Source organism: Streptomyces sp. NPDC016562, assembly GCF_043076955.1.
GTDB lineage: Bacteria > Actinomycetota > Actinomycetes > Streptomycetales > Streptomycetaceae > Streptomyces.
This window is the reverse complement of record NZ_JBIBRZ010000009.1, coordinates 225,660-280,777: the sequence shown is the minus strand read 5'-3', so window position 1 is coordinate 280,777 and position 55,118 is coordinate 225,660. Positions and strand designations below refer to the sequence as shown.

The window sequence follows — 55,118 nt, the reverse complement described above, 5'->3', positions numbered from 1 at the left end:
TCCCCGACTTCGCCCGGGCCGCCGAGATCGCCGCCCGTGCCTACGCGTGCCCGCTGCCCGAGGGCGCACCGAACTACCCGGTCGTCGTGCAGCCGGTCGACACCACCTCGGGAACGGAGACGTAACGACCGGTCCCGGCCCGCGGAGCGGTGATCCGCAGTCCGGAACCGGGCGTCCGCATGACGGACATGGTCCACGGTTGTCACACCCGCCGCCTACTCTTGATCACGTGAGCCCGACCCCTGACCACAGCCACGCACCGGAACGCTCCCTCGCCGCGATCAACGCCGACATCCGCTGCCTCTTCGCCCGCGCCGAAGGCCGCCTCAGCGACGCGGAGCGCATCCGGCACGCCACCCTGCTGGGGGAGTGGGCCGCGGCGATAAGGGCCTCGGTCGTACCGGCCGCTTAGCCCCAGGAGCCCCGGCGCTACCGCCGGGGCCCGTCCGCACCGCCCGCCGCGCGTTCCCGCAGCCGCCGCTTGTCGGGCTTTCCCCGCGCGGTCAGCGGGATCGTCCGCTCCCAGAAGACCGAGGTCGGCCGGTGCGCCGGGGCCAGCTCCTTCTCCACCAGGTCGCAGGCCTCCGCGGCCGCTTCGGCGCTGGGGGCGCACCCCGGCGCCGGCACCAGGAAGGCGCACACCTCCTCACCCGTCAGGTCGCTGTGCCGCCCCACGACCACCGCCCGCGCCACGGCCGGATGCCGGGCGAGCGCGGCCTCGACCGGAAAGCAGTACACGTTGTCCCCGTCGACCATCACCACGTCCTTGACCCGGTCGTCGAGGTACAGGTAGCCGTCCTCGCCGAAGTGCCCGACGTCCCCCGTCCGCAGCCATCCGTCCCGCAGCGCCTCGGCCGTCAGCTCGGGCCGGCCCCAGTAGCCGGACATCATCGCCGCCGACCGCATCCACACCTCGCCGCTGCGTCCGGCCGTCAACGCCGCGCCCCCTTCGTCGCGCACCTCGACCTCCACGCCCGCGACGGGCCTGCCGACCGAGGCCAGCAGCTCGGGCCGCCCGCCCACCGCGGCCTCGTGGTCCGCGGGGGTGAGGCGGCAGATCACCGCGGCCTCGTTCATGCCGTAGCCCTGCTGCCAGCGGCCGCCCCAGCGGGTCACCGCCTCCCGCAGCCGGTCCGGGAGGATGGGCGAATCACCGTACGAGATCGTCTCCAGCCCGGGCACCCCGCGGGCCGTCACCGGGTCGTCCAGCAGCCGGTACACCATCGAGGTCGTCAGGTACGTGGACACCGGCCCCAGGCGGCGGCACGCGGCCGCGAACTCCCGCGTCCCGAACGGGTCCAGGAGCTCCACCCGCCCGCCGGCCCGCAGCTGCTCCAGGCACCGGCCGCCGGCCCGCTGCGCCAGCGACGTGACCGACACGTGGACCGAGTCCGCCCAGCTCGCCGGGCGTACGGTGTTGCGCGCGGCCATGGCCGCGAAGGTGGACGCCACGCCCTTGGGCCGCCCCGTGGTCCCGCCGGTGTAGGTCACCCGGGCCAAGTCGTCCTCGCGCGCCCGGACCGGCACCGCCGCGGCCTCCCGCTGCGCGGCCCGCCGCACCAGCTCGTCCAGGCCGAGCCGGGGCGCCGCGGTCGCGGGCACCGGCCCGTCGTGCACCACCAGGTCCGGTCGGCAGTCCCGCAGGATGAAGTCCAGCCCGTGCAGGGCGGGTCCGGTGAACACCTGGGTGAGCCGGGCGCCCAGCAGGTGGGCCGCGATCCGCACCAGCAGGACCTCGGCCCGGTTCGAGCCCGCCACGCAGGCCAGCCCCGACCCGCGTCCGACGCCCGCGTCGGCGAGCACCCCGGCCAGCCGGCCGGCGTGGTCGAGCACCTCCTGGAACTCCATGACGACCGGCCCGGCGCCGATCGCGGGACGCCCCGCGTACCGCTCCAACGCCTCGACCAGCTGTGTGACGTACCGTGCGGCCACCACCTGCGACCCGCCTCTCCCGCGCCCGCGTCATGGACGGCATCACGCACGCGTTCCGGATTCGTTCCCTCGGTTCCGCGCCCGCCCGTGAGACCGCCCGTGGCGCCGCCCGCTACCCCGCCCATCGTCCCCCGTACCCGCCCGCCCGCTTCGACATGCCGCTGTTCGGGTGAAGCGGCGGAACCTGTGGTCGCGCCGGGCGTTGATCAAAGCGCTCACCACCATGCACTCGTGCGACATAAGGACCCCTGATGATTAAGAAGATGATGGCCACCGCCGCAGTTACCGCGTCGATCATCGGCGCGGGCGCCGCCGCGGCCGCCCCGGCGATGGCCATCGGCAACGACAACGGGATCAACACCGTCAACGGCAATGGTTCCCAGCAGATCTACGGCAACCAGAAGACCCACGGCGACCTGAGCCCGCAGCTCGGCCTGGTCCAGGGCACCCTGAACAAGCCCTGCATCGCCCTGCCCTCCAAGATCAACGTCCAGTCGCTGGTCGGCGCGCTCAACATCGGCGTCCAGGACGTCAACATCCTGTCCAACCCGCAGAACCAGCAGTGCACCGAGAACTCCACCCAGGCCAAGGGCGACGAGCCGCTCTCGCACATCCTGGACAACATCCCGGTCCTGTCGGGCAACCTCTCGGCCGGCAGCTGACGCAGTCCCCTCTGCGAGCCGGGGCCTCCTGCGCCTGCGCGAGTGCCCACGGGGCCCCGGCTTGTTCCACCCGGATCCACGGATCCGTCCCGACCACTGGCGCGCGCCGGCCGAACGGCCGTCACCGTGGGCACCGCACCTCACGTCACAGAGCCTCCCGCCCGACTGGGCCGGAGGCTCTGTGGCATGGGTGCCCCGAGAGAGGGCCGGAAGAGAGGGCCGGAAGGCGTCCGGGCTCAGAAGGGCTTCGTCGGGAGGTACTTCCCGTCCAGCGTGATCACGGCGCGCTCGCCGCCGTCGGGGTCGGCGACCTTCTTGACGTCCAGCTTGAAGTTGATCGCGCTGATGATGCCGTCGCCGAACTGCTCGTGCACCAGCGCCTTCAGGGTGGTCCCGTACACCTGGAGCATCTCGTAGAAGCGGTAGATCGTCGGGTCGGTCGGGACCGCGCCGCCGATCGATCCGCGCGTCGGGATCGTCTGGAGGAGCAGGACCGCGTCCTCGTCCAGGTCCAGCATTCCGGCGACCGACCGCGCCGCGGACTCGGGCAGGGCGTGCTGGCCCAGCAGGGCGGCGGTGACGTAGGCGACCGACAGGCCCGCGGCATCGGCGAGTTCCTGCCAGGAGAGGTCCTTGCGGGTCTTGGCCAGGGTGATGGCGGCGGCCAGGTCCTGGCGGGCGGTGGGGTCGAACTGGGCGTGCGGCATGCGGAAGGTGTCCTTTGCGTGAGGATGGCGGTGTGGGAAGAAGGGGGGCGGTCGGCGGGGTCAGACGGCCAGGGCGGCCGGGTGGTCCGCGGCGGCGGCGACCTCCGCGACCCCGCCGGTCCGGATGTCGTAGACCCATCCGCGCAGGGTGAGGGCGCCCGCGGCCCGGGCGCGGGCGACCGAGGGATGGGTGGCCAGGTTCGTCAGCTGGGCGCGGACGTTCTCGCGGACCAGCGCGGCCAGCCGGTCCGGTCCGGCGCCCGCCGTACGGGCCACCGAGGCGTCCGCGTGCCGGAGCCAGCCCGCGACGGAGGAGGTGGCGCTCAGGTCCGTGCCCTCGGCCAGTGCGGTCATCGCTCCGCAGGCGGAGTGCCCGCACACCACGATGTCGCTGACGCCGAGGACGGCGACGGCGTACTCGATGCTGGCGGTCACCCCGTCCGGCCCCGGCGCGTAGGCGGGGACGAGGTTCCCCGCGGTGCGGATGACGAACAGCTCGCCCGGCTCGCTCTGGGTGATCAGCTCCGGCACCACGCGGGCGTCGGAGCAGCCGATGAACAGGGTGTCCGGCCGATGGGTCTGCGCCAGGCGGGCGAAGAGCTCCACCTTCGCCGGAAAGACCTCGTTCTGGAAGCGTGCGACGCCGTCCGAAAGATCGTGCTGGGCCTGCATGGTCACTCCCTCTGCTGGGATGCGCCCCGGGGGGCTTGACGTGTTCCACCATGCATGAGCTGCATCTATTGTGTCCAAGACGCACAATCCATCTCAGCCATTGTTCTCATCTATAGTCGGATCCATGGCTCTGGAACTGCGTCACCTGCGCTATCTGATCGCCGTGGCCGAGCACGGCAGCTTCACGCGCGCCGCCGAGGAGCTGCGGATCTCCCAGCCCACCCTGTCCCAGCAGGTGAAACAGCTCGAACGCACCGTCGGGGTCCAGCTGTTGGACCGCACCGGGCGCGCCGTGCGGCTCACCGACGCCGGTGCGACCTACGTCCACCACGCGCGCGGCGCCCTACGGGAGCTGGCGGCGGCCGAGCGGGCCGTCCAGGACCTGGCCGACCTCTCCCGGGGCCACCTGCGCCTCGCCCTGACGCCCACCTTCACCGCGTACCTCGTCGGCCCGCTCGTCGCCGGGCTGTACGCCGCCCACCCCGGCCTCACCCTCACGGTCCGCGAGATGCCCCAGGACCGCATCGAGGCCGGCCTGCTCGCCGACGAGCACGACCTCGGCCTCGCCTTCCAGGGGCCGCACCTGCCGGGCATCGGGGCGACGCCGCTGTTCACGGAGACCCTCAGCCTGGTCGCCGCCGCCGAGACCGGGCCCGGGCCACTGCCCGTGCGCGAGCTGGCGGCGCGCCGACTGGCGCTGCTCAGCGGGGACTTCGCCACCCGCGTCCATGTCGACGCCTACCTCGCCGCCCACGGTGTGCGCCCGCACATCGCGGTGGAGGCGAACTCCGTCCAGGCCCTCACCGAGATCCTCCGGGGCACGCCGCTGGCCACCGTCCTGCCCGACGCCGTCACGCACGACCACCCGTACCTGCACCCGGTACCGCTCGACCCGGCCCTGCCGTCCCGCACGGTCACCCTGCTGCGCCGGGAGGGCGCCTACGAGAGCGCCGCCTCCCGCGCCTTCACCGCCTTCACCGCCCGCCTGGTCCGCGAGCGCGGCTACCGCCCGGTCTGAGGCGCCCCGGCCCGAGCGGCGCCTTCCCGGTCAGGCCGGACCGGCCGCGGCCGCCGGCCGGGCGAGGCGCTCGACGCGGGCCATGAACTCGGTGGGGTGGAAGGGCTTGGCGAGGCAGTCGCTCACACCGGCCTCCAGCGCGCGGACCGTGCACTCCGGGTCCGCGGGGGGCAGCGCGAGGATGGGTACGCGCCCGTGCTCGGGATGGCGGCGGATCTCCTCGAACATCGCCACCTCGTCCAGGCCCGGCCCGGTGCGCTCGCAGATCACCAGGGCGACGGGGGCCTCGCTGCCCAGCAGGGCGATGACGTCCTTCCCGCTCGCGCCGTCGACCACGGCGAACCCGCGGGCCACGAGGAGGCGCTCCAGCAGGCCCCGGAGGGTGGGTTCCTTCGCCACGAGAAGGATCTTGTCCGGGGAATCGCCGCTCATCGTGTTCCTCTTCGTCTGCGTGCCGGGTCCCGCAGAGCGTACGAGGTGGGGCGTGTGCCCGACCGCTCCGGGGCACCTGATCGGGTAGCTTCGAAGCATGACCACTGAGCCGCAGAGCTTCGAGATCCTGCTGGTGCCCGAGCACATCCAGAACCTGGGCGGTGCCTCCGCGGCCGACCGGGCCCTGCGATCGGCCGTGGTCGAGGCGACCGGCGAGAGGGGAACCTCCGGCTACCCCCACTACCGCGGCCAGGGCGTGGAGGCCGACATCGACCCGGCGACGCGCACGGTCGAGTCCCTGCTGGTCGACGGCGCCGAGCTGGACTACGGACTGACCGCTCTGATCGCCCCCGAGGGCGGCGGCCGGGGCGCCCGCCGGACGTGACGGACCGGTCCTGACCGAGACCACGCGTCACTCGGACCGCTTCCGGCTCAGACCGCTTCCCGCTCGGGCCGCTTCTGGTCCAGGGACAGCGTGACGTCCAGGTTCTCGATGCGCACCCGCTCCACCTCGGGCTTGATGGCGAACTCACCGTGCACCTTGGTCTCGGTCACCACCTCGATGTGGGTTCCCGTCGGTGGCTTCTCCACGAGCCTCAGGACGAGCTCCTTCGGGTCCGGGTTGATGCCGGGATTCCCGTGGTCCAGCGTGAGTTCGAATGCCGGGCGTGGACAGGACAGCGTGCCGTCGATGGTGACGCGGCGCCGGTCGTCTTCGTAGGTCACTTCCGCCGTGAAGTCGTCGTTCGTGCCTGAGCACTGCGACGATCCCGTGTGCTCCGTACTCCCCATGACTCCTCCGAGGACTCATGACGTACTGGCGAAGGCCCGGTGACCACAGGTGCGAGGGGGGCGCCGGCGAGGGGCCCCGCGAACGTCGACCGGGCCGGTGCCCCCATTGTCTTCCGGCCGGCGGCCCGCTGCCACTCGTCAGGGGCCGGGGCGCGGGCCCCGGTCGGCGGAGGGCGCGTACCGGCCGGTACACGTCCGGCCCGGCCCCCGAGGTGCGGGACCGGGCCGGACTGCGTGCCGCTCGCGCGGGTCAGGCGGACGACATCAGCTCACCTGGACGGTGACGTCGTCCACGACGAAGGAGGTCTGCAGGGACTGGTCCTCCACGCCGTTGAACTTCAGGGTGACGCTCTGGCCCGCGAACGCCTTCAGGTCGTACGTCTTTTGGACGTAGCCGGAGTTCGCGTTCAGGTTGGAGAAGCTCTCCAGGGTCTGACCGCCCACCGAGACGGTGAACCGGTCGTAGGCGACGTTCTCGTTCTCGTCCGTGTCGATGTGGAGGAAGAACGAGAGCTGGTACGAGGCGCAGCCCGTCGGGATGGACAGCGACTGGGAGGCGCTGTCCGTGTGGGAGGAGCCGTATCCGTTCAGCCAGGCCTTGTAGCTGCCGCCGTGCGGAAGCTGGCCGGACTGGTTGGTGATCACGCCGGAGGTTGCGGTCCACGGGCTGGAGCCGCTCTCGAAGCCGCCGTTGACCACGAGCTGGCGCGGTGTGCAGCCGCCGCTCCCGGTGACGGTCAGCGTGTAGGTGGTGGTGTGGCTGACGGTGCCGGAACCGGTGACCGTCAGGGTGTAGGTACCGGGAAGGGTGCCCGCGCCAACCTGGACGGACAGCGCCGAGGAGCTGCCGGACTGGACGGACGTCGGGCTGAGCGTCGCGCTCACGCCCGCCGGGGCGCCGGAGACGGAGAGCGCGACGGTCTGGGCGGCGCCGCTCACCGTGGAGGTGTTGACCGTGGCGGAGGTGGATCCGCCGGGTGCCGTGCTGCCCGCGGACGGGGAGACGCCGATGGAGAAGTCCTGCGCGGGGGTCTCACCGCCGACGGCCTGCTTCCAGACGGCGTAGGCGACGCCGTCGGCGCTGCGGTCCAGCACCGTGGCGTTGATGTTGTTCGTGGTGTCGCAGGAGCTGTGGTAGCAGGGGTCGTAGGCGGCGTTCGCGGTGCCGCCCCACTTGGTGGCCTGCGCCGAGGTCTTACGGGCGCTGGCGCCGGCCGCGTAGCCGGAGGTGGGGATGCCGGCCTGCTGGAAGGAGTAGTCGTCGCTGCGGCCCTGGCCCTCGGTGTTCTCCTCCGGTGCCAGGTTCAGCGAGGTCCAGTACGCCTTGAGCGGGGCGGCGGTGGTGGAGTTGAGGTTGTTGATGAAGTAGCCGCCGTTGGTGGAGGCGACCATGTCGAAGTTGTAGTAGCCCTTGATGGCGGCCTTCTGGGTGCTGCTGAGCTGGCCGACGTAGAACTCGGAGCCGTTGAGGCCCTGTTCCTCGTCCGTCCACCAGGCGAAGCGCACGTGCTTGGACATCGTCGGGTTCTTCTGGGCCAGGACCAGCGCGTTCTCCAGCAGGGTGGCCGAGCCGGAGCCGTTGTCGTTGATGCCGGGGCCCGCCGAGACGCTGTCGAGGTGGGCGCCGAACATGACGACCTGGTCGGCGGGGCCGCCGGGCCAGTCGGCGATCAGGTTGTTCGACGGGTAGGTGCAGGAGGAGCAGTTCTGTTCGGTGACGGTGTAGCCGGCGGCCTGCAGCTTGCCCTTCACGTAGGCCAGGGACTGGGTGTAGCCGGCGCTGCCGGCCCGGCGGTGGCCGCCGTTCTGGGTGGCGATGGTGTTGAACTGCGCCAGGTGCGCCTGCACGTTGGCGACGCTGATGTCCGGCGGGTCGTTGCCGGGCTGGGTCCCGCCCACGTTGAGCGTGTAGTCGACGGTGTGGGAGAGGGTGGCGCCCTGTCCCTTGATGACGACGGTGGAGGCGCCGGGCGCCGCGTTGGAGGTGGCGGTCAGGGTCAGCACCGAGGACTGGCCGGACTGCACCGTGGCGGGGTTGAAGGAGGCGCTGACCCCGGACGGCAGGCCCGTCGCGGTCAGCGTCACCGACTGGGCGGTGCCGGTGGTGACGGTGGTGGCGACGGTGGTGGTGACCGTACCGCCCTGCTGGACGGTGCCCGACGACGGGTTCAGCGTCATCGAGAAGTCGTTGTTCTGGCCGCTCGGGGTGCAGGTCGGGTCCGCCGACTGGGCGGGCACGCTGATGGCGTCCCAGGCCGCCTTCGTCTTGTTGAAGAGCCCGCAGGTGGCGTCGAGCGACTTCGCTGAGCTCAGCGTCGCCGTGCGGTACTTCTTGTAGGACATGCTGCTGGTCTTGAGCAGCATGCCGCCGTAGAAGATCTTGCCGGCGTTCTGCACGCCCACGCCGGTCAGCGTGGTCTGGTTGCAGGTGCTGCTGCTGGGCTTGCCGCCGCCCGGGTTGGTGCCTTCGGCCAGCAGGTAGAACCAGTGGTTCAGGGGGCCCGCGGCCGCGTGCACCTCGGTGCCGGGTATCGCGGAGCTGTAGCAGGCCGGGTCGTTGTTGACGGCCGGCGGGTTGTACATGTTCCGGATGGGCCCGTCGCCCACGAGGTTGATCACCTCGCCGACGGTGTAGTCCGGAGTGTCGTACGGGGAGGGCTCGTTGATGTACGCCTCGGTCAGCGCGCCGAAGATGTCGCCGGTGGCCTCGCCGAGTCCGGACTCCTGCCCGCTGGTGCCGCCGGGGGTGTTGGAGTCGATGGCGTGCCCGTACTCGTGGGCCACCACGTCCACGCCGGCGATCCACTCGCCCGCCTGGTTGTGCCCGATGGTGACCGAGCTGCCGTCCCAGTAGGCGTTCAGGTCGTTCAGGCCGACCTTGCCGGGGAAGTGGCGGCCGTTGCCGCTGATGCCGTTGCGGCCCAGCCACTGGCCGAGCATGTCCCACTGCTTCTGCGCCGCGAACATCAGGTCCGTGCAGCCGGTCTCCTTGCTCGTGGGGTTGCCGGTGCCCCAGGAGTCGGAGGACTTCGTGAAGACCGTGCCGCTGCTGTAGTCCGCGCAGCTCAGGCCGGTGCGGTTCGGGTCGCGCAGGGTGTAGGTGGAGCCCGAGTTGATGGTGTCGATCGTGAGCGGGTTCGGGCCGTTCCACTTGCTGTTGCCGGTCCCCGCGACCACGTCGTCGTAGCTGTCGACGACGGAGCCGGTCCGCGCGTCCACGAAGACGTGCAGCTTGCTGGGAGCCGTCTTGGTCCGGCCGATCAGCACCGTCTCCCAGGCCAGCACCGGCTTGTCGTCCTTCAGCCGTACGACGAGCCGGCTGCTGTCGACCTTGTCGACGGCGGTCAGCTTCGCGCGCGACGTCGACTCGGCGTCCTTCGCGGTCACCGACGGCCGGGTCGCGACGTCGATCCGTACGGAGGAGGCGGACTGGAGGGTGCGCACCTTGCCGGAGCCGTCCGCGAGCACGACCGCGTCGCCGCCGACGACCGGAAGGCCGCGGTAGCTGCGCTCGTACGCGACGGAGTAGAGGTCCTGCACCCAAGGGGTGACCATGCGCCGTTCGTAGTGTTCCTGGGAGGAGTTGACCAGGGAGTCCAGGCCGCTGTCTACGGCGCGGTCCGCGGCCGCGACCGCACGTGCGGCCGGTGTGTCCTGCGGGGACGGGGCGGGCTGCGCCTGCTGCGCCGCGGATGCCGTCCCGGCCAGGGCGCCGGCGAGGCTCGCGGTCAGCGCCATGGCCGCCACGGCTGCCGTCCATCTGGTGGGCTGCAACGTCCACTCCGATCGTGGGGGGTCGGGGATGCGTGTGCGTTCGCGGCCGAGTATGAGCGTGAACATGACGAGATTGGGACATCCCGGCAGGCATAAGTCCCGCGTTATGGTGCGGTGGCGGCCCGCTGCGTACGCTGCCCGGATGCAGCTGGAGTTGAGGCATCTGCAAGCCGTTTGCCGGATAGCGGAAGCGGGCAGCCTGGGGGGCGCGGCGCGGCGGCTCGGAGTGTCCCAGCCCGCCCTCTCCGCCCAGCTGCGCCGCATCGAGCAGGTCACCGGCGGCGAGCTGTTCGTGCGGGGCCGGGGCGGCGTGGAGCCCACGGCACTGGGCCAGTTCGTGCTGGCCAAGGCGCGTCGCGTGCTCAGCGAGATGGACGCGCTCGGAGCGGAGGCGCGCGCGATCGGGACCGGCAGCCCGCTGCGGCTGGGCTGCATCCTGCTGGTCCTGCTCGACGGCCTGCTCGCCGAGACGGACCTGTCCATGTCGGGCCAGGAGATCACCGTGGACCTGGAGCACTCGGTGACCGCGCTGGCGCGGATGCTGGGCACCGGGCAGTACGACGCGATCGTCTACGGGGAGGTCAACGACCACGAGGTGCGGCTCCCCGCGGGCGCCCTCGCCAGGACGCTCGTCCCCAAGGAGCCGTTCTGCATCCGGCTGTCGGCGAAGCACCCGCTCGCGGACCGGGACCGCATCGACCTCGCCGATCTCGCCGAGGAGGCCTGGATGACGCCCGTGGAGGACGACGACGGCGGCCCCGAAGCCCTCGTCGAGGCCTGCGCGAAGGCCGGTTTCACCCCGTCACTGCGCTACCGGATCACCGACCGCATGATGCAGTACGACCTGATCGCCGCCGGGCGCGCGATCTCCCTGAGCCAGCCCACGGCCCCGCAGGTGGCGGGTACGGTGATGCGCCCGCTCACGGGCACCCCGATCACCGGGCGCATCCGGCTCGCCTGGAACCGTTCGGCGGTGTCGGCCGGCCAGGCGGACCTGCTCTACCGGGCCGCGGCCCGCGCCTATCTGGCCAACGTGGACAACAACCGTTTCCACAGGGAGTGGTGGGACGCCCACCCGGACCTGCAGATCAGTCCCGGCGGTGAGCCGTCAGCAGCAGGTACTCCCACTCCATGACGCCGTCCGCGGTGTGCGCCGCCGCGAGGGCGTCCAGTTCCCCGTCCAGGGCGGCGACCCGGTCGGGCTCCTTGGCGACGGCGCGGTAGGCGGCGATCGTCGGCCCGTACAGGGCCTTGAAGAACTCCCGGAAGTCCGAGGGCTTGGCGAACCGCTCCACCCGGACCGTCTGCCGGCGCGAGACCACGTCGCCCACCCTGTCGCCCAGCAGCTCGTGGACGTGTTCCTCGTCCCCCCACAGCGCCGGGGGCTGGGCCCCGGGCGGCGATGGGGGAGGGTACGGCTCCAACGTGGCCAGCAGCCGGCCCATGAACCCCTCGGGAGTCCAGTTGACCAGCCCCACCGTGCCGCCGGAGCGGCAGACGCGCAGCATCTCGTCGGCGGCGAGCCGGTGGTGCGGGGCGAACATGACGCCGACGCAGGACATCACGGTGTCGAACTCGCCGTCCGCGAAGGGCAGCGCCTCCGCGTCCGCCTCCGTCCACTCCACCCGGGTGCCGCGTACGGTCGCCAGGTGCCACCCCACTTCGAGCAGCTCGGGCGTGAGGTCGCACGCCACGACGTCGGCCCCGGCCAGGGCCGCCGGAATCGCGGCGTTCCCGGAGCCGGTGGCGATGTCGAGCACCCGGTCGCCGCGCCGCACCCCGCACTCGCGGACGAGCAGGGCGCCGAGGTCCGGAAAGAGGTGCGAGGCCACGGAGGGATAGTCGCCCAGCGCCCACATGTGGCGGTGCGCGGCCTTCAGGGAGCGGTCGGTGCGGACCGCGTCGCTCGCCTCGCTCATGCCAGCCGCCCTCCAGGGCTCGGATCAGCCCCTTCTTCGAGCATAGGTACGTTCCCCGGGCGCGGCCCGTCGGGCCGGGACCGGCCCGGCTACGGCAGCGGGATCTCGAAGTGCACCGTGCCGTAGCCGCCGTGCTCACCCGTGGTGCGGGCGTCGAAGACCTCGCTGGCCAGGCTCCGCCAGAAGCCCTCCGCACCGGGCACGTCCACATTGGTGTGCAGGTAGACGCGCTCGTAGCCCGGCACCGAGGCCGCGAACGCGCACGCCTCCCGCACCATGGCGCGGGCCAGCCCGTGCCGGCGGTGAGCGGGGCGCACGTAGACCCGTAGGAGCTGCGCCGTGCGGCCCGAGGCGTAGCGCTCGGCCAGCCAGCGCGGATGCGGGGGGTGGGCGGGTCCCCGGGAGTGCAGGGCGCACGTGCCCACCACCTCCCCGTCCCGCACGGCCACGACGAGGGTGTGCCGCGGATGGTCGAGGTAGGTGCCGCGGATGTCGACCACGTCGCCGTGCCACTCGGGCACGTACCCGTAGGTGAACTCCCGGTAGAAGGTGTCGAGCATGACGCTGCGCGCGCCCCGTACGTCCTGCGGCCCGGCGTGGCGCACCTCGTAGGCCGCGGCTCTCCGGTGCGGGGGCGCCCCGGATGGCCCCGGGGTCCCGGGTGCCTGATGTTGTTTCAGATCCTCCATCGCTCCACCGTAGCGGAAAACCGCCCTATTGGAAATGAAAACGATTTCAGATAGCGTCCGGTCTGCAAGCGGCCCGCGCGGGCCGTCACCGCGGTCGGAGAGGAAGTCCAGTGGGACATCTGCTGGTTGTCGAAAGTTGGGTGGGGTCGATGAGCAGGCTCCTGCCCCGGGCCATCCGTGAAGGCGGCCACGAGTTCAGCTTCCTCACCCGGGACCTGCACCACTACCTGCGCTCCGCCCCCGCCGACGGCCCGCACCCGCTGCTCGCCGCGCGCAACGTCGTCACGGCCGACACCAACGACACGGACACGCTGCTCCCGCTCGTCGAACGGCTGCACGAGGTCCTCGCCTTCGACGGCGTGGTCTCCTCCTGCGACTACTACCTGCCCGCCGTCGCGCGGATCGCCGAGCGCCTCGGCCTGCCCGGCCCCACCGCCACGGCCGTCGAGGACGCCTGCCGCAAGGACCGCACCCGCCGGGTGCTGGCCGCGGCCGGGGTGCCCGGCCCGCGGTTCGCCGTCTGCGCGGACACCGCCCGGGCGGCGGCCGCCGCCCGCGAGATCGGCTACCCGCTGGTCGTCAAGCCCGTCGACCTGTGCGCGGGCATGCTGGTGCGCCGCGTCGACGACGAACGCGAGCTCGACCGGGCCTGCCGCGCGCTGGACGGCTTCCCCGTCAACGCCCGCGGACAGCGACGCGCCCCCGTCCTGCTCCTCGAAGAACTGCTCACCGGCCCGGAGATCAGCGTCGAGACCGTCACCCACGACGGCGCCACGCACGTCGTCGGCATCACCGACAAGAGCATCGGCGGAGCCCCCGCCTTCATCGAGACCGGCCACATGTTCCCGGCCGACCTGGCCCCGGCCCTGGCGGCCGAGGCCGCCGACAGTGCCGTACGAGCCGTCGAGGCACTCGGCCTGGACCACGTCGTCTGCCACACCGAGCTCAAGCTGACCCCGGCCGGGCCGCGCCTCATCGAGGTCAACCCCCGCCCCGCCGGCAACCGCATCACCGAACTCGTCCGCCACGTGACCGGCGTAGACCTCGCCGCCGCCTGCGTGGACGTCGCGCTCGGCCACACCCCCGACCTCGCCGTCCGCCCCACCGGCGTGCGCAGCGCCGCCATCGCCTTCCTGCTGCCCGAAGCGGCCGGCACCCTCACCGGCATCGACGGCGCCGACCAGGTACGCGGCCGGCCCGGCGTCCTGGAGCTCACCCTCGCCGAACCGGGCCGCACCGTGCGCGCCGCGACCAGCAACAACGAGTACCTCGGCCACGTCATGACCGCCGACACCCAAGGCCCCGGAGCCCGCCGGGAAGCCGAACGGCTGCTCGCCGCCCTGCGCCCCTCCTACGCGTGCCCCGACCTGCCCGCGGCGGTGCCCGCGTGATCGCGCTCGCCCCCACCCTCCCCGAACCGTCGGTGCGCAGCGTGGACGACCTCCTCGGACGCGTCCGCGCCGGGGCCTACGGACCCGACCCCGCCGGGCAGCGCGTCGCCCTCGCCTTCACCACCGTCCAGGCCGTACGCCACGAGGGCCGCTCCGTCGGCTACCGCAACGAGGTGCTCAGCCTGCGCCTCGACGCGGCCGTCGGCTCCTGCGCGGTGGAACCGGGCGCCCTGTCCCCGGCCGCGCTCGACGACTGCGCCGGCTCCACCGTCGCCGACCTGCTCGACCACCCGCTGCTGCCCGTACGGATCGCCGCGCTCGACGCGTACCTGATGCACGTCCGCCCGCACACGCCCGAGAACGGCGCCCGCCCCTACCCGATCCCCGGCGGCGGCACGCTCCAGCGCTCCCGGGCCCGCGCCCGCGCCGTGGCCGACCTGCTCCCCGATACCGGGCTGGAGCGAGTCCTGGTCGTCGGCGTCGTCAACTCCCTGCTGGAACGGCTCCGCGAGCGCGGGACCGCGTACGCGCCCTGCGACCTCAAGGGCGGCGCCACCGAATGGGGCGAGCCCGTCCTGACCGACACCCTCGCGGAGCTGGAGCGCTGCGACGCGATCCTCGCCTCCGGGATGACCCTCGGCAACGGCACCTTCCAGCCGCTGCTCGACCACGCCGCCGCCACCGGCAAGCCCCTCGTCATGTTCGCCCAGACCGGCAGCGCCGTGCTGCCGCACTTCCTCGGCGCCGGGGTGAGCGCCGTGTCCGCCGAGCCCTACCCCTTCTTCTGGCTCGACGGCGGCCCCGGCCTCGTCCACCGCTACGGGGGCACCCGATGACCACCACCCCGATCCTGCCGCGTCAGGCGGCCCGTACGTCAAACCCCGATCTCCTGCCGCTCCTCGGCCACACGCCCCTCGCCAGGATCCGCACGGACCTGCCGCACCGGCACCCCGGCTTCTGGGCGAAGCTCGAATGCCTCGGCGCGGGCGGGATGAAGGCCCGCGCCGCCGTCTCCATGCTCACCGGCGCCCGCGCCCGCGGCGAACTCCAGCCCGGCGACCCCGTCGTGGAATCCACCTCCGGCACCCTGGGCGTCGGGCTCGCCTTCGCCGGGCAGGCCCTCGGCCACCCCGTCGTCCTCGTCGGCGACACCGAACTCGAACCGTCCATGCGCCAGTTGCTGCGCGCGTACGGGGCCCGGCTCGAACTCGTCGACCGCCCGGCCGCGGTGGGCGGCTGGCAGGCCGCCCGGATCGCCCGGCTGCGCGAGGTGCTGCGCCGGACACCGCGGGCCTACTGGCCCGACCAGTACAACAACCCCGACAACGCCGCCGGTTACCTCACCCTGGCCGCCGAACTGACCGGCCAGCTCGACCACCTCGACGTCCTGGTGTGCAGCGTGGGCACCGGCGGCCACAGCGCCGGCCTGGCCGGCCCGCTGCGCCGCCGCTGGCCCCGCCTGAAGGTCATCGGGGTCGACTCCGTCGGCTCGGCCATCTTCGGACAGCCCGCCCGACCCCGCCTGATGCGCGGGCTCGGCAGCAGCATCCACCCCGCCAACGTCGCCCACGAGGCCTTCGACGAAGTGCACTGGGTGGGGCCCGCCGAAGCCGTCGACGCCTGCCGCCGGCTCGCCAGATCCGCCTTCGTCAGCGGCGGCTGGAGCACCGGGGCCGTGGCCCTCGTCGCCGCCTGGGCGGCCCGCGTCGAGCCCGGCGCCGTCGTCGCCACCGTCTTCCCCGACGGACCGCACCGCTACCTCGGCACCGTCTACGACGACGACTTCTGCCGCGCCCACGGCCTGGACACCGCCACCCTCGCCGTCCGCCCCCTGGAGATCCCGCACCCCCAGGCCGTCGAGGCGGCCGGCTGGGCCCGCTGCCGGACCGTACTGGCCCCGAGCCGAGGAGGCGCGGCGTGAAGCTGACCTGGCGCACCGCGGACCTGCGGCTCGCCGAGCCCCTGCGGATCTCCCGCTCGGTGATGACGCGGCGCGACGCCGTCTGGGTCACCGTCGAACACGGGGGACTGCGGGGCTGGGGTGAAGCCGTGAGCAGCGCGTACCTCGGGCTGCCGACCGAGCGGATCCTGAAGCACCTGGAGTCTGTGCGCGCCGCCACCGAGCGCTTCCCCGACCCCGAGACCGCCTGGGCCGAGACCGCCCCTCCCGAGACCGGCACCGGCCGCACCGCCTGGACGGGCCTGCCGCCCGGGGTCCTGGCCGCGATCGAGGCCGCCGTCCTGGACCTGGTGGGCAAGCGGGCCGGCGAACCCGCCCACCGCCTGCTGGGCACGCCCGAGGCACCTGCCGCCGCCACCGCCCGTACGATCGGCATCATCGCGCCGGTACCGGCCGCGGCGCAGGCGGCCCGGCTCGCCCTCGGCGGCTTCACCACCCTCAAGGTCAAGGCGGGGTCCCCCGATCCGGCCGAGGACCTCGCTCGCGTGGACGCCGTACGCATAGCGGCCCCCGGCGCGGACCTGCTGCTCGACCCCAACGGGGCGTGGACCGAACGCCAGGCCCTGGAGCTGCTCCCGCGCTTCGCCGCGCTCGGCGTCACCGCGGTGGAGCAGCCGATCGCGCCCGGCAGTCCGGACGCCCTGGCGCGCGTGGCCGAGCGGTCCCCGGTCCCGGTCATCGCCGACGAGGACGCGATCTCCTACGAGGACGCCCTGGCCCTGGCGGGACGGGTCCACGGCATCAACGTCAAACTGGCCAAGTGCGGCGGGGTGCGGGCCGCCCTGCGCGTCCACGAGGCCCTGCGCGGCACGGGCACCGAACTGATGCTCGGCTGCCTCACCGCGAGCTCCCTGGGCATCGCCCCGGCCGTGCACCTCGCCGACCGGGCCCGCTGGGTGGACCTCGACGGGCACCTGCTGCTCGCCGCGGACCCGTGGAGCGGCATCGGCGGAACCGACGGCACCGTACGCGCCGCGGACCGGGCCGGCCTCGGCGTCAGACCCGCCGGGGCGGAACGGGGCGCGGGCGGCCCCGGGGGACCGCACGGCGACGGCGGACGGCACGGCTCAGGCAGGCCGCACGGCGACGGTGGACCGCACGGCTCTGGCAGACCGCACGGCGCGGGCGCGGCCCGGTGAAGACCCTCGCCTGCGTGCGGGAGTTCCCGCTCGCCGTACGCGTGCTCCTCGTCAACCAGCTCGGCGTCAACACCGGCTTCTACCTCCTCGTCCCCTACCTCGCCACCCACCTCTCCGAGGACCTCGGCCTCTCGGCGGCCGTCGTCGGCGTGGTCCTGGGCCTGCGCAACCTCAGCCAGCAGGGCCTGTTCCTGCTCGGCGGTTCGGCCGCCGACCGGCTCGGCGCCCGCGGGGTGATCATCGCCGGGTGCGCGCTGCGGACCGTCGGCTTCGCCCTGTTCGCGCTCGGCGACGCCCTGCCGCTGCTGCTCGCCGCGTCCATACTCAGCGGGCTCGCGGGGGCCCTGTTCAACCCCGCCGTGCGGACCTACGTCGCCCAGGAGGCGGGCGACCGCAAGGCCGAGGCCTTCGCGCTGTTCAACGTCTTCGCCGCCACCGGAGCGCTGCTCGGCCCGCTGCTGGGCACCCTGCTGCTCCTCGTGGACTTCCGGGCGGCCGCCGTGACCGCGGCCGCCGTCTTCGCCGCGCTCACCCTCGCCCAGCTGCTGGTGCTGCCCGCCCGGCCGGTTCCGGCCCCGCAGACCCGCCTGACGGGCGACTGGCGGGAGGCGGCGGGCAGCCGCGGCTTCCTTCCCTTCTCCCTCGCCATGATCGGCATGTACGGACTGGAGAACCAGCTCTACCTGCTGCTGCCCCACGCGGCGCTGCGGGCCTGCGGCTGGGACGGTTCGATCGGCCTGCTCTTCCTCGCCGGAACCCTCGCCCACCTCCTCTTTCAGCTCCGCATCACCCGTCGGCTGAAAGCCGCGGGCAGCCGCGCCCGCTGGATCGCCACCGGCCTGGCGGTCATGGGGCTGGCCTTCGTGCCGCCGATGCTCGTCTCGGGCGCCCGCGCCCCGCATCCGGCGTATCTGCTGCCCGTCCTGGCCGGCGCCCTGCTCCTGCACCTCGGCGTGATGATCGCCCAGCCCTTCGTGATGGAGCTGATACCCGCCTTCGGCCGCGAGGGCCTCACCGGCACGTTCTACGGCCTCTTCTACGCGGTGTCCGGCATCGCGGCCGCCCTCGGCAGCGCGGCGGTCGGCTGGGCGATGGACACCGCCGGCCACACCGGCTTGGCCTGGCTGCCCTTCGCCTGCTGCCTCGCCCTCGGCCTGGCCTCCGCGGCGGCCGTCGCCCGGCTGCACCGAAGACGGGCGCTGCCCGCGGAACCCGGGACGCCCGGTCCGCCGCCCCACGCCACCCGCCCGAGAAGCGAGACCCGATGAGCGAGACCTTGATGACCGAGACCCCGACGGCCGAGACCTTGATGAGCACCGGCAACCTCCTGACCGACCACCCCGAGCTGTACGAGGAGCGCTTCCCCGACCCGGACCACCTGGCGGCCCGCTGGGCCGAGGACGTGCTCGCGCGCCACGGCGCCGGACCCCGCGTCCTGGACGTCGGCTGCGGCACCGGCCGCGACGCCGCCTGGCTGCACCACGAGGCCGGCCGCGAGGTCACCGCCCTCGACGCCTCCCCGACGATGCTGGCCCACGCCCGCCGCCATCACCCCGGCCCCGCCCATCACCGGGCCGACATGCGCGACTTCGACCTCGGGACCCGCTTCGACGCCGTCCTGTGCCTGGACAGCGCCCTGCTCTACTGCCACACCAACGAGGACCTCACCGCCTTCCTGGCCCGCTGCCGCGCCCACCTCACCCCCGGCGGACTGCTCGTCGCCGAGATGCGCAACGGCGCCTTCTTCCTCGGCAGCACCGAGCTCCTCGACGGCCCGCGCAGCGACGCCTTCACCTGGCGCGGCACCACGTACACCTCCCACACCACCCTCTGGATCGACCACGGCACCCAACTCCTGCGCCGCCGCAGGACCTGGACCGCCGACGACGGCTCCCCGCCCCAGGAGCAGCACTCCGCCTGGAGGCTCCTCTTCCCGCAGGAACTGCGGTACTTCCTCACCACCGCCGGCTTCGAGGTCCTCGCGCTGCACGACGGACCCGGTCCCCGCACCGAACCGCCGTGGACCGAGGGCGCCGCCCCGCACGGGACCACGCGTTCCGACCGCCTCCACCTCATCGCCCGGCTCACGCCCCACCACCCCGCCAACGGAGACACCACCCCATGAACGACACCCGCTCCCGCCTCGCCCGCCGGGGCTTCCTCCTCGCCACGGGCGCCACCGCCCTCGCCCTCACCACGGCCTGCGGCACAGGCGCCACCGCCCCGGACGCCGAGAACGCCGCCGACGGCACTCCCCAGCCCGGCGGCCGGCTGCGCGCCGCCTTCGCGGGCGGCGGCGCGGCCGAGACCCTCGACCCGCACGCCGCCAACCTGTTCGTCGACGCCGCCCGCGCCAAGGCCCTCTTCGACAAGCTCGCCGACTTCGGCGCCGACCTCGCGCCCGTACCCCGCCTCGCCGCCCGCTGGGAACCGAACGACACCCTCGACACCTGGCGGATCACCCTGCGCACGGCCGCCTTCCACGACGGCCGCCCCGTCACCGCCGAAGACGTGCTCTACAGCTACCGCAGGATCGCCGACCCCAAGGGAACCTTCCGCGCCAAGGCGTCGCTGGACCCCATCGACCTCGCCGCGAGCCGCGCCGTGGACGCCTCCACCGTCGAGTTCAAGCTCAAGCGCCCGTACGCCGAATTCCCCAACACCCTCGCGGCGTTCGGCGCCTACATCGTCCCCAAGGACACCACCGCCTTCGACCGGCCCGTCGGATCCGGCCCCTTCACCTTCGTCTCCTTCAAGCCCGGCAGCAGCCTCCTCCTCAAGCGCAACCCGGCCTACTGGGAGGGCGCGCCGCACCTGGAAGAACTCGAATTCGTCATCGCGGGCGAGGAGTCCGCCCGCGTGGGCGCCCTGCTCGGCGGCCAGGTCGAGTACGCCCACGAACTGAACCCGGCCACGGCCCGCGCCCACGAGGGCAAGGGCCGCATCGACGTCGTCCGGCTGCCCGGCAGCGCCATGCAGGGCTTCGTCATGAAGACCGACCGGCCGCCCTTCGACGACAAGCGCGTCCGCCAGGCCTTCTTCCTGATCGCCGACCGCAGGGAACTCGTCGACGGCGCGCTCTCGGGAGCCGGGGAGATCGGCAACGACCTCTTCGGCAAGGGCTGCCAGTACTACGCCGGCGGCCTTCCCCAGCGCGCCCAGGACCTGGAGCGGGCCCGGGCCCTCCTCAAGGAGGCCGGCGCCGAAGGGCTCAAGGTCACCCTCGACACCGCACCCGCCGCCACGGGCTTCATCGAGGCCGCCGGCATCTTCAAGGAGCAGGCGGCCAAGGCCGGGGTCACCGTCGAGGTGAAGGTCGGCAACAAGGACACCTACTGGAAGGACATCCTGTCCTCCGGAACCTTCGCCTCCTACCGCTCGGGCGCCATGCCCATCGAGTCCCACGTCTCCCAGCGGCTGCTCACCGGCTCCACCACCAACGCCACCAAGTGGCAGCACAAGGACTTCGACGACCTGTACCAGCAGGCCCAGTCCACCCGCGACGAGAAGGAACGCACCGCCCTCTACGAGCGCATGCAGCGCCGGCTCCACGACGAAGGGGGTTTCCTGATCTGGGGGTTCGCCGACTGGATCGTCGCCACCGCACCCCGGGTTCGCGGGGTGTCCAAGACGGCCCCCGCCAACACCCTCGACTGGGCGCGCTTCGACAAGATCTGGCTCGCGTGACGGGCGGCCTTCCCTGGATCGGCCGCCGTCTGCTCCTGGGCCTGGGGCAGACGGCGGCCGTCGTCCTGCTCGTCTTCGCCCTCACCGAGGCGCTGCCCGGCGACGCGGCCGTCGCACTCGCCGGGGACCAGCCCGACCCCGAGCGGATCGCCCGCATCCGCGTGGCCATGCGGCTGGACCGGCCCGCCGCCGAGCGGCTCGCGGAGTGGCTCACCGGTCTGCTCCACGGCGACCTCGGCACCTCCCTGGTGACGGGACGGCCCGTCACCGGCCATCTCGCGGCGGGCCTCGGCCCCACCCTCCTCCTCGCCGCCGCCACGCTCACCGTGCTGGTCCCGCTCTCCGTCGGACTCGGCGTGCTCGCCGCCCGGCGCGAGGGCGGCCTCGTGGACCGCACCGTCAGCGCCGTGACCCTGGCCCTGCACGCCGTACCGGAATTCGCCCTCGGCGTGCTGCTGGCCGCGCTCTTCGCCCTGCACCTGGGCTGGCTCCCGGCCACCGCGGTCGCCACCGACCTCGCGACGCGGCCCGCGGCCATCGTCCTGCCCGTCCTGGTCCTGACGGCCCGGCCGGTGTGCACCCTGAGCCGCCTGGTGCGCGCCGGGATGATCGAGGCGATGGCCTCCCCGTACGTCGCCCAGGCCCGCCGGTACGGACTGTCCGCCGCCCGCATCCGCTGGGCCCACGCCCTCCCGGGCGCCCTGGCACCCGCCGCCCAGCAGCTGGCGCGCACCTGCGACTGGCTGCTGAGCGGGGTGATCGTCGTCGAGGCCCTGTTCGTCGTGCCCGGCCTCGGAACCGTGCTCATCGAGGCCGTCGCCGCCCGCGACGTACCGGTCGTCCAGGGCATGGCGGTGGTCTTCGGCGTCGTCACCGTCCTGGCCAACCTCGGCGCCGACCTCGTCGCACGCCGTTTCGCACCCCGCTCGGAGGCGGCCGCGTGAAACTCCCCCCGGCGCGGTACGCCCTCGGCATCGCGCTCGTGTGCGTACCCCTGCTGCTCGCCGTCCTCGGACCGCTGGCCGCGGGCCCCGCCGGCCCGAGGTCCGTCTCCTTCTCCCTGGGCCCCGGCCACTGGCTCGGAACCGACTTCGCCGGCCGGGACGTCTGGCGCCAGGTCCTGCTCGGCGGCCGGTCCGTGGTGCTCGTGGCACTCGGCGCGACCCTACTGGCCTACCTCCTGGCCCTGCCGGTCGGGCTCGCCGCCGCGCTCACGCGCCGGAGCTGGCTGCAGGAGGCCCTGATGAGGCCGCTGGACGTGCTGATCGCCGTACCCTCCCTGCTCCTCGTGCTGCTCGTCGCATCGACCTTCACCCCGGGGCCCGCCGGGCTGACCGCCCTGGTCGGGCTGGCCGCCGTACCCGACGCGGCGCGCGTCGTGTACGCGGCGGCGGTCGAGGTGTCCTCCCGGCCGGCCGTCGAAGCGCTGCGGATGCAGGGCGAGTCCTGGTGGCGCACGGCGCTGGGCTACGTGGCCCGCTCCCTGCGGCGCACGCTCGCCGCGGACGCCGGTATCCGCCTGACCGGGGCCCTGTACCTGGTGGCCACCGCCGCGTTCCTCGGCGTCGGCGTCGCACCGGACGCCGCCGACTGGGCGGTGATGGTCGACCGCAACCGCACCGGGCTGTTCCTCCAGCCCTGGGCCGTGGTCGTGCCCGCCCTGCTCATCGCCGCCCTGTCGATGGGCGTCAACCTGCTGTTCGACGCGGCCCTGCAACAGGACGGCCGCCGGAAGGGAGCGCGGACATGACCGCCGTCGCAGAGGTACGGGCCCTTCGGGTCGAGGTCGGCGGCCGGGCCCTGGTCGACGGAGTGAGCCTCACCGCCCGCGCCGGCCGGGTCACCGCCGTCATCGGCCCCTCCGGCAGCGGCAAGACCACCACGGGCCTCGCCCTCCTCGGCGAGTACCCGCCGGGCGCCCGTGTCGAGGGCACCGTGCGGACCCGGCCGGGCGCGGTGGGGTACGTACCGCAGCACCCGGCCGCCGTGCTCCACCCGGCCCGGCGCGTCGGCGCCCTGCTGCGCGACATCGCGGCCCGCCGGGGAGGCGGCCGCCGGGAGATCCGCCGGAGGGTGCACGAGGCGCTGGAGCTGGCGCAGCTCCCGGACCCCGCGGAGATCCTGCGCCGCTTCCCCCACCAGCTGTCCGGCGGCCAGCAGCAGCGCGTGGTGCTGGCGCAGGCCCTGCTCCTGGGCGCCGAGGTCGTCGTCGCCGACGAACCGACGACGGGGCAGGACCCGCTCACCAAACAGGGCGTCGTGACGGAGCTGGCGGCCCTCGCCGCGCGGGGCGTCGCCGTCGTCCTGCTCAGCCACGACATGGACGTGGTGCGGCAGCTCGCCGACGAGGTCGTCGTCATGCGGGCGGGCCGGATCGTGGAGCGCGGCCCGGCGCGCACCGTGCTCGGCGACCCGGCGCCGCAGGGCGCCCCCGCCAGGAGCGGCTCGCGCCGCCCGGCCGGGCCCGTGGTGCTGGAGGCCGACGGCCTCACCGCCCGCCACCGCACGGCGCGCGGCGTCGTCGACGTCCTGCACGACGTCACGCTCTCGGTCGCGGCGGGGGAGTGCCTGGCGCTGGTCGGCCGCTCCGGCAGCGGCAAGACCACCCTCGGGAGGTGCCTGGCGGGGCTGCACGCCGACCACGCGGGAGTGATCCTGCTCGACGGCGAGCCCCTGCCGCGCAGCGTGCGCTCCCGCAGCCGCAGCCAACTGGCCGCCGTGCAGTACGTGTTCCAGGACGCGAAGGCGGCCTTCGACGAGCACCGGCCCGTCCTCGACCAGGTGGCCCGCACGGCCGTCCGGCTGCGCGGCGCCGCCGCCCGGCCCGCCCGGGAGGAGGCCGTGCGGACGATGGAGGCGCTGGGCCTGGGCGCGGTGGCGGCCGGACGCCGTCCGGGGGCCCTGTCCGGCGGGGAACTCCAGCGCGCCGCGCTGGCCCGCGCCCTGCTGGCGCGGCCGCGGGTCCTCGTCTGCGACGAGATCACCTCCGGCCTCGACCCCGCCACCCGCGCAGCCCTGCTCGTACTGCTCGCCGGGCTGCGGGAACGGGCGGAACTCGCCCTGGTGTTCATCACCCACGACCTCGCGGCCGCCGAGGCGCTGGCCGACCGTACCGCCGTCCTGGACGCGGGAGCGATCGTGGAGCCGGGCGGCGGGCGCTCGCCCGCCTGATCACCTGGTGGGAGCCGCCGGCCCGCCGAAGTCGCGGGCGAACCCCTCGCGGAAGCCGGGCCGCTCCACGGCCCCCTCGAAGGCGCGGGCGGCGCGTGCGAGCGCGGCCCCGTCCTCCTGGGCGGCGGTGAGCTCGGCCAGGTACGCGCGCAGGCTCAGTCCGCGGTCCGCGGCCAGCGCGGCGAGCCGGTCGTACACATCGGTGTCGACCTCGACTGGGGTGGTGTCGGCCATGCTCCGAGTATGCGCGCCCGCAGACCCCTCGCGGGCCCGTTCGCGCGCCCCGGGCACGTCGCCCCATGACAGAAATGCCCGGATCCATCAGGATCCGGGCACTTCCGAGCAGTAGCGGGGACAGGATTTGAACCTGCGACCTCTGGGTTATGAGCCCAGCGAGCTACCGAGCTGCTCCACCCCGCGTCGGTAGACCTCACCCTACGGCATCACGGGCGCCCCACTCGCCACATTTCGGGACGACCGGCTCCGGGGGTGCCGGCCAGGCCGGTTTTCACCCCGAAACGCGAGATCATTCCCCCTGGTGACCGTGCGTGCAGGCGTGTACCTTCACGGGTAGCTGTCGTGGTTCCAAGTGCCTTGCCCGTGCCTTTCGGTGTGGGCAGTTTTGCTGTGTTGTGCCGTAGGACCAGGGCGATCACCTCCGTCTTCCACGCCGTGTGGAAGACGTACGTCAACGGGAAGGCATGAACATGGCTACGGGAACCGTGAAGTGGTTCAACTCTGAAAAGGGCTTCGGCTTCATCGCCCAGGACGGCGGCGGCCCGGACGTCTTCGCCCACTACTCGGCGATCAACGCCTCCGGCTACCGCGAGCTCCAGGAGGGTCAGGCCGTGACCTTCGACATCACGCAGGGCCAGAAGGGCCCGCAGGCGGAGAACATCACCCCCGCCTGATCTCGGAGCGACGGAGAACCGGTTCGGCGCTGGCGCGCCGGAACGGCCGACGTGAACACACCAGGGCCGTGCGGCGACTGCCGCACGGCCCTGGTGCCGTGAGGGGGGCGCCCCCCCCGGGCGGTCAGACCCGCCGTTCGGCGTCGATCTCGGCGATCAGGCCCTCGATCAGGCCCTTGATCTCGTCGCGGATGGGGCGGACCGCCTCGACGCCCTGGCCGGCCGGGTCCTCCAGCTGCCAGTCGAGATAGGTCTTGCCCGGGAAGTACGGGCAGGCGTCGCCGCAGCCCATGGTGATCACGTAGTCGGACGCCTGGACCGCCTCGGGCGTCAGGACCTTCGGCTGCTGCCCGGAGATGTCGATCCCCACCTCGGCCATCGCGGCGACGGCGGACGGGTTGACCCGGTCCCCGGGCACCGAGCCGGCCGAGCGGACCTCCACGCGGTCCCCGGCGAGGTGGCGCAGAAAACCGGCCGCCATCTGGGAACGGCCCGCGTTGTGGACGCAGACGAACAGGACGGAGGCGGCGGGAACGGCGGGCATGTGGTCTTCCTCGGAGTCGGTTCGGCTCGGCTCGGCTGGGGCTCGTGTCAGGCCCGGCTGATGTGACAGTATCAGCGCATGATGACGTCAGTCGACACTGAACTGATCCGAGTCCTGGCAGACCCCCTCAGGCTTCAGATCGTGACCCTGCTCTCCCGCGAGACGCTGTGCACCACGCACCTCGTGGAAGAGACCGGCGCCAAGCAGACCAACCTCTCCAACCACCTGAGGGTCCTGCGCGAGGCCGGGGTCGTGGAGACCGAACCGTGCGGCCGCTTCACCTACTACCGGCTCCGCCCGGACGTCATCGAGGGCCTGGCCGGCCAGTTCGCCGGCCTGGCACAGACCGCGCGCGCCACCGCCGAAGCGAACGTCAAGCGGTCCTGCGCGTAGTCCGTTCCTCCCGCCTGTCCGGCTTCCCGACCCGTCTGCCCTGCCCTGCCTTGCCCTGGCCTGCCCGTTCGAGGAGAACCCGTCGTGACCGCCACCGAGCCCGTCGCCGCCGCCCCCGCGCCGGACCCCGTCATAGCCGCCGACGTGCCCCGGCCCGCGCCCGGCGCCACCCCGCCCCGCACCCCCCTGATCGCCCGGGCCGCCGCCGAGCTGGTCGGCACCGCGGCCCTGGTCGCGGTCGTGGTCGGCTCCGGCATCCAGGCGACCGAGCTCACCCAGGACGTGGCGCTGCAACTGCTGGCCAACTCCACCGCCACCGTCTTCGGCCTCGGCGTGCTCATCGTGCTCCTGGGACCCGTCTCGGGCGCGCACTTCAACCCGGCGGTCACCCTCGCCGAATGGTGGACCGCCCGCCGGGGCGGCGCCGGCGTCACCGGCCGGGAGCTGGCCGTCTACGTGCCCTCGCAGGTCGTCGGCGCGGTCGCGGGCGCCATCCTGGCGGACGCGATGTTCGGCGAACCGCTCGTGCGGTGGTCCACCCACGACCGTTCCGCCGGGAACCTGCTGCTGGGCGAGGTGGTCGCCACGGCCGGCCTGATCCTGCTGATCTTCGGGCTGGCCCGCACCGACCGGCTGCGCTTCGCGCCCGTGGCGGTCGCCTCGTACATCGGCGCCGCGTACTGGTTCACCTCCTCCACCTCCTTCGCGAACCCGGCCGTGACCCTCGGCCGCGCGTTCACGGACACCTTCGCCGGCATCGCCCCGGCCTCGGTGCCCGGCTTCGTCGGCATGCAGCTGGTCGGTGTCGTCCTCGGCCTCGCGCTGGTGGCGGTCGTCTTCCAGCGCCGGAAGACCGGCGCAGGGACGGAAGCGGGAACGGAAGCAGGCGCGGACGGCGGGGCGCCCGGGGCCTGAGCCCCGCCTCGGCGGCGGTCACGGGCGACGCGTCGGTCCCTCGGGATGAGGCATGATCGGGGGATGTCTGATCGCATCATTGCCGCCTGTGACGGAGCGGCGAAGGGTAATCCCGGGCCCGCCGGATGGGGCTGGGTCATCGCCGACTCCGAGGGACGTCCCGAGCGTTGGGAGGCGGGCCCGCTCGGGCGCGCCACCAACAACATCGGGGAGCTGACCGCCCTCCAGCGGCTGCTCGAAGCCCTCGCCCCCGGGACGTCCGTCGAGGTCCGGATGGACTCCCAGTACGCGATGAAGGCCGTGACGCAGTGGCTCGCGGGCTGGAAGCGCAATGGCTGGAAGACCTCCTCCGGCCAGCCGGTCGCCAACCGCGAGCTGGTGGAGCGGATCGACCGGCTGCTGGCCGATCGTGACGTGACCTTCCTGTACGTGCCGGCGCACCGCGAGGACGGGGACCACCTGAACGCGATCGCCGACCAGGCCGCCAGCGACGCCGCCCGTACACAGGAGGCCGCCGGTACGGCCCTCGGACACCCGGACATGCCGGTGCCGGAGCCGGCCGCGCCCTCGCGCCGCAAGGCCGCCCCCGCGAAGGCGCGTACGTCCTCGGGGGTGGAGGCGGGCCGCGGACCGCGGGCGATCAAGGCGAAGTTCGCGGGCAGCTGCGCGTGCGGGAAGCCGTATGCCGTCGGCGACATGATCACCAAGAACGGGAGCCGCTGGGGCCACCAGGCCTGCGGCGCCGCCGTCCCCGACGGCGCCACGGCGTAGGAGCGGTGCGGGGGCTTCGGCGGTCGGCCTCAGCGCTCGGTCAGCACCGAGTCCGTCGCGTCGCGCTGGTGCGGGACGGCCGAGCCCCACGGCTGGACGGAGACGGTGCGGGTGGGCGCGGGGATGGAGATGCCCTCCGCCCGGTAGCGCCGGTGCAGGCGCTTGATGAACTCGTGCTTGATCCGGTACTGGTCGCTGAACTCGCCCACGCCCAGGATCACGGTGAAGTTGATCCGGGAGTCGGCGAAGGTGTGGAAGCGGACGGCGGCCTCGTGGTCGGCGACCCCTCCGGAGATGTCGGCCATCACGCTGTCCACGACGTCCAGGGTGACCCGCTCGACGTGCTCCAGGTCGCTGTCGTAGCCGACGCCCACCTGGACGAGCAGGGACAGCCGCTGTTCCGGCTGGGTGAAGTTGGTCATGTTCGTCCGCGCGAGGCGGCCGTTGGGGATGATCACCAGGTTGTTCGACAGGTTGCGCACCACGGTGTTGCGCCAGTTGATGTCGACGACGTACCCCTCCTCGCCGCCGCTGAGCCGGATGTAGTCCCCGGGCTGCACCGTCTTCGAGGCGAGGATGTGGACGCCCGCGAAGAGGTTGGCGAGCGTGTCCTGCAAGGCCAGGGCGACCGCGAGTCCGCCCACGCCGAGGGCGGTCAGCAGCGGGGCGATGGACACGCCCATGGTTTCGAGCGCGACGAGCGCGCCCATGGCCAGCACGACGACGCGCGTGATGTTGACGAAGATGGAGGCCGATCCGGCCACTCCCGTGCGGGCCTGCGCCAGGGACTGCACGAGCCCGGCGATGATCCGGGCCGCCGTGACCGTGGCGACGAGGACGAGCAGGGCGGTCAGGGACTGGTTCACGATGCCCGTGACCCGCGTGGTCAGCGGCAGCGCCGAGGCCGCGGCGGCGGCGCCGCCGATGACGGCCGCCCAGGGTGCGACGGTGCGCAGCGCGGCGACGATGATGTCGTCCCCGCTCCAGGCCGTCCTGCTGGCGTGGTTGCCCAGCCAGCGCAGGACGGCGCGCAACAGCAGCCCGGCCGCGACACCCGCCGCGAGCGCGATGGCGGCCACCACCCAGTCGTGCAGGACGAGATCCCGGCTCAACGGACCCCCTCCGGTGCGAAGGGCATCGCCGAGCGGCGTATGTGCTGTGTCGTCACTGTGTCGTCACCTGTCAGATCGTGCTGTGCGGGGGCCCGTTCGGACGTGCGTGCGCACCGAAGGGGGGCTGCCAATCCTGCCGCATGGACGAAGGGGTGCCGCAAGGCGGCCTGTCCTCGGCCCGGCCGGTATGGGTGCGATCCGGCCACCCCCACGCTCCGGTGCCCGAGTTGAGGCCCGCATCCCCTCGGCGCTTGCGCGTTCCTGCGTGATGCGACGCCGTTCCGAGCATCTATTGACATGTATCTGGCGCTGCGCTGCACTGGTGCACCCCACACGCTCCGCTCGGCCCACCCGGCTGGAGGCAGCCATGCGTCTGCTCAGACTGCTGATCGCCACCGCGTGCGCGGTGTGCGCCCTGGCCCTACCCGGCACCGGCGTCGGACCCGGCCCCGCACAGGCGGCCGCCGGGCCCCCGCAGACCGTACCGGCCCTGCGCCAGTGGACGGCCGGCACCGGTACGTACACCTTTACCGCCTCCTCCCGCATCGTCGTCGACCCGGCCTCGGCCGCCGAACTGGCCGACGAGGCCGCTACGTTCGCCGAGGACCTGGGGGCGCTGGCCGGCCGCAGCGTGGCCGTCGTCACCGGGAGCGCCGCCCCAGGCGACATCGCGCTCGGCCTCGGCGTCACCTCCCTGCCCGCCGAGGGTTACCGGATGACGGTCGCGGGAGCCCTCACCGTCCAGGCCGGGACCGACACCGGAGCGTTCTACGGGACCCGCACCGTCCTCCAGCTCCTGCGCCACTCCGCCTCGGTGCCGGCCGGCACGGCGGTCGACTGGCCGACCAAGGCGGAGCGCGGGCTCATGGTCGACCAGGGGCGCAAGTTCTTCACCGTGGACTGGCTGCGCCGGCACATCAAGGAGCTGGCGTACCTCAAGCTCAACTACTTCCACTTCCACCTGTCGGACACGTACGGCTTCCGACTGGAGAGCTCCACCCACCCGGAGATCGTCTCCGGCGACCACTACTCCAAGCAGGACATCGCCGAACTGGTCGAGCTCGGCCGCAAGTACCACGTCACCATCGTCCCGGAGATAGACACCCCCGGGCACATGAACGCGGTCCTGGCCGCGCACCCCGAGCTCAAGCTCAAGAGCAGCTCCGGCGCGGTCAGCAACGACTTCATCGACCTCTCGCTGCCCGGTTCGTACACCTTGATCAAGGATCTGGTCAACGAGTACCTGCCGCTGTTCCCGGCACCGTACTGGCACATAGGCGCCGACGAATACGTCACCGACTACGGCAAGTACCCGCAGCTGCTCAGCTACGCACGCGCCCACTACGGTGCGAACGCCACCGCCAAGGACACCTACTACGGCTTCGTCAACTGGGCGGACGACCTGGTGCGTGCGGGTGGCAAGACGACCCGGATGTGGAACGACGGCATCAAGTCCGGCGACGGGACGCTGCGGCCCCACCCCGGCATCGTCGTCGAGTACTGGTACAGCTACGGCCTGACCCCCCAGCAGCTGGCGAATGCCGGGCACGTCGTCGCCAACGAGTCCTGGACGCCCACCTATTACGTGCTCGGGGGAGCGAAGCCCGACACCAAGTGGATGTACGAGACCTGGACTCCGGACCGCTTCGAGGGCGGCGCCACCCTCTCCGACCCCGCCAAGAACCCCGGCTCGCTCCTCCACGTGTGGTGCGACAACCCCACCGCCGAGACCGAGGAGCAGATAGCCGCCGGCATCATGTACCCGCTGCGCGCGCTCGCCCAGCAGACCTGGGGGTCCCCGAAGCTCGCGGCCACCTACGCCGCCTTCACCCCGCTCGTCGCGAGCATCGGCCACAACCCCGCCTGGCCCGGCCTCTCCCAGCCCGGCAACCTGGCCCTGGGGCGTCCGACCACCGCCTCCAGCACGGAGACCGCGAACTTCCCGGCGGCCTCCGCCACCGACGGCGATCCCGGCACCCGCTGGTCCAGCGCCTACAGCGACCCGCAGTGGCTGCAGGTCGACCTCGGCTCCAGCCGCAGCGTCAGCCGCGTCGTGCTGCGCTGGGAGGCGGCGTACGGCAAGGCGTTCCAGATCCAGCTCTCCGACGACGCCACCACCTGGCGCACCGTCCACTCCACGACCGCCGGCGTCGGCGGGGTCCAGGACCTGACCGGCCTCACCGGATCCGGCCGGTACCTCCGGGTGTACGGCACGCAGCGCGCCACCTCCTACGGCTACTCGCTGTACGAGGTCGAGGTGTACGGCAGCCCGTGGGGAGGCACCCGTACCCTCACCGCGGGCGGCAAGGCCCTGGACGACCCGGCGAGCTCCAGCGCGTCCGGAACCCAGCTGATCACCTGGACACCGCACGGCGGGCCCAACCAGCAATGGCAGCTGACCCTCAACGGCGACGGCACCCACACCCTGGTCAACGGCGCGTCCGGGCTGTGCGCCGACGTCCTGGGCGGATCGACCGCCGCGGGCGCGGCGGTCGTCCAGGCGACGTGCACCGGCGGCGACAGCCAGCACTGGAAGATCGCGGAACTCGGCGCGGGAGCCCACTCGGTGGCCAACAAGAAGAGCGTACTCCTGCTGACCACGGGCTCCGGTGCGGACGGAGCCCTGGTCACCCAGCAGCCGGTCAACGGCTCGGCGTACCAGCAGTGGCAGATCGCCTGACGGCCGCAGGGGGGCGGCCGGCCCCGCGATGCCCGGGGCCGGCCGGTCTACGGCCGGTGGACGCGCAGGTACGCCACCTCGTACGACATCTCCGACACGTCCGCGTCGGGCGCCGGGTGGTAGCGCCCGGCGCACACGGAGAGGTTGACGATGAGGTACGCCCGCCAGCGGCGGCCGACCCCGCGGCGGTCGGCGAACACCCGCGCGCCGTTGACCCACCACACGACCGAGCGCGTCCCGAATTCGACCTTCAGGTCCACCCAGCCGCCGGGTTCGACGGCCGGGTCCTCGTGGTAGCGCGAGCCGCCCTTGACGTGGTTGGAGAGTTCGAGCAGGTGGGGATTGTCGGGGTGGTACTCGAAGACGTCGATCTCGTTCCCGCCGTCCCGCCAGGTCCAGATCGCGGGCCAGGCCCCGACCTCGGCGGGCAGCCGCACCCGGGACTCCAGCACGTCCCCGGTCCGCACCATGAAGCCCTCGTCGCTGCCCTCCGTGGTCAGCAGGCCCGCGTTCCACTTGCCGTCCGGGCGGCGGACGGCCCGGAAGGTACCGGTGCGGCTGAAGGAGGGGTCCTCCACCAGGTAGTCGAGTTTGTTGTCGCCGGGGTTGGTGGGGCCGCCGTCCGGATAGGCCCAGGAGCGGCCGGCGACCCATTGGGTGGTTGAGGTGAAGTCCGCGGTGAAGACCGGGGCCTGGGCGGTGTGCGTCGGGTGGGGGTCACGCTCCGCGGTGCTGGTGAAGCGCCCCAGCTGCTGGCGGAGCCGCGTGAGAAACAGAGTGAGCAAGTCGCACCTTCCCGTAGAAAACGGACGCACGGGCAGCATGCCCCGCATACACGGCAGCCATACCGGATCGCCGGCTTTCTTCGGAGTCGAACTGCTGGTCGTCGCCCACGGTGTCGACCCGGGTGATTGCCTCAACATCCCTTGGCGATAGGGCAGTTACATCGCCGTACATCGGAGTACGATCCGTGCCGTGGGGGGATCAGTGACATACAGCCGCGGCTTCGCGCTGCGCGCCCGCGGGTGCGTACTGGCGGGCCTGTTCCTGCTGGCCGGGTGCTCGGGCGAGGACGCGACGAAGGCGGCGGGACCCGGCCGCACGCCGGCCGCCGCGCCGTCGCCGTCCGGAACGGCAAGTCCCGGCACGGCAAGTCCCGGCATGGCAAGTCCCGGCATGGCAAGTCCCGGTACGGCAAGCAGCCCGGCCGCCCCCCTGGTGCCCCCGCTGGACGAGTCCAAGCAGCCCAAGACGGTCGCCGAGGCCCGCAGACTGCTCGGCCGCATCGTCATCGGCCAGGAGGCCTTCGGCCCCGAGGTGGTGCGCAGCACCCCGTTCGAGAGCGCTCCCGGACGCTGGCCCGTCCTGGACGAGGCCTGCGTCTGGCAGACCACCGGCCTGCCGGCCGACGTACTCGCCACGAACACCCGGTACTTCCACGTCCCGGCCAAGGACGGCCGCGGCCGCCTGCGGCTCAACGCCACGGTCACCATCCACCACGACCGCCGGGAATCGGGGTGGGAGACCGCCCGCGCCATGGAAGAGGTCCTGCGCTGCCCGGGCCAGAAGCTGCGGGAGGGCGAGGAGCTGAAGAACCTGTGGGGCGGCTCCTTCTACCTCGGGGAGCAGCTGAACGGCTGGACCGAGGACGCCTTCAACGAGACCGGCGAGTACGTCAGCGCCGAGGACGGCGGGCCCTACCGCTACACCTGGTCCCAGGCCCAGTTCGGGCCGGTCACCGTGGCCATCGCCGCGAAGGGCGCCGCCGGCTTCACCGAGGAGGCCATGAACGCGCTCGTCGCCCAGGGCACCAGCCGGATGCTGCTGCAGGCCAAGCAGGAGCTCGGAAAGGCGGCGGGCTGATGGAGCGGCTCCACCCTTCGGACCCCTCCCGGATCGCCGGTTACCGGCTCCTCGGACGCCTCGGCGCCGGCGGCATGGGCGTGGTCTACCTCGGCCGCACCGACGACGGCGCGCTCGCCGCCGTCAAGGTGATCCGCGCGGAGTACGCCGACGAGGCGGACTTCCGCGCACGCTTCCGCCGTGAGGCCGAGATCGCCGCGGAGGTCGACAGCCCCTGGGCCGTACGGATCACCGGCGCCGACCCCGACGCCCCCGAGCCGTGGCTGGCCACCGCCTTCGTCGCCGGCCCGTCCCTCGCCGAGGCCGTCGCGGCCCACGGCCCGCTCCCGCTGCGCGCCGTACGCATCCTCGGCAAAGCCATGGCCAAGGCTCTTGGGGTGATGCACGAGCGGGGCCTTGTCCACCGGGACGTCAAACCGGGGAACGTCCTGCTCGGCATGGACCGCCCCCGGCTCATCGACTTCGGCATCGCCCGCGGCGGTGACCACACCGCCCTGACCTCCGCCGACGCGGTGCTCGGCACCCCCGGCTTCCTCCCGCCCGAGCAGGCCGAGGGCCGCCCCGCGGAACCGGCCGGCGACGTGTTCTCGCTGGGCTGCCTCCTCGCGTACGCCGCCACCGGGCGCCTGCCCTACGGCAGCGGCACCGTCGAGGCGGTGCTCTACCGCACCGTCCACGACGAGCCGGACTTCGGCCCCGAGGTCCTCGCCGACCCCGAACTCGCCGCGCTCCTGCGGACCTGCCTCGCCAAGCACCCCGACATCCGCCCCACCGCGGCCGAGCTGGACGGCGCGCTGACCGAGGACGCGCCGGGCGAGGGCACCGACTGGCTGCCCGACCCGGTCGTCGCCACCATCGCCGAACGCGCGGCCGCGCTGCTCGCCCTGCCGGGCATCGACGAGACCGCCGCCGACCCGGACGCCGCCCCCGCCCCCGGTGCGGCCGCGTCCTCCCGCAGGCGCTTCCTCGCCCTCGCCTCCGGCGGCGCCGTGCTCGCGGCCGGCGGTGGCCTGGCCGCCTGGCTGGCGCTGCGCGGGGACGGGAAGCCCAGGACCCCGGCCGCGTCCGGCGCCCGGCAGTGGGTCATCGGCGTGCACGGCGACCTCTCCGGCCCGCAGCAGGCCGTCGGGCAGGCGCAGGAACGCGGCGTACGCCTCGCCGTCGACGCCTTCAACGCCCGCAAGGACAAGCCCTTCACGCTGGCCGTCGCCACCGCCGACGACGCGGGCAGGGCCGACCGCTCGGCGGCCGCCGCCACCGAACTCATCTCCCAGCGCGACCTGTTCGCCGTGATCGGCCCGACCGGCAACGACTCCGTCATCCCGTGCCTCGAACTGTACGGCGAGGCCTCCGTCCCCCTGGTCAGCGTCTCCGCCCTGGCGACCACCTACAGCGTCACCGACCGGCGCAGCTTCTTCCAGAGCTGCCCGATCACCTCGGCGCAGGCCGCCGCGGTCAACTTCCAACTCGCCGGGAAGCAGGGCGTGCGGCGGCTGGGCATCCTCAGCGACCGCGACGGCGACACGGACAGCTGGCAGACGGCCCAACTGGCCGGCCGCACCCTCGCCTACTTCGCGCCCGAGGCCACCTTCTACGCCCGCGTCGTCCCGCGCGGTACCCAGGACCTGGCCCCGGTGGTCACCGACATCCTCGCGCACGGCGTCGACGGCTTCTTCTACACCGGCGTTCCGGCCGGCGGGGCCAAGGTCGCCGGACTCCTGGCCGCCGCAGGCTTCAAGGGACCGCGGGCGGCCGACTACGGCCTCGCCGGACCGGAGTTCCTCAAGGCCGCCGGCCCGGCCGCCGAAGGCTGGCAGTTCTGCGCGCCGTACACCGGCCCGGAAGCCCCCGAGGTCGCGGAGGTGGCCCGCGCGCACCGGGCGACGTACGGGTCGGACCCCGAGGTCTGGACCGCCGAGGCCTTCGACGCGACCCGGCTGGTCATCGACCGGCTGGTCACCGGCGCGCAGGGCGGCGGCCGCCCCTCCCGGGCCGACCTGCTGACCGCGCTCGCCCAGGGCACCTTCCGCGGCCTGACCAAGGAGTACGCCTTTGACGAGCTCCGGCAGCTCAAGGGCAACTTCTTCTACCTGCACCGGGTGGAGGGCGGCCGCATCCGCTACGCGGGCCCGGCCACCGAGCCCCCGGCCGGATAGCCGCCCGTGCGCCCCCTCACCCGCGCCGATCCTGCCGCGATCGGAGGCAACCGGCTGCTGGGCCGCCTCGGTTCGGGCGGCATGGGCACGGTGTACCTCGCCCGCTCCGCCACGGGCACGCTGGTGGCGGTCAAGGTCATCCGCGCCGACCACGCCGAGAAGCCCGACTTCCGCATCCGCTTCCGACGCGAGGTGGAGGCCGCCGGGCAGCTCGCCGGACGCTGGGTGGTCCCGGTGGTCGCCGCCGACCCGGAGGCGCGCGAGCCCTGGCTGGCCACCCCGTTCGTCCCCGGGCCCTCGCTGGCCGAGGCGGTGGGAGGCTACGGTCCCCTGCCCGCCCGCTCCGTACGGGCGCTGGGGGCGCGGCTCGCCGAAGCACTGGAGCAGGTGCACGCCGCCGGGCTGGTCCACCGCGACGTGAAACCGGGCAACATCCTGCTCGCGCCCGACGGGCCCCGGCTCATCGACTTCGGGATCGCCCGCGCCGAGGGGGCGGCCACGCTGACGTCCGTCGACGCGGTCCTCGGGACCCCGGGATACCTGGCCCCCGAGCAGGCCCGGCTGGGCGTGCCCCCGGCGGGCGCGGCGAGCGACGTGTTCTCCCTCGGCTGCGTCCTCGCCTACGCCGCGACCGGACACGGCCCCTTCGGCGGCGGGCACGCGGCCGCGGTGGTCTACCGTACGGTGCACGACGAGCCCGAACTGGACGGCCTGCCCGGTGAGTTGCTCGACGTGGTGCTGGCCTGCCTGGCCAAGGACCCGGCCGCGCGGCCGACACCGGCGCGGCTGCGCGCCCTGCTGGGAGGCGACGGGCCCGGCGCGGACGCCGAGGACTGGCTGCCGCCCCCGCTGCCCCGGCTCATCGCCGAGCGCTCCACCCGGGCCCTGGACCTGCCCGCCCCCGAGCCCACCCGGATCGACGGGCCGCCCGCCGGCCGGGGTCCGACGCGCAGACGGCTGCTCCTCGCCGCCGCCGGCCTGGTCGCCGTCGGCGTACCGCTCGCCCGGTTCGTCACCGGCGGGAAGGACGGCGCCGCCCCGCCGGCCCACGATCCCGCCACGCTCACCCTTGCGCTGCAAGCCGACCTGACCGGGCCCGGCAAGGTCGCCGGCCAGGCGCACGAGCGCGGCATGAGGCTGGCCGTGGACCAGCACAACCGCCGGAAGGACGCCCCGTTCCGGCTGGCCCTGCGCGTCGCCGACGACGGCGGCGACACCGCGCGCGCCGCGCAGGTGGCCGGGGAACTGCTCGCCGACCCCGCGGTGCTCGCCCTCACCGGTCCCACCACGGACGCCGCCGTGCCCGCGCTGGCTGCCGCCTGCGCCGCGGCGGACCTCGCCCTGCTGCTGGTGTCGGTCGACAGCACCGAGACCGCCCAGTCGCAGTGGCGGACGCTGTGCGCCACCCGCCCGTCGGGGGAGAAGTTCGCCCTCCCCGTGCTCGACTACCTCAGCCGCATCCGGCCCGTCCGCCGCACCGCCCTGGTCGAGGACGTGGAGGGCGGCGAGCCCACCTGGCCGCTCGTGCGCTCCCTCCAGCAGACCCCGCCCTCCATGGGCACCCTCAGCGTCCACCGGATGCCGGCGGGCAGCTCCGACTTCGCCGGCGTCGTACGCGAGCTGACCGGGGCCCGCGCCGAGGCCGTCGTCTACGCGGGCACCTCGCCGCAGCGCGCGGCCCGGCTGGCCCGCGAGCTGACCGCGGCCGGGTTCCAGGGGCCGCGCGTCGCCACCCAGTACGCGATGGAACCGGCCTTCCTCGCGGACGCCGGCCCGTCTGCCGAGGGCTGGGTGTTCAGCGCGCTGTTCACCGACCCGCTGGCCGTACCGGCAGCCGCCGCGTTCGTCGCCGCGCACCGGGCCGCCTACGGGGAGCCGCCCGCCCGCTGGGCCACCGAGGCGTACGACGCGGTGGGTCTGCTGGCCGCGGCGCTGACCGGCCTGGCGGAGGAGGGGCGCGACCGCGCGGCCCTGACCCGCCGGGTCTTCCGTACGGCCCATCAGGGCCTGGCCAAACCGCTGGCCTTCGACACCGGCACCCACGTCCTGACCGGCAACCGCCTCGGCCACCTCTACCGGGCCGAGAGCGGCGCGTACCGGTACCTGGGCCTCCACCCGGACGTGCCCGTGGGAACGTGAGAGCGGCCGGGGCACGGCACTGGAGTGACCGGGGGCGGCTCCGAGCGGCTACTCGAAGCGGCTGGTGTCGCCCGCCCCGCGGCGCACGATCTCGGCCTCGCCGCCGGAGAAGTCGATGACCGTGGTCGGCTCGGTGCCGCAGTCACCCGAGTCCAGCACGGCGTCCACCTCGTGCTCCAGCCGTTCCTTGATCTCCCAGCCCTGGGTCATCGGCTCTGCCTCGTCGGGCAGCAGCAGGGTGGTGGAGAGCAGCGGCTCACCGAGCTCGGCGAGGAGGGCCTGGGTGACGACGTGGTCGGGGATCCGGACACCGACCGTCTTCTTCTTGGGGTGCAGCAGCTGGCGCGGCACCTCCGACGTCGCGGGGAGGATGAAGGTGTAACTGCCCGGCGTCGCCGCCTTGATCGCCCGGAACACCTTGTTGTCGATGTGCACGAACTGACCCAGTTGGGCGAAGTTCTGGCACACCAGGGTGAAGTGGTGACGGTCGTCGAGGTTGCGGATCGACCGGATCCGGCTGAGGCCGTCCCGGTTGCCCAGCTGGCACCCCAGCGCGAAGCAGGAGTCGGTGGGGTACGCGACGAGCGCGCCGGAACGGATGATGTCGGCCACGTTGCCGATGGTGCGACGCTGAGGATTCTCGGGGTGCACATCGAAGTATTTCGCCATCCGCCGAGACTACGGGGTCGGGCGCCCGCCCCGGCCGGAGCGGACCGGCCCGGAGCGGACCGGCCCGGAGCGGACCGGCCCGGAGCGGACCGGCCCGGAGCGGACCGGCCCGGAGCGAACCGGAGCGAACCGGAGCGGCCCGGAGCGCTCCGGACGCTCATGGGCGGGTTCGGAGGGACCATGAGAGAGAGCCGGCCGCCTCGGACCCGTCACAGGGCCCGTGCGGGCGGCCCGGGCCGATGGCGATGCGACAGCGACGGAAGGAGCCTCCTCGATGGGTGCGATCGACGGCGTGGGGGCCGGTGAGGCCTGGCCCGCCTTGGGGCGGCCGCCCGCCGACGCCGAGGTCTCGCCGCCGAGCGGGCTGCTCGACGTCCTGAACGTCGCCGCCGTCGTCCTCGACGCCGAAGGACGCGTGGCCCTGTGGAGCCCGCAGGCCGAGCAGCTGTTCGGCTGGACGGCGCGGGAGGCGCTGGGCCGGCCCGCCGCCGGGCTGCTGGCCGCCAAGGAGCACGTCGGCCTGCTCACGGAGCTGTTCGCGCGGGTCATGGGAGGCGCGGGGGACTGGGCGGGAGCCTTCCCGGTCCGGCACAAGGACGGCTCGACGCGCCTGGTGGAATTCCGCAACATGCGGCTGCTCGACGAGCACGGCCAGCTGTACGCGCTGGGCATCGCCACCGACCGCACCAGGCTGCGGGACCTGGAGCGGGACCTGGCGCTGTCCGCCCGCCTGGTGGCCCAGTCCCCGATCGGCCTCGCCGTCCTGGACACGGACCTGCGGTACGTCCTGGTCAACCCGACGCTGGAACGGATCAACGGGCTGGCGGCCTCCCAGCACATCGGCCGCGGGGTCCGCGAGGCCCTGTCCTTCCTCGACGACGCCGAGGCCGAGGCCGCCGAGTCGGCGATGCGCCAGGTCCTGGCCACCGGTACGCCGCTGCTCGAACAGTTCACGGCCGGCCGCACCCAGCGGGGGGACCGCGCCGAACACGCCTGGTCGGTGTCGTACTACCGGCTGGAGGACGCCACCGGGCGGGTGCTCGGACTGGCCACCTCCGTGGTCGACGTCACCCAGAGTCACCAGGCGGCCATCGAGATCGCCCGCAGCCGCAGGCGCCTCGCCCTGATCGCGGACGCCACCGTCCGCATCGGCACCACCCTCGACCTGGACCAGACCGCCCGGGAGCTCGCCGACGTCGTCGTGCCCGAGCTGGCGGACATCGCCGCCGTGGACATCCTCGACTCGGTCCTCGAAGGCCGCCCGACCCTCCGGTCGTCCTCCCACGAGCCCGCGGTGTTCCGCGCCCTGGCCGTCGCGGCCGCGTTCCCCAGCGAAGCCGTCCGCGCCGCGGACCCCCCGGGCGACATCGCCCGGTACGCCGCGGACCGGCTGGTCACCCAGTGCGCGACCACCGGCCATCCGGTCCTGGTGGCCCACGTGCAGGCCCGGGACATCTCCCGCATCGCCCGCGACAGCACCGCCGCCGACCTCCTCAGCCGCGCCGGCCTGCGCTCGTACCTGGCCGTGCCGCTCATCGCCCGCGGGGAGGTGCTCGGCGCGCTCGACCTCAAACGCACCCGCAACCCGCTGCCCTTCAACGACGACGACATCGTGCTGGCGGGCGAGCTGGCCGCGCGCGCCGCCGTGTGCATCGACAACGCCCGCTGGTACCGCAACGCCCACCACACCGCCCTCGCCCTCCAGCACCACCTCCTCCCGCACCACCCGCCGCCCACGCCCGGCCTGGAGGTCGCCTACCGCTACCGGCCCGCCGCGGCCAGCAGCGAGATCGGCGGCGACTGGTTCGACGCCATCGCCGGGCCCGACGACACCACCGTGCTCGTCGTCGGTGACGTCATGGGCAGCGGCATCAACGCCGCCGCCAGCATGGGACAACTGCGCACCGCGACCCGCACCCTCGCCGAACTCGCCATCGACCCGACCCAGGTCCTCCAGCAGCTGGACCGCACCACCGCCGCCCTGGAGGAGACCATCGCGACGTGCGTCTACGTGGTCCACGACCCGCACCGCGCCCAGTGCCGGGTCGCCGTGGCCGGACACCTGCCGCCCGTCCTGATCCGCCCCGGCCGCACCCCTGAGCTGCTCGACCTGCCCACCGGGGCCCCGCTGGGCGTGGGCGGCATCCCCTTCGAGGCGACCACCGTGAGCATGGAGCCCGGCGACCAGCTGGTCCTGTACACCGACGGCCTGGTCGAGACCCGTGACCAGCCCATCGACGAACGGCTCGCCCTGCTGCTGGACCTGCTCGCCGACACCGGACGCCCGCTGGAGGAGACCTGCGACCGGCTCCTGGACTCCCTGCGCCGCCCCGACGACCACGACGACGTCGCGCTGGTCATCGCCCGCGCGACGGCCCTGCCGGAGGCGACGGCCGAGGGCGGTCCGCCTCGGGGATGACCCGGTGCGCGGGGGTCCCGCCCGGGGACGAGCCGGAGGGTTCGATGATCGGACTGTTAGGGTCCGAGGTATGCCCGAGCTCATCGCACCCACGTCCCGCCTGCACGGCTCCTGGCTGGGCGCGCAGGAGGAATGGGGCGCCGACGCCCCCATGGACGGCGCCGGGCTCGGCTCCGAGGACGACGTCGACAGTCCGGAGGGCTTCGCGGCCTGGGTGGAGCGACTGCACGGCTACGGGGACCGCACGCTGCCGGTCGAACACGGCCGGGTCCACGCGACGTACTGGTGGATCGCCGAGGGCGACACCTACCTCGGCGCCATCGACCTGCGGCACTACCTGAACGGCTTTCTCCTCGACGCGGGCGGCCACATCGGCTACAGCGTCCGGCCCTCGGCCCGCCGCCGCGGCCTCGCCACCTGGGCCCTCGCGGCCGCCCTCCACGAGGCGCGCCTGCTGGGCATGGACCGGGTCCTGCTGACCTGCGACCCCGGCAACGAACCGTCGGTCCGCACGATCGAGCGCAACGGCGGAGTCCTGGAGGACGTCCGCGAGACCCTCATCGGTCCCAAACGGCGCTACTGGATCGACCTCTGACCCGACGGCTCCACGGGGAAGCCCTACGGCCGCGGACTCCAGGCCAGCTTGGCCGCCAGGACGTCCACCGGGAGGATCTCGGGCGCCGCGGCCAGCAGGTGCGGGGCCTGCTCCAGCAGGGCGGCCGCGATCTTGCCCCGGAGGTGCGCGGTGCGGTCCTCCTCGTTGCCGAAGACGTCGAAGATGCCGAAGGTCGTCGGCCCGAGCCGCAGGGCGAACCACGCGGTGGTGAACTCCTCCTCCTGGGCCAGCGCGAGCGCTCCGGTGAGCAGCTCCTCGACGGCCTTGGCGTGCTCCGGCTTGGCTTCGAGCCGAATGTGCAGGCCGAGCCGGGCGGAATCGGGGCTCGGGTCGTTGACCATGGTGGTTCTCCTTCGTCGGGGCGCGGCCGCGCCGTTCGATGTGATCAAGGTATGGCCCACCGGACGACACCCACCAGTGCCAGGCCCGCCGCTTCCTTATACGTTTCCGACATGACGAGCACGTTACGCCGTGCCCCTGCCGGGAGCCGCAGCGCGCCGCCCACCGCCCCGCGCTGACACCAGCCGTTTCCGGTGCGGGCTCGCGGGCTCGCGGTGTCGTGTCGTAACGCTCCGGTGTGGTGGTGGGGGGCCGATAGTGGGGCTGTGAACGACTGGTCGCAGGGATCCCAGCAGGCAGGCGGTGGCCGGGGCGGCGCCGCCTCGTGCGGACGGGCGGGGGCGCAGGCGTGCGCCGCGGGGGAGGCATGAGTACGCAGGTCACACCGGCGGTGCCCGGCGGCGAGCGGGAGGGCCGGCACGCCGGCTGGCTGGAACTGTTCTTCGACCTCGTCTTCGTCGCGTTCGCCTCGCAGCTCTCCCACTCGCTGCACGGCGACCCCGGGCTGCGTGACTTCGCCGTCTTCCTGGCCCTGTACTTCCCGCCCTGGTGGATGTGGATCAACCTCACGGTCTCCGCGAACCTCTTCCCGGCCGACAGCGCGCGCCGCCGCCTGCTCATGCTGGCGGCCATGCTCTGCCTGGCCGTCATGGCCGCCGCCGTGCCGCAGGCCGACAGCGACGGCGCCCGCGCGGCGGCCTACGCGCTGGGCTACGGGGGAACCCGGCTCGTGCTGCTCGGGCTGTGGTGGCCCGCAACCCGCTTCCCGGACCCCCTGCGCGTCCCGCGCTGGCGGCCGCTCAGCTACTGCCTGTTCTCCGCCGTGCTCTGGGCCGGATCGGCGGCCGTGCCCACACCGTGGCGCTACGCCGTCTGGGCCGCGCTGCTCGCCGCCGAGATGGTGCTGCTGCTGAGCGCCCGGGGCCGCGGGATCCCCGGCCGGCTGCACACCGGTCATCTGGTCGAGCGCGTCGGGCTGTTCGTCATCATCGTGCTCGGCGAGTCGGTGATCGCGCTGGTGACCTCGACCGACCACGCGTGGACGGCGCGCGCCGGGGTGGTGGCCGCGCTGGGCTTCGTCCTGCTCGCCGCGCTGTGGTGGTCGTACTTCGACTTCGGCGCGACCTCCGCGGAGCTGATGCTCGGTTCCGCCGCGGGGAACCGGGCCTACCTGCTGGCCCGCGACGTGGCCGGCTTCCTGCACTTCTTCGTCACCGCCGCCGTCATCTGCATGGCCGCCGGGCTGGCCACCGCCGTGGAGGAGGCCGGCCACGCGCATCTCCCGCCGGGCGCCGTCTGGGCGCTCGCCGGCGGGCTCGCCCTCTACCACGCGGCCCACGCCGGCATCGCGCTGCGCTTCGGCCGGCCCCTGGGCAGCGTCGCACTGTGGGCCGTACCCGGCATCGCCGTGCCGCTGCTCGTCGTGCTCGGCACCGACCACCTCGCCCCCTGGCTGGTGGTCCTGATCCTCGCCGCCGAGGCCATCGTCCACCTGCTGTACGCCACGGCGGTCGCCCGGCGCCGACGCGGGGATGCAGCCGCAGGCCGCCTCGGGTGAGCGCATGCTCGTACCGCAGCCCCGTACCGGTTGGGCCGCCAAGGGCCCTCTTCCACGCGGGTGTTACTGTCGCGCCATGTCCAAGGTCGAGATCGATGCGCTGACCGCCGAGTTCTTCGGCGCCTTCGACAACCGGGGCGGCGCGAGCGCCGACGTGGCCCGGATCCGTCGGCTGATGGTCCCGGGTGGGGTGATCGTCAAGACCGGCCCGGAGTTCACCGTCTACACGGTCGACGAGTTCATCGCGCCGCGCGAGCTGCTGCTGGCCGGCGGCCGGCTGACCGACTTCTGCGAGTGGGAGACCTCCGAACGGACCGAGATCGCGGGCGACGTCGCCTCGCGGTTCGGCGAGTACCGCAAGTCCGGGATCCTGGACGGGGAGCCCTTCGAAGGGGTCGGCACCAAGACCATCCAGTTCGTCCGCACGCCGGAGGGCTGGCGGATCGCGGCCTTCGCCTGGCACGACCGGGTGTGACCGACGTGACCGACGTGACCGACGTGACCGACCGGCGGCCCGGGCCCGCCGCTCAGCGCCCACCCGTCGACGAGGACCTCGTACGCCGCCTGATCGCAGGGCAGTTCCCCCAGTGGGCCGAGCTGCCGGTCACGCGCATCGCGTCCGGCGGCACGGTCAACGGCATGTACCGGCTGGGCGACGACATGGTCGTACGGCTGCCGCTCGTCAAGGGTGGCGTCTCGGACGTGGCGATGGAGCAGGAGTGGCTGCCGCGGCTGGCGTCCCGGCTGCCCACGGCGATCCCCGAGGTGCTCGGCGCCGGGGAGCCGGGTGAGGGGTATCCGTGGCCGTGGTCGGTCTACCGGTGGCTGGCGGGGGAGAACCCGCAGGCGGGGGCGTTGCGTGAACCTGCACTGCTGGCCGGTGAGTTGGCCGGGTTCGTGACGGCCATGCGCGGCGTCACCCTGCCAGGGGCGCCCCGGGCCCATCGCGGCGGGCCGCTCGCCTCCCTCGACGAAGCCACCCGGGCGGCGATCACGGAGCTGCGCGGGATCCCACAGGAGGGCGTGGACTGCGACGCCGTGGCCGCCGTGTGGGAGGACGCGCTGCGCGCCCCGGCCTGGGAGGGGCTGCCGGTGTGGCTTCACGCCGACCTGATGCCGGGCAACCTCCTGGTGGACGGCGGCCGGCTGACCGCGGTCATCGATTTCGGCTGCACGGGGCTGGGCGATCCGGCCTGTGACCTGTTCCCGGCCTGGAACCTGCTGCCGGCCGGTGCCAGGGAGGTCTTCCGCGAGCGGCTGGGCGTGGACGACGCGACCTGGGCGCGCGGCCGCGGCCGGACGCTCTCGCAGGCGCTGATCGCGCTGCCGTACTACCGCGGCACGAACGAGGCGATGGCGCGCAACGCCCGGCACGTGATCCGGGCGGTGCTGGAAGAGCGGTGAGGCCGTGGTCCGGTGGGGGCGCCGGTGGCGCCCCCACCGTCGTGGGCGCGTCAGCGGTCAGGAGCTGGCCGCCGCGGTGCAGGCCGAGCTGCCCCCGCAGAAGGTGACGTCCCAGTGACTGCTCTCCCGGGCGTAGACGTTGCCCGCGGCGGACCGGTAACGGGCCGCCCCGTCACTGCGGTTGGCGATCCGCGTGAAGCTGTTGGTGACGTAGCCGCTGATACACGTGGTCGGGCTGAAGTCGATCTTGTAGCCGTTCCAGTGGCTGTAGGTGCCGGAGGCGTGTCCCACCTCGGTGCCGCCCGTGATCGTCAGGGCGCAGCCGCTCGCCCGGCGCAGGGTGATGGTGTCGTTGATGCTGGCGGCGTTGACCTGCTCCAGGGAGGTGCACGTACTCACGTACCGGTTGCTGCACCCGCCGCTCGAGTACAGGCTGATCCCGCCGGCCGCGTTCAGCTGGCTGACGGCCGTCGCGTGACTGAGCTTCACCGGGGCGGCGTGGACGGTCCCGGGCGTCACGAGGGCGACGAGAGCGGCGGTGGCGCCGACGAGGCTGGTGGCGAGGGTGGCGCGGACACGGCTTCGCATAGGCTCTTCCCCTTGGTCGAATCGGCGTGGTGCGCGTGACACCGCCTTCAGCGCGATGTCGCCACCGATGATGGACGGGGCGATCCGCCGCCGGAAGGGGAAGGGCACGCCTGGCCGGAAGGGACCGCCTACCCGCCGTCCCTGAGGACGTCGCGCTGGATCTGGTGGGCGAGGGCTCGGCGTACGGAGGCGGGCGCCGCCGCCGTGGTGCTCGCCTTCGGGGGGACGTCGAGGCCGCGGCTGATCTCGTCGTAGGCGTGCCGGTACAGGTCGGGCATCTCGGCCCGGTGGATCCTCAGGTCCTCTTCGAGCAGGCGCCGCAGCTCGTCGACGCTCCGGGGCGTGAAGCGCGTGCGCCCCCGGGCGAGGGCATGGACGCTGCGGGCGCAGCGGGCACCGTCGAAGGCATCGGCGACCTCCTCCGCGAGGGCCCAGAGGCGGCCTTCGAGCCAGGGCGCGTCGTACTGGTCGAGGGAGAGCGCCGGCGCGGGGAGCGGGTCCTCGCTGCGGTACTTCGTGACCTGCTTCGACACGGCGGGCTGGCTCATGTCGGCGATCCGGGCGATCTTTTCCTGGGTCCAGCCGAAGCCGACGAACATCCTGATCATCTCGGAGCGCAGCCGGCGCATCTCCTCGCCCGCTCGGATGACCTCGTTCATGTCGGCGAGCATCCGCTCGGCCTGCTGCTCGGTCAGCGTGCCGGACCGGGGGTGCGCGCGCTCTTCGCCTGCCATGACTCGGTTATACACCAGCCGGGACCGTGCGGCATAACCTGGTTGTACAACCTGGTTATGGCTGGCAGGATCCGTGCCCATGCCCACCTTCACCGCACCCGACGGAACCCGTCTCGCCTACCGCGTCGAGGGGGACGGCGAGCCGGTCCTCTGCATCCCGGGAGGTCCCGCGGACTCCGCCTACCTCGGCGATCTCGGCGGACTGTCCGCGCACCGCCGCCTGATCACCCTGGACCTGCGCGGGACCGGCCGCTCCGCGGTGCCCGAGGACACCTCCTCCTACCGCTGCGACCGCCTCGTCGACGACCTCGAGGCGCTGCGCGCGCATCTCGGACTGGCCCGGCCCGACGTGCTCGGCCACAGCGCCGGCGCGAACCTCGCGACGCAGTACGCCGCCCGCCACCCGCACACCGTCCGCAAGCTCGCCCTGATCACCCCGGGGATGCGGGCGGTAGGCCTGGACGTCTCCGGGGAGACCCGGCGCGAGCTCGCCCGGCTGCGCAGTGGCGAGCCCTGGTACCCGGCGGCGTTCGCCGCGCTGGAGGCCATCACCAAGGGTGCGGGGAGCGACTGGGACGCCATCGACCCCTTCTTCTACGGCCGTTGGGACGCCGCGGCGCGCCGGCACCAGGCGGCCGGCCGGCCGTGCAACAGGGAGGCCGTCGCCCTCTTCGGGGCCGAGGGCGCCTTCGATCCGCCCGCCACGCGCGCGGCGCTCGCCGCCTGCGGGGCGCCCGTACTGCTGCTCGCCGGGGAGTTCGACCTGAACAGCCCGCCCGAGACGGTGGCCGAGTTCGCCGCGCTCTTCCCCGCTTCCACGCTCGTCGTACAGCCGGAGGCGGGCCACTACCCGTGGGTCGACGACGCCGACCGGTTCGCGGCGACCGTGGCGGCCTTCCTGGAGTGACGGACCTCGGCTGAGCGGGAGGAGGGGCGACGGCCCCGGCCGGGTCATCCGGTCGGGGCCGTCGCCGGTCCGCGCCGGAGCGACTACCAGAGCACGGGCAGGCGCTCGGGCAGGCGCTTCATGAAGCGGGTGCGCCAGACCAGCTGGTCGACCGGTACGGCGAGCCGCAGCTGGGGCATCTTCTCCAGCAGCACCTCGATGGCGATCTCCGCGTGCCGCTTGCCGAGGGCGGTGGCCGGGCAGTAGTGCTGTCCGCCGCCGAAGGACAGGTGCGTCCCGGCGTTCTCCCGGTCGATGTCGACGACGTGCGGGTCCGGGTACACGGCCGCGTCGGTGTTGGCGCCCTCGACCAGGACGAGGAGGAGCTCGCCCTTCTTCACCTCGACGTCGCCCAGGGTGAGGTCCTCCAGGGCGAGACGGGGCAGCCCGTCGGCGATGGACAGGTTGACCCGCAGGAGCTCGTCCACGGCGGCGGGGATCTTCTCCGGCGCCTCGCGCAGCTGCTCCCACACGTCGGGGTTCTGCAGGAGCGAAAAGATCGCCATGGTGAGGAAGCCCATGGTGGAGATGACGCCGGCGCCGAACAGGGTGACCCCGACCGTGGCGAGCATCTCGTCCGTCAGGTGCGCGTAGTCGGGGTCCTCGCGCAGGGCGGCGAGTTCGGCGATGAGCCCGGTCGTGGCCGGGTCGTCGAGGCGCTCGATCATGTACGCGATGTCCCGGTCCCAGTTGAGCTTCGCGCCGGTGACGGGGCAGGCGGAGTTCATGAACGCGATGTCGAGGCTCGCGGCCAGGCGCGGGGCGTCGGCCTGCGGTATGCCGAGGATCCGGCAGTGGAGGTTCTCGGCGTAGGGGTTGGTGAACTGACCTCGCAGGTCGACGGGCGCGCCCTGGCTCAGCAGGCCTTCGACGAGGGCGGCGGCGTGTTCGCGCATCCAGCCGGTGAGGCCGTCGGTCTTGGGGTTGATGGCCTTCAGGACGGCCTTGCGCAGTCCGGCGCCGGTGATGTTGCCCATGTTGTTGACGACCTCGGGCGGGATCGTCAGTGCGTACTGGCGGGGTACCCCGGGTGCGGAGGTGTCCTTCAGGCTGAACCTGGGGTCTTCCAGCACCTGCTTGCACAGGTCATAGGACGAGACGAGCCAGGCTTCGTCGCCCGCGATCGTGCGGACCCGCTTGACCGGCTCGGCGCGGAGCGCTTCGAGCTCGGGCGGAAGCCGGTCGCCGCGTGCGGAGAAGGGGAAGTCGAGCAGGGTGTCAGTGGGCATCAAAGTCTCCTTCGGCGGGGGTGATGATCGCGTGGCCCTGGTTGCGCGAGGCGCGCAGACCCGATCCGCGCGAGTAGAGCAGTTCCGCCATCGGCAGGAGCTGGTGGTAGCAGTTGAGGGACGAGGGCACGCCGAGGATGGCCGGCGTGTCGAGGAAGAGCGGAGCTTCGGCGCAGACGTACTGGAGGCAGACGTCGCGCTGTCGTGTGGTGGCGGTCTTCCCGTCCAGGACCTTGGAGGAGAGGAACGCGTCGACCAGGGAGTTGCAGGTGGTGCGGAACTCCGGATCGGTGTCGATCAGGTTGAGCAGGTGGCTGTGCAGCGCCCGGTAGGCGGGGATGTCGGTGAGGGACGACATCGGGCGGGCGCGGAGGCGGGCGCCGGTGGGGTCGGCCTCGGCTGCGGCGTTGTTGACCTTGGCACGGACGCCGCGCAGGTTCTTCACCGCTTTGCGTCGCGCCTCGTCCTCGCCGTATCCGAGGGCCTCGTACATCTCCGCCACGTGCAGGTCGGTGTAGATCAGGTCGACCTGCGCGAAGTTGCGCATGCCCCATTGGGCGAGGTCGATGACGCGCTGGGCGGAGAAGTAGCTGTTCCCCGGTGAGATGCCGATGACCGCGTGGTCACCCTCGGTGTGAATCACTTCGCAATGCGGGGTGTACGGCCGGACTGTGAAGACTTCGGTTGCTGTCGTCAACAGGTGTCGGGTCCTTTGTGCCGCAAGTCCCATGGGGCCCTGTGCCCCGGGTGTGGCGGCGACGTGACGGAAAGCTACATGACCGGTGCGCGACGTTCCATTAGTTCTCGGCAGTAACTCACGCCTCGGACAGATCAGTTGTCTGGGGCACCTTTCGGACCGTCAGGGAAATTGTCACCGCCATGACGAAGGCGTGGCGCCCAGGTGAACGGAAGGTGTCTTCCGGTCGCGGCCTTCACGGGCCCCGCTAGGCTTGCGTCGTGACCAGCGCAGGGATGAGCCGCCGGGATGTGATGGGCGCCGGGCTCGGCGCCTGCGCGGCCGCCCTGGCCGGATGCGCCGGCGGCCCCGGTCCGGTGCGGCGGCTGCGGCTCGCCACGGGGCCGCAGGGCGGCCCGTACTACGCGTTCGGGAAAGCACTGGCGCAGGCGGCCTCCGCGAGCGGCAGCGGGCTGGAGATCGTGCCGGTGAGCACCGCGGCCAGCGTGAACAACCTGCGCAAGCTGGACGAGGGGTCGGTGGAGCTGGCGCTGGCCATGGCGGACGCCGCCGAGGACGCGGTGTTGGGGCGCGAGTCGTTCTCCCGTCCGGCCGCCGTCACGGCGCTGGCCCGGGTCTACGTGAACTACACGCACCTCGTCGTCCCGGCGGGCGGGCCCGTGCGGTCGGTGCGGGACCTCGCCGGGCGTCCGGTCGCGGCGGGTGCGGCCGGGTCGGGCGTGCAGGTGGTGGCGCAGCGCGTCCTGGAGGCGGCCGGGCTCCGGGGCGGAGCCGCGCCGGCGCACGAGCGGTGGCTGGGTCTGACCCCCTCGGTCAGGGCGCTGCGCGAGGGCACGGTCGACGCGCTGTTCTGGTCCGGGGGCGTGCCCACGCTGGCACTGTCGGAGCTGGCACGCGAACTACCCCTGCGTTTCCTGCCGTTGGACGGCTATGTGGGACCGCTGCGCGAGCGCTACGCCCCGGTGTACACGGCGGTCACGCTTCCGGCCGGGGTGTACGGGCTGGCGGAGCCGGTGGGAACCCTCGGGGTCGGCAACTACCTCCTGGCACGGGAGGACGTACCGGAGAGCTCCGTACGGGAACTGCTCGGGGTGGTGTTCGCACGGTGGCGGGACCTGCTGCGGGAAGTGACCGCCGGGGCGCGGCTGGAGCCCCGGTTCGCCATCTCGACCGGCACGGTACCGCTCCACCCGGGCGCGATCGCCCACTACCGGGCGGTGTACGGCTGAACGGAAGGCTCCCGTAGTACCCGGCCCGTCACGACGACGGGGCAGGCAGCCGGAGCTCGAAGACCAGCCCGTGCGGGGTGTTGCCGCTGACGCCGAGCCGACCTCCGCTGACGCGGGCGATCTCGTCGGCGATGGCCAGTCCCAGGCCGCTGCCGCGGACGTTCTGGTGCTCCGGCGACCGTGCGAAACGCCGGAGCAGCAGCGCCCGCTGCTCCGGCGGCACGCCCGGGCCGTCGTCGGCGACCCGCACGGACGCGCTGCCGTCCGCCGCGCGAACGGCACGCACCTCGACATGGCCCGAGGCCGGTACGAACTTCACGGCGTTGTCGAGGAGCGCGTCCAGGATCCGGCCCGCCGCGTCGGGCAGGCCGTACGCGCGCACGTCCTCCGCGACGTCGGCCGTCAGCTCCAGTCCCGCACCGCGGAAGACCGGCGCCCAGGCCCGCACCCGCTCCCGTACCGTCCGGGACACGTCCAGTTCGCTCAGCCCGTCCGTACCGGACTCGACCCGCGCGAGGGCCAACAGGCCGTCGAGCAGCTCCTCCAGGCGCTCCGCCTCGTCCAGCGCACGGGTGTGCTCGGTGCGGCCCGGCCCGGGGGCGAGGTGCGGTTCGACGTTCTCCAGCTGGAGGACCAGGGTGGCCAGGGGATTGCGGAGCTGGTGCGAGGCGTCGGCGACGAAGTTGCGCTGGCGGACGAGGGAGTCGGCCACGGCCTCCGCCATCGTGTTGAAGTGCTGCCGCAGACGGCGCAGTTCGGGCGGCCCGGTGTCGGAGACGGCCCGTGCCTGGAGGCTGCCCGCGGTGAGCCCTTCCACCGCCCGGTCCAGGTCCAGGACCGGGCGCATCAGCCAGCGCGTGATGCCCGCCGCGACCAGGGCGGCCGCCGCGAAGGCGGCGAGGGCGGCGGTGGCGATGAGCGACCAGCGGACCGTCACGTCCCGGCGGGCGGCGCCGGTGGGTACGGTCAACAGGACCGCACCGCTGACCCGTTCGTCCCGGCCCACCGGCTCCGCGAGCACGACGGTCCTCGGGCCCCAGGGGTGCAGGGCGGGCAGCCGGTCGGTCGAACGGCCGGTGAGGGCCCGGCCGAGGGCGTCCCCGGAGGGCTCCGCGCAGGCTCCGGCCCGCGCGAGCGTCGCCCCGGCGGTGTCCACCACGAGCACCCCGGCTCCGTACAGCTGGGCGTACCGTCCGATCTCGGCGGACAGCTCCGCCCGGTCGGCCTCGGTGCGCATCCGGTCGGCCAGATCGGCGAACCGCACGGCCTCCGACCGGCGTTGGAGGAGCAGGTGCTCCGTGCGCCCCCGCGCGTAGGCATCGGCCAGCGGGAGGCACAGGAGCAGCGCCGCCACCCCCATGAGCACCATCAGCACGGCGAGCAGCCTGCGTCTCATCGCTCGCCGTCCCACCGCTCGCCGGGGGCCGGCGAGCCGAGCTGGTAGCCGAAGCCGCGGACGGTGCGCACCAGGCCTGAGCGGCCGGTTTTGGCGCGGATGCCCGCCACATGGACGTCCAGGGAGCGGGAGGTGCCGAGGAAGGCGTCACCCCAGATCCGGTCCAGGATCTCCTCACGGGAATGCACCTGGTCCGGGCGGGCGGCGAGGAACGCCAGGACGTCGAACTCCCGCCGGGTCAGCCTGACCTGGGCCCCCGCGACCGTCACCGTGCGCCCCGCCAGGTCGACCTCGACGTCCCCGGTACGCACGCGGGCGCCGCCACCCGTGGCCGGGTCCGTGGCCGTGCCCGGGGAACCGGCGCCCGTACCCGGCCACGCGTGCGTACGGCCCGCGTTCGCGCCGGTCCGGCGGCGTACCGTGTCGATGCGGGCCATCAACTCGGCCATCCGGAACGGCTTGACGACGTAGTCGTCGGCCCCCGCCCGCAGCCCCTGCACGATGTCGCGCTCCTCGAAGCGCGCCGTCACCACGATCAGGGGCGCGTCGCAGACCGTACGCAGCCGCCGCAGCAGCTCCAGCCCGTCCAGGTCCGGCAGACCCAGGTCGAGCAGCACGAACTCGGCCTCGTGCACGTGCCGCAGGGCGTCCAGGGCGCGGCCGACCCGGCGCACGGTGTGCCCGCGTTGGGCGAGGGCGGTGCCGAGGGCCTGGGCCATGCGGTCGTCGTCCTCGACGAGAAGCGCGTGCATGGGCAGTTTCCTCGCGACTCGCGACCCGTGACCTGGCCTGTCAGTTTACGCGAGCCACGGCCGGCCGGTCCTGGTCACTGTCCTGCCCGGCGTCCGCCTCGGCGCGGCTGAGCGCGGCGTTGCGGGTGTCCGGCATCAGGACGTACGTCACGAGGGAGACCAGCGCGCACCCGGAGACGTACCAGAAGAACATCTTCTCGTGGCCGCTGCTCTTGAACCACAGCGCCACGTACTCCGCCGTACCGCCGAAGAGCGCGTTGGCGATCGCGTACGGCAGCGCCACGCCCAGGGCGCGCACCCGGGTCGGGAACAGCTCGGCCTTGACCGCCGCGTTGATCGAGGTGTAGCCGGTAATGATCACCAGCGCCAGCAGGGAGAGCCCCAGCGCGGACCAGTACGAGGACGCCGAGCCCAGGGCGGTCATGATCGGGTAGGTGCCGACGGTGCAGCCCACCGCGAAGGTGATCAGCAGGGGACGGCGGCCGATCCGGTCGGACAGCATCCCGGCGAACGGCTGGAGCACGGCGAAGAGGGTCAGCGCGGTGAAGCTGACCAACGTGGCGGTCGTCTTCTCCATGCCCGCGCTGCCGACGAGGTACTTGGTGAGGTAGGTGGTGTACGTGTAGTACGCCACGGTGCCGCCGAGCGTGAGCGCCATGACCAGCCCCGCCTGGCGCCGGTACTGCCACAGCGCCTTCAGCGTGCCGCGCGCGCCGTCGTCGTGCGCGTCCTCGCCCGCCGACTCCTCCTTGAACGCGTCGGTCTCCTGGAGCCGGCGCCGCAGCCAGAAGACGACCACCGCGAACAGCGCACCGAGGACGAACGGGATCCGCCAGCCCCAGCTCTCCAGTTGGGCCGTGGTGAGCGTGTGCTGCAGGGTGATCAGGATGCCGAGGCCGAGCAGTTGGCCGCAGGTCATCGACACGTACTGGAAGGAGGAGCCGAGGCCGCGCCGATTGCGGGCCGACGCCTCGGTGAGGTAGGTGGCACTGGCCGCGTACTCGCCGCCGATGCTCATCCCCTGGAGCAGGCGGGCCAGCAGCAGCACCAGCGCGCCGAAGTAGCCGGCCTGTCCGTAGGTCGGGGCCACCGCGATCAGCAGGGCGGCCACCGACATCATGCTGACGGTGAGCGTGAGCGCGCTCTTGCGTCCGTGCCGGTCGGCGGCGCGGCCGAGGATCCACCCGCCGACGGGGCGCATCAGGAAGCCGACGGCGAAGATGCCGGCCGTGTTCATCAGCTGCGTGGTCGGGTTGTCGCCGGGGAAGAAGGAGTCGGCGAAGTAGATGGCGAAGCTGGCGTAGACGAACCAGTCGTACCACTCGACGAGATTGCCCAGCGACCCGCCGACGAGGGCGAGACGGCGCTTCTTGCGCTCGTCCGCGGGCGGCGGTGATCCGGGCGATCCGGGCATGACGGCGGACGAGGACATGGCGGCTCCAGACGAAAGTCCCTGCTGAGTGCCCAGAGCATGCGTCCGTCGCGACACCCGGACAAGGTCCGCCACGCAGATCTAACGTTCCGTTAAGAAGAGCTTGGGGGATGGCCCGGCCGGCAGAACCGGATCGCGCGGCTCGACCGGGAGGCGCGCGCCGCCGCGCGGCTGAAGCATCCGGGGATCATCACCGTGCACGACCGGATAGCCGGCCCCGACGGGCGGCCCTGGATCGTCATGGAGCTGGTGAACGGTGGGTCGCTGGCCGACCTCATCGCAGCACGCGGACCGCTCGTACCGGAGCACGCCGCCGACATCGGCCGGCAAGTGGCGGCAGCGCTCGACGCCGCGCGCCGCATGGGGATCACCCATCGGGACATCAAGCCCGCCAACATCCTCATCGAGGAGAACCGGGTCGTCCTCACGGACTTCGGGATCGCCGCCGTGGAAGGAGACGCCACCCTCACGGCCACGGGCGCGATCAGGGGGACGCCGGCCTTCATGGCCCCCGAACAGGTTCCGACGAGGCGGCCGCGCCGCCAGTCTTCCCCGCCGGTCAGGACGCCGCCAACGACCAGCGGACCGGCCGTCTACACCGACCGCCGCAGCGGCCGCTCGCTCGCCCTCACCAGCCGGCGCCACGCCAGCGCCCTCGCACTGGCCGAGCTGCTGGCGACCGCGGGAGGGAAGATCGGCTATCGCGCCGCGCGCCTGTGACCCGGGCCGATCCGTCCCGCCGTCACATTCCGTAATCGGCCGGACCGGGGCGGGTACATCGGTTCCCACCGTGAGAACCGTCTCAGTTGTTCCCGAATCGGCCCATTACGGGCAATCATTATTTCCCGTAATCGTCGTATTCAGGCTGCTGTGGCGGCCCGCGCCACCTGCTGGACCGGGGTCGGCGCCACGGTGAGAGGCATGGGACGCGTGGGCAGCTTGACGGGCAAGGCAGGCAGGGCAGGCACGGCGGACAAGGCAGGCACGGCCGACGAGGCAGGCAGGTCGCGCAAGACGGCCGGCTGGCGGCTCGCTATGCCCTTGGCGGGCGGAGCCCTCGTGCTGGGGCTGGGCGGTCTCTACGTCACCGGCCTCGTGACCGGTGGCGACATCGACCGGGGCACGCGCGTGCGCGGCGTGGACATCGGCGGGATGAGCCGCGCCGAGGCCCGGCAGGCGCTGGCCCGGGAGCTCGGACCCGCCGCCGCGACGCCGGTCGCCCTGAAGATCGGCGACCGCGTCGAGAAGGCCGATCCCGCCGCGCTCGGGCTGTCCCTGGACATCGCCGGGACCGTCGACCGCGCCGTGCACACGGGCTCCGGTCCGGTCGCCGTCATCGGAAGGCTCTTCACCTCGGGCCAGCGGGACGTCGAGCCCGTGGTCAGCATGGACGAGCGGACCGGCCGGGCCGCGGTCGACCGGATCGCGGAGGCCACCCGGCAGCACGCCCGCGACGGACTGATCGAGTTCGACAAGGGCACGGCGAAGGCCGTCGCCCCCCGCCCGGGCGTCGCCCTGGCCGAGGACCGGGCGATCGGCGCCCTCCGGGACGCCTACCTGCGGTCGCAGCCCGACGCCCCGGCCGAGACGCCGGCCGAGACCCCGGTCGAGATGCCGGTCGAGCGCACCCAGCCGCGGATAGACGCCGACGAGACCGGACGGGCCATGCGCCAGTTCGCGG

54 protein-coding genes and 1 tRNA gene (2 of these 55 cut by a window edge) are annotated in these 55,118 nt (G+C 73.2%); 33 read left to right on the top strand and 22 right to left on the bottom strand.

Annotated elements, in window-relative coordinates; all coding sequences use genetic code 11:
- Positions 1 to 125: the final stretch of a YciI family protein gene (locus ACF059_RS30175; protein ID WP_392063264.1), read on the top strand. It extends 292 nt beyond the left edge of the window; the window shows 125 of its 417 coding nt (coding positions 293–417); the start codon falls outside the window, past its left edge; its stop codon occupies positions 123 to 125.
- Between the two features lie 104 nt (positions 126 to 229).
- On the top strand, positions 230 to 412 hold the full coding sequence (locus ACF059_RS30170; RefSeq protein ID WP_392063261.1) for a hypothetical protein: 183 nt from the start codon (positions 230 to 232) through the stop codon (positions 410 to 412).
- A 17-nt stretch (positions 413 to 429) separates the two neighbouring features.
- Here the strand turns inward: ACF059_RS30170 and ACF059_RS30165 are convergent, their stop codons facing one another.
- Positions 430 to 1,935 carry an AMP-binding protein gene (locus ACF059_RS30165; protein ID WP_392063258.1) on the bottom strand — a complete coding sequence of 502 codons (1,506 nt, stop codon included), beginning with the start codon at positions 1,933 to 1,935 and terminating at the stop codon, positions 430 to 432.
- Between the two features lie 248 nt (positions 1,936 to 2,183).
- On the opposite strand from ACF059_RS30165, the gene ACF059_RS30160 reads away from it, so the two are divergent.
- Positions 2,184 to 2,594: a rodlin gene (locus ACF059_RS30160; RefSeq protein WP_392063255.1), complete on the top strand. Its 411-nt coding sequence runs from the start codon at positions 2,184 to 2,186 to the stop codon at positions 2,592 to 2,594.
- 236 nt (positions 2,595 to 2,830) lie between these two features.
- Here ACF059_RS30160 and cynS read toward each other — a convergent pair whose 3' ends face one another.
- Together cynS and ACF059_RS30150 are read right to left on the bottom strand one after the other, a co-directional pair.
- Entirely contained in the window at positions 2,831 to 3,301 is a 471-nt protein-coding gene (gene cynS, locus ACF059_RS30155; RefSeq protein WP_392063252.1) for a cyanase, read from the bottom strand.
- Between the two features lie 60 nt (positions 3,302 to 3,361).
- Positions 3,362 to 3,973, bottom strand: a complete 612-nt coding sequence (locus ACF059_RS30150) for a carbonic anhydrase (RefSeq protein WP_392063249.1) — start codon at positions 3,971 to 3,973, stop codon at positions 3,362 to 3,364.
- A gap of 124 nt (positions 3,974 to 4,097) precedes the next feature.
- On the opposite strand from ACF059_RS30150, the gene cynR reads away from it, so the two are divergent.
- A complete protein-coding gene (gene cynR / locus ACF059_RS30145; RefSeq protein ID WP_392063246.1) occupies positions 4,098 to 4,991 on the top strand; it encodes a transcriptional regulator CynR in 894 nt (297 codons plus the stop codon).
- Between the two features lie 30 nt (positions 4,992 to 5,021).
- On the opposite strand, the gene ACF059_RS30140 is transcribed toward cynR, so the two are convergent.
- Positions 5,022 to 5,423 (bottom strand): two-component system response regulator, encoded by a 402-nt coding sequence (locus ACF059_RS30140; protein WP_392063243.1) that lies wholly within the window; start codon positions 5,421 to 5,423, stop codon positions 5,022 to 5,024.
- 97 nt (positions 5,424 to 5,520) lie between these two features.
- Here ACF059_RS30140 and ACF059_RS30135 point away from each other — a divergent pair, with 97 nt between their 5' ends.
- The gene (locus ACF059_RS30135; RefSeq protein WP_392063240.1) at positions 5,521 to 5,808 is read left to right on the top strand and encodes a hypothetical protein; all 288 of its coding nucleotides are present in this window, start codon (positions 5,521 to 5,523) and stop codon (positions 5,806 to 5,808) included.
- A 47-nt stretch (positions 5,809 to 5,855) separates the two neighbouring features.
- Here ACF059_RS30135 and ACF059_RS30130 read toward each other — a convergent pair whose 3' ends face one another.
- Together ACF059_RS30130 and ACF059_RS30125 are read right to left on the bottom strand one after the other, a co-directional pair.
- Positions 5,856 to 6,215: a hypothetical protein gene (locus ACF059_RS30130; protein WP_392063237.1), complete on the bottom strand. Its 360-nt coding sequence runs from the start codon at positions 6,213 to 6,215 to the stop codon at positions 5,856 to 5,858.
- Positions 6,216 to 6,479: 264 nt separating this feature from the next.
- On the bottom strand, positions 6,480 to 9,953 hold the full coding sequence (locus ACF059_RS30125) for a M28 family peptidase (protein ID WP_392063378.1): 3,474 nt from the start codon (positions 9,951 to 9,953) through the stop codon (positions 6,480 to 6,482).
- Between the two features lie 178 nt (positions 9,954 to 10,131).
- Between ACF059_RS30125 and ACF059_RS30120 the strand changes: the two genes are divergently transcribed.
- Positions 10,132 to 11,124, top strand: a complete 993-nt coding sequence (locus ACF059_RS30120) for a LysR family transcriptional regulator (protein WP_392063234.1) — start codon at positions 10,132 to 10,134, stop codon at positions 11,122 to 11,124.
- Here the strand turns inward: ACF059_RS30120 and ACF059_RS30115 are convergent.
- Both ACF059_RS30115 and ACF059_RS30110 read right to left on the bottom strand, forming a co-directional pair.
- Complete coding sequence (locus ACF059_RS30115; RefSeq protein ID WP_392063231.1) at positions 11,078 to 11,908, bottom strand: class I SAM-dependent methyltransferase; 831 nt, start codon at positions 11,906 to 11,908, stop codon at positions 11,078 to 11,080. The two genes, ACF059_RS30120 and ACF059_RS30115, sit on opposite strands and share 47 nt — an antisense overlap.
- A gap of 89 nt (positions 11,909 to 11,997) precedes the next feature.
- Entirely contained in the window at positions 11,998 to 12,597 is a 600-nt protein-coding gene (locus ACF059_RS30110; RefSeq protein WP_392063228.1) for a GNAT family N-acetyltransferase, read from the bottom strand.
- 110 nt (positions 12,598 to 12,707) lie between these two features.
- Between ACF059_RS30110 and ACF059_RS30105 the strand changes: the two genes are divergently transcribed.
- Genes ACF059_RS30105 through ACF059_RS30060 form a run of 10 tightly spaced genes read left to right on the top strand, consistent with a single transcriptional unit; the run spans position 12,708 to position 23,945 of the window.
- Positions 12,708 to 13,988, top strand: a complete 1,281-nt coding sequence (locus ACF059_RS30105; RefSeq protein WP_392063224.1) for an ATP-grasp domain-containing protein — start codon at positions 12,708 to 12,710, stop codon at positions 13,986 to 13,988.
- Entirely contained in the window at positions 13,985 to 14,824 is an 840-nt protein-coding gene (locus ACF059_RS30100) for a Rossmann-like domain-containing protein (RefSeq protein WP_392063221.1), read from the top strand. Before ACF059_RS30105 ends, ACF059_RS30100 begins: the two co-directional genes overlap by 4 nt.
- A complete protein-coding gene (locus ACF059_RS30095) occupies positions 14,821 to 15,909 on the top strand; it encodes a PLP-dependent cysteine synthase family protein (protein ID WP_392063218.1) in 1,089 nt (362 codons plus the stop codon). The genes ACF059_RS30100 and ACF059_RS30095 overlap by 4 nt, the downstream gene beginning before the upstream one ends.
- Positions 15,906 to 17,087, top strand: coding sequence for a dipeptide epimerase (locus ACF059_RS30090; protein WP_392063215.1), 1,182 nt, complete (start codon positions 15,906 to 15,908; stop codon positions 17,085 to 17,087). The genes ACF059_RS30095 and ACF059_RS30090 overlap by 4 nt, the downstream gene beginning before the upstream one ends.
- Positions 17,084 to 18,355, top strand: a complete 1,272-nt coding sequence (locus ACF059_RS30085) for an MFS transporter (RefSeq protein WP_392063212.1) — start codon at positions 17,084 to 17,086, stop codon at positions 18,353 to 18,355. The genes ACF059_RS30090 and ACF059_RS30085 overlap by 4 nt, the downstream gene beginning before the upstream one ends.
- 41 nt (positions 18,356 to 18,396) lie before the next feature.
- Positions 18,397 to 19,212 carry a class I SAM-dependent methyltransferase gene (locus ACF059_RS30080; RefSeq protein WP_392063375.1) on the top strand — a complete coding sequence of 272 codons (816 nt, stop codon included), beginning with the start codon at positions 18,397 to 18,399 and terminating at the stop codon, positions 19,210 to 19,212.
- Positions 19,209 to 20,774 carry an ABC transporter substrate-binding protein gene (locus tag ACF059_RS30075; protein WP_392063209.1) on the top strand — a complete coding sequence of 522 codons (1,566 nt, stop codon included), beginning with the start codon at positions 19,209 to 19,211 and terminating at the stop codon, positions 20,772 to 20,774. Before ACF059_RS30080 ends, ACF059_RS30075 begins: the two co-directional genes overlap by 4 nt.
- Positions 20,771 to 21,718, top strand: a complete 948-nt coding sequence (locus ACF059_RS30070; RefSeq protein WP_392063206.1) for an ABC transporter permease — start codon at positions 20,771 to 20,773, stop codon at positions 21,716 to 21,718. Before ACF059_RS30075 ends, ACF059_RS30070 begins: the two co-directional genes overlap by 4 nt.
- Positions 21,715 to 22,524, top strand: a complete 810-nt coding sequence (locus tag ACF059_RS30065; protein WP_392063203.1) for an ABC transporter permease — start codon at positions 21,715 to 21,717, stop codon at positions 22,522 to 22,524. The genes ACF059_RS30070 and ACF059_RS30065 overlap by 4 nt, the downstream gene beginning before the upstream one ends.
- A complete protein-coding gene (locus ACF059_RS30060) occupies positions 22,521 to 23,945 on the top strand; it encodes an ABC transporter ATP-binding protein (protein WP_392063200.1) in 1,425 nt (474 codons plus the stop codon). The genes ACF059_RS30065 and ACF059_RS30060 overlap by 4 nt, the downstream gene beginning before the upstream one ends.
- Here the strand turns inward: ACF059_RS30060 and ACF059_RS30055 are convergent, their stop codons facing one another.
- Both ACF059_RS30055 and ACF059_RS30050 read right to left on the bottom strand, forming a co-directional pair.
- Complete coding sequence (locus ACF059_RS30055) at positions 23,946 to 24,179, bottom strand: antitoxin MazE7 (protein ID WP_392063196.1); 234 nt, start codon at positions 24,177 to 24,179, stop codon at positions 23,946 to 23,948.
- Positions 24,180 to 24,291: 112 nt separating this feature from the next.
- Positions 24,292 to 24,365 (bottom strand) — tRNA-Met (locus tag ACF059_RS30050).
- Between the two features lie 287 nt (positions 24,366 to 24,652).
- On the opposite strand from ACF059_RS30050, the gene ACF059_RS30045 reads away from it, so the two are divergent.
- Positions 24,653 to 24,856 carry a cold-shock protein gene (locus ACF059_RS30045; protein WP_030384970.1) on the top strand — a complete coding sequence of 68 codons (204 nt, stop codon included), beginning with the start codon at positions 24,653 to 24,655 and terminating at the stop codon, positions 24,854 to 24,856.
- Positions 24,857 to 24,980: 124 nt separating this feature from the next.
- Here ACF059_RS30045 and ACF059_RS30040 read toward each other — a convergent pair whose 3' ends face one another.
- Entirely contained in the window at positions 24,981 to 25,400 is a 420-nt protein-coding gene (locus tag ACF059_RS30040) for an arsenate reductase ArsC (RefSeq protein ID WP_392063193.1), read from the bottom strand.
- A 78-nt stretch (positions 25,401 to 25,478) separates the two neighbouring features.
- Between ACF059_RS30040 and ACF059_RS30035 the strand changes: the two genes are divergently transcribed.
- The 3 genes from ACF059_RS30035 (at position 25,479) to ACF059_RS30025 (ending at position 27,479) form a co-directional block, all read left to right on the top strand.
- Positions 25,479 to 25,793, top strand: a complete 315-nt coding sequence (locus ACF059_RS30035) for an ArsR/SmtB family transcription factor (RefSeq protein WP_392063190.1) — start codon at positions 25,479 to 25,481, stop codon at positions 25,791 to 25,793.
- Between the two features lie 84 nt (positions 25,794 to 25,877).
- Positions 25,878 to 26,708 carry an aquaporin gene (locus ACF059_RS30030; RefSeq protein WP_392063187.1) on the top strand — a complete coding sequence of 277 codons (831 nt, stop codon included), beginning with the start codon at positions 25,878 to 25,880 and terminating at the stop codon, positions 26,706 to 26,708.
- Between the two features lie 63 nt (positions 26,709 to 26,771).
- Positions 26,772 to 27,479 (top strand): ribonuclease H, encoded by a 708-nt coding sequence (locus tag ACF059_RS30025; protein WP_392063184.1) that lies wholly within the window; start codon positions 26,772 to 26,774, stop codon positions 27,477 to 27,479.
- Positions 27,480 to 27,508: 29 nt separating this feature from the next.
- Here the strand turns inward: ACF059_RS30025 and ACF059_RS30020 are convergent, their stop codons facing one another.
- A complete protein-coding gene (locus ACF059_RS30020) occupies positions 27,509 to 28,591 on the bottom strand; it encodes a mechanosensitive ion channel family protein (RefSeq protein ID WP_392063181.1) in 1,083 nt (360 codons plus the stop codon).
- A 367-nt stretch (positions 28,592 to 28,958) separates the two neighbouring features.
- On the opposite strand from ACF059_RS30020, the gene ACF059_RS30015 reads away from it, so the two are divergent.
- A complete protein-coding gene (locus ACF059_RS30015) occupies positions 28,959 to 31,271 on the top strand; it encodes a family 20 glycosylhydrolase (RefSeq protein ID WP_392063178.1) in 2,313 nt (770 codons plus the stop codon).
- 47 nt (positions 31,272 to 31,318) lie between these two features.
- On the opposite strand, the gene ACF059_RS30010 is transcribed toward ACF059_RS30015, so the two are convergent.
- Positions 31,319 to 32,020 (bottom strand): beta-glucanase, encoded by a 702-nt coding sequence (locus ACF059_RS30010; RefSeq protein ID WP_392063371.1) that lies wholly within the window; start codon positions 32,018 to 32,020, stop codon positions 31,319 to 31,321.
- A gap of 226 nt (positions 32,021 to 32,246) precedes the next feature.
- Between ACF059_RS30010 and ACF059_RS30005 the strand changes: the two genes are divergently transcribed.
- From ACF059_RS30005 to ACF059_RS29995, 3 genes are read left to right on the top strand one after another with little or no spacing between them, the layout of a single operon-like run.
- Positions 32,247 to 33,134, top strand: a complete 888-nt coding sequence (locus tag ACF059_RS30005; protein WP_392063175.1) for a hypothetical protein — start codon at positions 32,247 to 32,249, stop codon at positions 33,132 to 33,134.
- Positions 33,134 to 35,290 carry a bifunctional serine/threonine-protein kinase/ABC transporter substrate-binding protein gene (locus tag ACF059_RS30000; RefSeq protein WP_392063172.1) on the top strand — a complete coding sequence of 719 codons (2,157 nt, stop codon included), beginning with the start codon at positions 33,134 to 33,136 and terminating at the stop codon, positions 35,288 to 35,290. The genes ACF059_RS30005 and ACF059_RS30000 overlap by 1 nt, the downstream gene beginning before the upstream one ends.
- A 6-nt stretch (positions 35,291 to 35,296) precedes the next feature.
- A complete protein-coding gene (locus tag ACF059_RS29995) occupies positions 35,297 to 37,429 on the top strand; it encodes a bifunctional serine/threonine-protein kinase/ABC transporter substrate-binding protein (RefSeq protein WP_392063169.1) in 2,133 nt (710 codons plus the stop codon).
- Between the two features lie 48 nt (positions 37,430 to 37,477).
- Here the strand turns inward: ACF059_RS29995 and ACF059_RS29990 are convergent, their stop codons facing one another.
- Positions 37,478 to 38,098, bottom strand: coding sequence for an L-threonylcarbamoyladenylate synthase (locus ACF059_RS29990; protein ID WP_392063166.1), 621 nt, complete (start codon positions 38,096 to 38,098; stop codon positions 37,478 to 37,480).
- A gap of 274 nt (positions 38,099 to 38,372) precedes the next feature.
- Here ACF059_RS29990 and ACF059_RS29985 point away from each other — a divergent pair, with 274 nt between their 5' ends.
- Both ACF059_RS29985 and ACF059_RS29980 read left to right on the top strand, forming a co-directional pair.
- Positions 38,373 to 40,517 (top strand): SpoIIE family protein phosphatase, encoded by a 2,145-nt coding sequence (locus tag ACF059_RS29985; RefSeq protein ID WP_392063163.1) that lies wholly within the window; start codon positions 38,373 to 38,375, stop codon positions 40,515 to 40,517.
- A gap of 70 nt (positions 40,518 to 40,587) precedes the next feature.
- A complete protein-coding gene (locus ACF059_RS29980) occupies positions 40,588 to 41,112 on the top strand; it encodes a GNAT family N-acetyltransferase (protein ID WP_392063160.1) in 525 nt (174 codons plus the stop codon).
- A gap of 23 nt (positions 41,113 to 41,135) precedes the next feature.
- On the opposite strand, the gene ACF059_RS29975 is transcribed toward ACF059_RS29980, so the two are convergent.
- Entirely contained in the window at positions 41,136 to 41,474 is a 339-nt protein-coding gene (locus ACF059_RS29975) for an antibiotic biosynthesis monooxygenase (protein ID WP_366866617.1), read from the bottom strand.
- A gap of 365 nt (positions 41,475 to 41,839) precedes the next feature.
- Between ACF059_RS29975 and ACF059_RS29970 the strand changes: the two genes are divergently transcribed.
- The 3 genes from ACF059_RS29970 (at position 41,840) to ACF059_RS29960 (ending at position 44,434) form a co-directional block, all read left to right on the top strand.
- Positions 41,840 to 43,030 (top strand): low temperature requirement protein A, encoded by a 1,191-nt coding sequence (locus ACF059_RS29970; protein WP_392063157.1) that lies wholly within the window; start codon positions 41,840 to 41,842, stop codon positions 43,028 to 43,030.
- 76 nt (positions 43,031 to 43,106) lie between these two features.
- On the top strand, positions 43,107 to 43,505 hold the full coding sequence (locus ACF059_RS29965) for a DUF4440 domain-containing protein (RefSeq protein WP_392063154.1): 399 nt from the start codon (positions 43,107 to 43,109) through the stop codon (positions 43,503 to 43,505).
- A gap of 5 nt (positions 43,506 to 43,510) precedes the next feature.
- Positions 43,511 to 44,434 carry an aminoglycoside phosphotransferase family protein gene (locus ACF059_RS29960; RefSeq protein ID WP_392063151.1) on the top strand — a complete coding sequence of 308 codons (924 nt, stop codon included), beginning with the start codon at positions 43,511 to 43,513 and terminating at the stop codon, positions 44,432 to 44,434.
- A gap of 57 nt (positions 44,435 to 44,491) precedes the next feature.
- Here ACF059_RS29960 and ACF059_RS29955 read toward each other — a convergent pair whose 3' ends face one another.
- Positions 44,492 to 45,022, bottom strand: a complete 531-nt coding sequence (locus ACF059_RS29955; RefSeq protein WP_392063148.1) for a hypothetical protein — start codon at positions 45,020 to 45,022, stop codon at positions 44,492 to 44,494.
- A gap of 128 nt (positions 45,023 to 45,150) precedes the next feature.
- Entirely contained in the window at positions 45,151 to 45,756 is a 606-nt protein-coding gene (locus tag ACF059_RS29950; protein ID WP_392063145.1) for a sigma-70 family RNA polymerase sigma factor, read from the bottom strand.
- Between the two features lie 79 nt (positions 45,757 to 45,835).
- Here ACF059_RS29950 and ACF059_RS29945 point away from each other — a divergent pair, with 79 nt between their 5' ends.
- Positions 45,836 to 46,663: an alpha/beta fold hydrolase gene (locus tag ACF059_RS29945; protein WP_392063143.1), complete on the top strand. Its 828-nt coding sequence runs from the start codon at positions 45,836 to 45,838 to the stop codon at positions 46,661 to 46,663.
- An 83-nt stretch (positions 46,664 to 46,746) separates the two neighbouring features.
- Here ACF059_RS29945 and ACF059_RS29940 read toward each other — a convergent pair whose 3' ends face one another.
- Both ACF059_RS29940 and ACF059_RS29935 read right to left on the bottom strand, forming a co-directional pair.
- Positions 46,747 to 47,931: a cytochrome P450 gene (locus ACF059_RS29940; protein WP_392063140.1), complete on the bottom strand. Its 1,185-nt coding sequence runs from the start codon at positions 47,929 to 47,931 to the stop codon at positions 46,747 to 46,749.
- Positions 47,921 to 48,661, bottom strand: a complete 741-nt coding sequence (locus ACF059_RS29935; RefSeq protein ID WP_366866625.1) for a tRNA-dependent cyclodipeptide synthase — start codon at positions 48,659 to 48,661, stop codon at positions 47,921 to 47,923. Before ACF059_RS29935 ends, ACF059_RS29940 begins: the two co-directional genes overlap by 11 nt.
- Before the next feature lie 227 nt (positions 48,662 to 48,888).
- Between ACF059_RS29935 and ACF059_RS29930 the strand changes: the two genes are divergently transcribed.
- Entirely contained in the window at positions 48,889 to 49,857 is a 969-nt protein-coding gene (locus ACF059_RS29930; RefSeq protein WP_392063138.1) for a TAXI family TRAP transporter solute-binding subunit, read from the top strand.
- 28 nt (positions 49,858 to 49,885) lie between these two features.
- Here the strand turns inward: ACF059_RS29930 and ACF059_RS29925 are convergent, their stop codons facing one another.
- From ACF059_RS29925 to ACF059_RS29915, 3 genes are read right to left on the bottom strand one after another with little or no spacing between them, the layout of a single operon-like run.
- The gene (locus ACF059_RS29925; RefSeq protein WP_392063135.1) at positions 49,886 to 51,253 is read right to left on the bottom strand and encodes a sensor histidine kinase; all 1,368 of its coding nucleotides are present in this window, start codon (positions 51,251 to 51,253) and stop codon (positions 49,886 to 49,888) included.
- A complete protein-coding gene (locus tag ACF059_RS29920) occupies positions 51,250 to 52,005 on the bottom strand; it encodes a response regulator transcription factor (RefSeq protein ID WP_392063132.1) in 756 nt (251 codons plus the stop codon). Before ACF059_RS29920 ends, ACF059_RS29925 begins: the two co-directional genes overlap by 4 nt.
- 40 nt (positions 52,006 to 52,045) lie before the next feature.
- Complete coding sequence (locus ACF059_RS29915) at positions 52,046 to 53,437, bottom strand: MFS transporter (protein ID WP_392063129.1); 1,392 nt, start codon at positions 53,435 to 53,437, stop codon at positions 52,046 to 52,048.
- A 132-nt stretch (positions 53,438 to 53,569) separates the two neighbouring features.
- On the opposite strand from ACF059_RS29915, the gene ACF059_RS29910 reads away from it, so the two are divergent.
- Complete coding sequence (locus tag ACF059_RS29910) at positions 53,570 to 54,157, top strand: serine/threonine-protein kinase (RefSeq protein ID WP_392063368.1); 588 nt, start codon at positions 53,570 to 53,572, stop codon at positions 54,155 to 54,157.
- Positions 54,158 to 54,358: 201 nt separating this feature from the next.
- Positions 54,359 to 55,118 carry the 5' end (the start) of a VanW family protein gene (locus ACF059_RS29905; RefSeq protein ID WP_392063126.1) on the top strand. Its footprint extends 1,067 nt past the window's final position, so only the first 760 of its 1,827 coding nucleotides appear in the window; its start codon is at positions 54,359 to 54,361; the stop codon falls past the right edge of the window.

Excerpts from the sequence above, each read along its gene's own strand:
- ACF059_RS30160 (WP_392063255.1), top strand. The coding sequence starts at position 2,184 with ATGATTAAGAAGATGATGGCCACCGCCGCAGTTACCGCGTCGATCATC.
- cynS (WP_392063252.1), bottom strand. The coding sequence starts at position 3,301 with ATGCCGCACGCCCAGTTCGACCCCACCGCCCGCCAGGACCTGGCCGCC.
- ACF059_RS30150 (WP_392063249.1), bottom strand. The coding sequence starts at position 3,973 with ATGCAGGCCCAGCACGATCTTTCGGACGGCGTCGCACGCTTCCAGAAC.
- cynR (WP_392063246.1), top strand. The coding sequence starts at position 4,098 with ATGGCTCTGGAACTGCGTCACCTGCGCTATCTGATCGCCGTGGCCGAG.
- ACF059_RS30140 (WP_392063243.1), bottom strand. The coding sequence starts at position 5,423 with ATGAGCGGCGATTCCCCGGACAAGATCCTTCTCGTGGCGAAGGAACCC.
- ACF059_RS30135 (WP_392063240.1), top strand. The coding sequence starts at position 5,521 with ATGACCACTGAGCCGCAGAGCTTCGAGATCCTGCTGGTGCCCGAGCAC.
- ACF059_RS30130 (WP_392063237.1), bottom strand. The coding sequence starts at position 6,215 with ATGGGGAGTACGGAGCACACGGGATCGTCGCAGTGCTCAGGCACGAAC.
- ACF059_RS30125 (WP_392063378.1), bottom strand. The coding sequence starts at position 9,953 with ATGGCGCTGACCGCGAGCCTCGCCGGCGCCCTGGCCGGGACGGCATCC.
- ACF059_RS30120 (WP_392063234.1), top strand. The coding sequence starts at position 10,132 with ATGCAGCTGGAGTTGAGGCATCTGCAAGCCGTTTGCCGGATAGCGGAA.
- ACF059_RS30115 (WP_392063231.1), bottom strand. The coding sequence starts at position 11,908 with ATGAGCGAGGCGAGCGACGCGGTCCGCACCGACCGCTCCCTGAAGGCC.
- ACF059_RS30110 (WP_392063228.1), bottom strand. The coding sequence starts at position 12,597 with ATGGAGGATCTGAAACAACATCAGGCACCCGGGACCCCGGGGCCATCC.
- ACF059_RS30095 (WP_392063218.1), top strand. The coding sequence starts at position 14,821 with ATGACCACCACCCCGATCCTGCCGCGTCAGGCGGCCCGTACGTCAAAC.
- ACF059_RS30080 (WP_392063375.1), top strand. The coding sequence starts at position 18,397 with ATGAGCACCGGCAACCTCCTGACCGACCACCCCGAGCTGTACGAGGAG.
- ACF059_RS30075 (WP_392063209.1), top strand. The coding sequence starts at position 19,209 with ATGAACGACACCCGCTCCCGCCTCGCCCGCCGGGGCTTCCTCCTCGCC.
- ACF059_RS30060 (WP_392063200.1), top strand. The coding sequence starts at position 22,521 with ATGACCGCCGTCGCAGAGGTACGGGCCCTTCGGGTCGAGGTCGGCGGC.
- ACF059_RS30055 (WP_392063196.1), bottom strand. The coding sequence starts at position 24,179 with ATGGCCGACACCACCCCAGTCGAGGTCGACACCGATGTGTACGACCGG.
- ACF059_RS30045 (WP_030384970.1), top strand. The coding sequence starts at position 24,653 with ATGGCTACGGGAACCGTGAAGTGGTTCAACTCTGAAAAGGGCTTCGGC.
- ACF059_RS30040 (WP_392063193.1), bottom strand. The coding sequence starts at position 25,400 with ATGCCCGCCGTTCCCGCCGCCTCCGTCCTGTTCGTCTGCGTCCACAAC.
- ACF059_RS30035 (WP_392063190.1), top strand. The coding sequence starts at position 25,479 with ATGATGACGTCAGTCGACACTGAACTGATCCGAGTCCTGGCAGACCCC.
- ACF059_RS30025 (WP_392063184.1), top strand. The coding sequence starts at position 26,772 with ATGTCTGATCGCATCATTGCCGCCTGTGACGGAGCGGCGAAGGGTAAT.
- ACF059_RS30015 (WP_392063178.1), top strand. The coding sequence starts at position 28,959 with ATGCGTCTGCTCAGACTGCTGATCGCCACCGCGTGCGCGGTGTGCGCC.
- ACF059_RS30000 (WP_392063172.1), top strand. The coding sequence starts at position 33,134 with ATGGAGCGGCTCCACCCTTCGGACCCCTCCCGGATCGCCGGTTACCGG.
- ACF059_RS29990 (WP_392063166.1), bottom strand. The coding sequence starts at position 38,098 with ATGGCGAAATACTTCGATGTGCACCCCGAGAATCCTCAGCGTCGCACC.
- ACF059_RS29985 (WP_392063163.1), top strand. The coding sequence starts at position 38,373 with ATGGGTGCGATCGACGGCGTGGGGGCCGGTGAGGCCTGGCCCGCCTTG.
- ACF059_RS29980 (WP_392063160.1), top strand. The coding sequence starts at position 40,588 with ATGCCCGAGCTCATCGCACCCACGTCCCGCCTGCACGGCTCCTGGCTG.
- ACF059_RS29975 (WP_366866617.1), bottom strand. The coding sequence starts at position 41,474 with ATGGTCAACGACCCGAGCCCCGATTCCGCCCGGCTCGGCCTGCACATT.
- ACF059_RS29970 (WP_392063157.1), top strand. The coding sequence starts at position 41,840 with ATGAGTACGCAGGTCACACCGGCGGTGCCCGGCGGCGAGCGGGAGGGC.
- ACF059_RS29965 (WP_392063154.1), top strand. The coding sequence starts at position 43,107 with ATGTCCAAGGTCGAGATCGATGCGCTGACCGCCGAGTTCTTCGGCGCC.
- ACF059_RS29955 (WP_392063148.1), bottom strand. The coding sequence starts at position 45,022 with ATGCGAAGCCGTGTCCGCGCCACCCTCGCCACCAGCCTCGTCGGCGCC.
- ACF059_RS29950 (WP_392063145.1), bottom strand. The coding sequence starts at position 45,756 with ATGGCAGGCGAAGAGCGCGCGCACCCCCGGTCCGGCACGCTGACCGAG.
- ACF059_RS29945 (WP_392063143.1), top strand. The coding sequence starts at position 45,836 with ATGCCCACCTTCACCGCACCCGACGGAACCCGTCTCGCCTACCGCGTC.
- ACF059_RS29940 (WP_392063140.1), bottom strand. The coding sequence starts at position 47,931 with ATGCCCACTGACACCCTGCTCGACTTCCCCTTCTCCGCACGCGGCGAC.
- ACF059_RS29935 (WP_366866625.1), bottom strand. The coding sequence starts at position 48,661 with ATGGGACTTGCGGCACAAAGGACCCGACACCTGTTGACGACAGCAACC.
- ACF059_RS29925 (WP_392063135.1), bottom strand. The coding sequence starts at position 51,253 with ATGAGACGCAGGCTGCTCGCCGTGCTGATGGTGCTCATGGGGGTGGCG.
- ACF059_RS29920 (WP_392063132.1), bottom strand. The coding sequence starts at position 52,005 with ATGCACGCGCTTCTCGTCGAGGACGACGACCGCATGGCCCAGGCCCTC.
- ACF059_RS29915 (WP_392063129.1), bottom strand. The coding sequence starts at position 53,437 with ATGTCCTCGTCCGCCGTCATGCCCGGATCGCCCGGATCACCGCCGCCC.